Genomic DNA, 57,671 nt, shown 5'->3' on the forward strand with positions numbered 1-57,671 from the left:
GAGGCGACCGCTACCGCCGGTAACGACCACATGCGCGAAATCCATTTCATTCTCCGTCAGATCATTGCCGGCGCGTGCCATTAGCGCGTCGCGGCCGCAGGGTGACGGGCAAGGCGCCCGGTTACCGCATCATCTCGACGCCGCCGCACACGCTGATGGCCTGGCCGGTGATGGCCGAGCCGAAGGGCGAGCACAGGTACAGCGCCATGTTGGCAATATCCTCCCGCTCCACGGTGCGCCCGAGGGCCACCGGCTCCAGGAAGCGCTGCTCCATCTCCTCGGCGGGGATGCCCAGGGTCTGCGCCCGCCGCGCGGCCACGTCGCGGAAACGTGGGGTGTTGACGTGGCCGGGCAGGATGGCGTTGACGCGGATGTTCTCCCGTCCGAGCTCCAGCGCGAGGCTCTTGGTGAAGCCCACGACGCCCCATTTTGCCGCCGAGTAGGGGGAGCGCATGGCGAATGACAGCCGCCCGGCGATGGAGCCGAGGTTAATGACGTGGCCGCCGCCGGCCGCGCGCATGAGCGGCACCGCCTGGCGTGCGCAGTGGAACATGCCTTCGAGGTCCACAGCCATGGTGCGGCGCAGGTCGTCGGGCTCGATGTCGGTGATGCCGGCGGTGGGGCCGGCGATACCCGCATTGTTGACGAGCACGTCCACCCCCCCGAGGCGGTCCGCTGCCTCGGCGAACAGCGCCCTCACCGCAGCCGGGTCAGCTACGTCGGCAATGCTGGCGGTGAGCTGGTCTTCACCGCTTCCGGCCGCATCCGCCACGGCGGCTGGGTCCACGTCGCAGACATGAACCTGCGCGCCCGCGGCGAGGAAGCCCTCGGTGATGATGCGTCCAATGCCGGCGGCACCGGCAGTCACCACCACCCGGCGGCCGGCAAGGGCCACCGGGAGGAAGCGGGCCGCTGCAGCGCCCGCAGGTAGGGATGCGGCCGCGGCGCTCATGCGGCGGACGCCGGAACGGCGATTGAGCGGGCATCGTACTGCGCATCGAAGCCGAGCACGTCACGGCTGTGATCGAGATCGTAGAGCGGTGCGAATGGGTTGCGGGCGTAGACTTCGGGCCGGCGCACCTCCGGCAGGCGGCCAAGCACACGCCTCAGGCGCTCCAGCGTCGGCTCCGGCGAAAGGGTGACGTTGGCGCACAGGAAGAAGCGGTCGAACAGCACGTTCTTCATCTCCAGCGCCAGGCGGAAGCCGCGGGCGGCATCGCGCGGGTCCACATGGTGCCAGCACGGGCCGCCGCCGGCCGAGGAGGGGCCGCCTGCAGGCGTGCCGCGATAGCTTTCCGGCGCCGCGGCGCGGGCCTGGATTTCGCCGTACATCTCCGGATAGGCGACGAAGACTGGGCGCAGCACCACGATCTCCATGCCGCGGTTGGCGAAGCTGCGGCCGGCCTCCTCACCCATCAGCTTGCTGAGCGCGTAGGGGTCGGTGGGGCGCAGGGGATGGGCCATGTCCACCGTCACGTAATCCGGGGGGATCATCCGGCCTTCCTTGACTGTGAAGCCCACCACGGAATCGGAGGAGCAGATGGCCACGCGCCGCACGCCCGCCGCCTCGGCAGCAGAGAGCAGCAAGTAAAGCCCGCCCACGTTCACCTCCATGATCCGGCGCCCGTCGCCGGACCAGATGTTCGGGATGGCGGCAATCTGGATGATGGCGTCCTGGCCCTCCACCGCCTTTGCCACGGCCACGGGATCGGTGAGGTCTCCCGTATGCCATTCGATGGGCTCGGTGCCCGCCTTCAGATCGAAGCCGCGCAGCTTCGCCCGGCCGGTCATCTCGGCCACGACCGCCCGGCCGAGCAGGCCGTTGGCTCCGGTTACAAGAACGTTCTCGAACATGGGTCCTCGCATCAGGGATAAGGAAAGGGTCAGGCGTAGCTGCGCGCGTCGAGGCGCTCGCCGCCGCGGGGCGAGGGCGGGGCACCGGTCATGATCATGGTCACCACATCTTCCTTGGTGACCTCGGAGATGTGGCGGGTGCCAGCGACGCGTCCGGTCTTCATCACCGTCACGCGGTCGCACATCTCGAAGACGTGGTTGAGGTTGTGGGAGATCATCACCACGGAGTGGCCCTGCTCGCGCATCTCCGCCACAAGGTCGAAAACCTTCTGCGTCTCCTTCACGCCGAGCGCCGCGGTGGGCTCGTCCAGGATGATGACGCGGGCGTTGAAGTAGACCGAGCGGGCGATGGCGACGCACTGGCGCTGGCCGCCCGACATGTTCCGCACCAACTGGCGGATGTTGGGGATGTTGATCTTCAGGCGGTCGAGCAGGGCGGCCGCCTCGTCCTCCATCCGTCGCCGGTTCATGAACGGGCGGGCGAGGCCCCCGTAGCGCAGCTCCCGCCCAAGGAAGAGGTTGGAAGCAATGTCCAGGTTGTCGGCCAGTGCAAGGTCCTGGTAGACGGTCTCTACCCCCAGCGCCTTGGCGTCACGCGGGCTGTTGAGCTGCGCCGGGCGGCCGTCGAACAGGATCTCGCCCTCGTCGCGCGCCACCGCTCCGGACAGGATCTTTACCAGGGTGGACTTGCCGGCGGCGTTGTCGCCGAGCAGGCCGTGGATCTCGCGCGGATAGATCTTCAACTCGGCGTTCTGCAACGCCTGCACGCCGCCGTAGCGCTTGCAGATCCCGCGCATCTCGGCCAGCGGCTCAGCCGCCAGGGGCATCGTGCTCGCCATGTGTTCCTCCCGAAGTGAGCGTCGCGCCGCAGGCTCGGGGCCTTGCTCCGGCGCAGGAAGCCGGGGCGGGTGAGACGTAGTCCGCCCGCCCCGCATCTCAGCCGGCCCGTTGGGCCGCCACCACCTTGTCCCAGTCCGGCGCGGGGCGCTGGGCCGGGGGCACCATGGCCGCCTCCACGTTGGATTTGTCGACGAAGGCAAGGGGCAGCATGATGGTGGGAGGCACCTTGTTGCCCTTCAACATCTCCACCATGGCGCGGGTGGAGATGTAGCCCTGGGCATGGGGCTGCGTGTCCATGGAGCCGAGCATCCGCCCGTCCTTGATGGCGGCGAGCGCGTCGGGAATGCAGTCGACACCCACCACCTTCACCGGGCGGCCGGCCGCGCTGGCAGCCTCGACCACGCCGACCGCCATGTCGTCGTTGGCGGCGAAGACGCCGTCGATCTGGGGGAAGCGCTGCATCAGGTTCTCGAACACCTGCACGGCCGGCAGGCGGCGATAGTTGCCCGGCTGCGAGGCCACCAGCTTGACGTCGGGATGCTCCTTCAGGGCGCGCTCCATGCCGCGCTTGCGGTCCTGCGCGGTGATGGCACCAGGCACGCCGTCGATATGGACGAGGTTGCCCTTGCCCCCCATGGCCTTGATGAGGTTCTTGGTGGCCTGGTAGCCCATCTCCTCGTCGTCGAGGCCGACGAAGGGCGCGCCGTGGATGTCGGCCATCTTGTTGTTGTAGATGACGAGGGGAATCTTGGCGTCCTGAATCTTCTGTACCGAGGGTACTAGGGCCTTGTAGTCCACCGGCACGAAGACCATGCCCTCTGGCTTCTTTACGATCCAGTCCTCCACCAGGCGGATCTGCTCCTCGATATTGTCCGGCTTCGTCGGCGCGGCCATCTGGATGTTGATCTTGCTGTCCTTGGCCGCGCGCTCGGCACCGTCTCGGACATGCTTGTAGAAAGGGTTGGTCACGTTCTTCAGATAATAGACAATGGTCTTTTCCTCGGCCCAGGCGGCCGCGGCGCCGAGCGCGGGCAGCACTGCGGTGCCGGCCATCAGGCTGAGGACGCTCCTCCGGTTGATCATGGTTCGTTTCCTCGTTTTGTTATCGGTTATTGATGCGACTTCACGTTTTCACGTGACTGTTCTTACGCGACGTGGGCTTTTCGTCTGCGGATGATCTCGTCCGTCGCCACAGAGATCAGGATGAGCGTGCCCATGGCGAAGGCCTGCCAGAACGTCTTCACGCCGAGCAGGTTCATGCCGTTGATGATGAGCGAGAGGATGATGGCGCCGATGGCGGTGCCGACGATGCCGCCGGTGCCGCCCGCAAGCGAGGTGCCGCCCAGCGCCACCGCCGCGATGGTGGGCAGCAGCAGTTCCTCGCCGAGGCCCGCATCCGCCGCATTAGTGCGAGCGATGGCGAGGAGGCCGGCGAGGCCCGCCATCAGTCCGCTGAGGCCGTAACATAACACTAGGCGACGTTGCACCGGCATGCCGGAGAGCCGAGCCGCATTGGCATTGCCGCCGATGGCGTAGAGCGAGCGGCCGAACGGCGTACGCGTCAGCACCACGTGCATGCCGAAGAGCACGATGGCGGCCATCACCACCAGCATGGGCACCGGGCCAACATAGCCCACGGCGATGAAGCGGAAGGCCGGCGGAAAGCCGTAGATCACCTCGCCCATCATGAAAACGTAGCCGAGGCCGAACGCGATCCACAGCATGCCGTAGGTAGCGATGAAGGAAGGAATCCGCAGATAGGCCACCATCACCCCGTTGAACAGGCCGCAGGCAAGACCCACCACGAGCGCCGCCGTGATCCCGCCGAGTATGCTGCCGCCGGCGAGTAGGGCGCCGCCGAGGCAGGCGGAGAGGCCGATCATCGCCCCTACCGAGAGGTCGATGCCGCCGGTGATCACCACAGCCGTGAGGCCCGCGGACATCACGAACTGCAGGGATGCCTGCCGCAGCACGTTCGAGAGGTTGCCGTAGGTGAGGAAGGCTGGGCTGGCGATGGCGAGCAGTGTCACCAGCAGCGCCAGCGCCGTAAGGCGGGAAAGCGCGACGAAGGCGCGATCCGTGCCAGTGAGCAGCGAGGGCCGGGGGGCTTCAGCAAGGCTCATCGATTGTATCCCCTTAGGGTATCGAAGGCGACGCCGAGGATGATGACGACACCGACCGCGGCCGCCTGCCATTCCGTCTGCACGCCGATGAGGTTGAGGCCGTTGCGCAGGGTGGTGACGGCAAGCGCCCCCGCCACCGTGCCCAGCAGGCTCGCCCGCCCGCCCGAAAAGGAGGCCCCGCCCAGCACGGCCGCGGCGATGGCGTCGAACTCGATGCCAACGCCGAAGGTGGGGTGGGCGGCGTTGGCCCGCGCGGTCATGATGAAGGAGGCGAGGCCCGTCAGCGCAGCGGCATAGGCATAGACCATGACGTGATAGCGGGTGACTGGCACGCCCGAGCGCACCAGCGCCGTGCGATTGCCGCCGATGGCGAAGATGTAGCGGCCGAAACGGGTGTGATGAAGGATCACCCAGGTCATGGCGAACACTGCCGCGGTCGCGCAGATGGGCGTGGGCACGCCGAGGATGGTGCCCTCGTTGAACCAGCGGATGGCGGGTGGCAGGTTCACCACCGAGTTGCCATCGGTCAGCGCCAGCGCGAGGCTGAGCGAGATACCGAAGGTGCCCAACGTCACCACGAAGGGCTGCAGGGCGAAGCAGGCCACCAGCACGCCGTTCACCGCACCCACCACCGCCGCCGCCACGATCGCCGCCGCGAGGGCGAGCAGAAGCGGCCAGCCCGACACCGCCAGGAGGGCCATGACCACCGCGGCGAGGCCCAGGACCGGGCCGAGGCTGAGGTCGATGCCCTCCGTGAGGATGACCAGCGTCATGCCCAGGGCGACGATCAGTACCACCGAGGTCTGCAGCAGGATGTTCGTGAGATTGCCCGCGGTGAGGAAGTAAGGCGAGCCGATGGAGAGGCCGAGGGCCAGCACCAGCAGCAGGTAGACGGCACCCGGCAACTGGGCGAGGCGGGCCTTCAGGCCAGGTCGCAGCGGGGCTGTCGGCGGTGCTGGCGCAACGGAGACGGAACTCATGGCGGGCTCCTGGCTGGGGCGCGTCATTGGGGGATCAGGCGCTCGGGATTGGCCTGCATCCAGGCAGCGAAGGCGGCGATGCCGTCCTGCAGGGGCAGGCGCGGTTCAAAGCCTGTGTCGTCCTTCAGGCGGCTGCCGCCGAGGGCCCCGCGCATGGTGTTGAAGGTGGTCCAGGGCAGGGTGCCGGGGCCCACCTCCACCACGGCGCCGGGCACCGCATCCGCGATGGCGCGGGCCACCTCGAAGGTGGTCCAGTTGCGACCGTGGCCGAGATGGTAAACGTCGTGCTTGAGTGCCGGTGCGAGATAGGCAGCGAGGAGGCCCTCGGCCACGTCCTCCACATGGGTGAAGCTGGCGGCGAAATCCCCGCCCGCCGTCTCCCGCACAGGGATGCCGAGCACCGCCTCGCGCAGCAAAGAGACCACAGGTCCGCGCGGCAAGTCGCGTTCGCGGGGCACTAGCGGCGGACCATAGACAAAGGAGATCCGCACCGTGGCGGCGGAGACTCCGAGCTGGCGCCGGTACATAGTGGTGATGATCTCTGCCGCAAGCTTGGTGGCACCGTAGACCGAGGTGGCCGCCGGGGGATGGTCCTCCAGCAGTGGGCGGTCGAACCGCGTTTCGCTCTGGAACACCGAACCGGTGGAGACCTGGATAAAGCGCCTCCAGCCGTTCACCCGCGCGGCTTCGGCAAAAGCAGCGACAGCTGCAGTGTTGAGCTCGAACGCGCGGGCGGGTGCCGGGCCGGCGAGCCGGTCGTTGGGCACCGCGGCGGTGTTGATCGCGCCTTCTATGCCGGGATCGGCCAGCAGGACGGCCCGCGCCGCAGGATCTGCAAGATCGCAGGAGACCCAGCGCGCGGAGGGCACCTCGCCTGCCGCGTCCGCGTCGAACGTGCGATTGTACTGAGCGATCACCTCGAGGCCGCGGCGCGCGGCTAGCCGGGTGACGGCAAGGCCCACATGGCCCATGGCGCCGGTGACGAGGAGCGCCATCTCACGCGCTCCTCCGGACGCACAACCCCACGCTCCGACCCGAGGGGGGCGGCAGAGCTTCTCCCATGGTTTCCTCCCGCTTTCTGTTTTGTTATTTTAGAATAGCGTTTGTTATTATCGAATAAGCTCGCCAGTGAGCGGGCCTGTCCACGTGTGCTCCGGGCTGGCCACGGGGGTGGCTGAGCCTGCAGCAAGTCCGGAGGGGTCGCGTACCGCAACCGGCGGCGCGCGACGGTTCGGCTGGCGGCGAGGCCGCCGTCAGGGTCAGGCGACGGGCGCGTCGCCCGGCATCCAGCGGCGCCCGAACACAGGTTCCTTGTGCGGGATGGGCGGAAGGGCCCAGGCCCCGGTGGCCGGCGGGCGCACATTCGCGTCCACATGCACGTCGATGAGGAAGGGTCGGTTAGCCTGGACTGCGTGTCGCAGCACGTCGGCGAAGTCCTCCGAGCGGGTCACGGTGGCGGCCTCCACGCCGGCTGCGCGCGCCCACATGGCGAAATCCGGATTATAGGGCTCGCCATTCTCCCCCTTGTAGAAGGCGGTGCCGATCTCACGCCCTTCGAACAGGCCGTACTGGAGGTCGCGGATCGCACCCCATGAGAAGTTGTTCCACACCACCCAGACCACTGGGATGCTGTACTCCACCGCCGTGCACAGGACATGCGGCACCATGGTGAAGCCGCCGTCGCCGCACACCGAGATCACTGGACGATCGGGGGCTGCCAGCTTGGCACCGAGCGCGCTCGCCGGGCCGAAGCCCATGCCTGAGAAGCCCCAGCTGTTCAGCATGGTCTGCGGCCGGCGGGCCTTCCAGAACTGCATGTACCAGTTGTGGTGCACACCAGCGTCGAAGGTAAGGATGGCGTCGTCGGGCAGCGCCGCGCGGCAACCGGCCACTACCATCTCGGGTCGCATGGGCTTGGTGTGCAGGTGGAAATTGGGACTTACATACGCGTCCCATTCCGCCCGCCATGCCTCGATCCGGGCGAGCCAGGGCTTGAGCCGCGGCTCGGCAGAGACGCGGCGCCGGTCGAGCTCCGCCAGCACCTGCCGCAGGAAGGTCCGCGCATCGGCGAGGATGGGCAATGTGGGCGCATAGTTGCGGCCGATTTCGGCGTGGTCGACATCCACGTGGATGAGCTTTGAGGCGGGGAAGTTCCACGAATATCCGGGCATCCAGGAGGAGGCCGAGCGGTCGTCGAAGCGCGCCCCCACGGCGACCACGAGGTCGCAGGTGCGCCCAGCCTGGTTGGCCTGATATGCCCCGTTGCGACCAATGAAGCCGAGCGAGAGCGGGTCCTCCATGTCGAGGCAGCCCATGCCGTTCGGCGACGAGATGACGGGGATGGAAAGGCGCTGGGCGAGCGCTGTCAACTCCTCGGGAGCCTCCGAAATCGCGATGCCGTGGCCGATGAACAGCACCGGCCGCTCCGCCGCCAGCATCATGTCCACCGCCTGGCTCACGTCCTCCGGCGAGGCGGCGCTGCGGCGCTCATTCAGCACTGTGCGGACGCCATATTCGAGGGCGATGTCGGCCTCTTCCTGGAAAACGTTGAAGGGGATGTCGAGGTTCACTGGGCCCGGGCGGCCGTTGAGCATGGTGCCCATGGACTGCCGTAGGGCCAGCGGCAGCATGTCCACTCGCGTCGGCTGGAACGAGCGCTTCACGACCGGGCGCATCACGTTGGCGAAATCCGCCTGGTTGTGGCGGTTCAGCTCCTGGAACGGACTGCGGTTGAATTGTGCGGTAGGCACGTTGGCGGTGATGGCAAGGAAGGCGGAGGAATCGGTGAGCGCCACCGCCGTGCCCATCACCATGTTGGCGGAGCCCGGCCCGCAGGAGGTGAGCGTAGCCACCGGCTCATGCTTCACCCGGAAATAGCCGTCGGCCATGTGCGCGGCGACCTGCTCGTGGCGCGGGGAGATGAGTTTGATGTCGGACTGCGCGGCATGGAGGGCATCCAGCATGCCGACGTTACCGTGGCCGCAGATGCCGAAGACGTAGGGGACTTTTTCCTTCACCAGGAACTCGGTGATGAGTTCGGCTCCCTTGGGCATGTCCACTTCTCTCTATGGGGCGGGCAGCCTCGGCCCGCTTTCGGGTCGATTGAAATCTCTCACAATGAGAGATGTCAATTCATAATATGAAAAACTTTGAGATCGAAGTTGAGTTCAATGGGCGGCCCGTCGCGTCAGGACGTTGTGCGGACTGTATTTCCGGCGGCTTCTGATAACTGCATCTTGCGGCCGGGCGGCAGGCGATGTCCAGCATTCGCAGCGCCGGAAGTTATAGGATTTCGCAATAGGTGCTTCCGAAAACGGTATTTTCGGCAGACGCACAGGCCCGATAAAAAGCAGGGGAGCGATCGCGTCGCGGCTTTGGCCGCCCCGCGACACCCGCTGAGGTGGCCAAATGCTGACCTATGCACAAGACGCTAAGCTTTTGATTTCCGGCGAGCTGGTGGATGGCGCGGAAACCGTGCCGATATTTGACAAATATCGCACGTCCACTTGCGGTGTCGTCCACCTGCCCTCGCGAGAGCAGGTGCGGGACGTGATCCACCAGATGAACGCCGCCCAGGTGGGGGCGCGCCTGACCCCCCATGAGCGCGGCGTCATTCTCGACCGGGCCGCGGAGCTCATCGAGGCCCGCACCGAGCAGCTTGTGGACATGCTCCAGCGCGAGGCGGGCTTCACTCGCTTCGACGCCATGGGGGAGATCGGCCGCTGCGTGGAGACCTTCCGCCTGTCGGCGAGCGAGGCGCGCCTGCTTGCCGGCGAGGTGGTGCCCTTCGGCGGAGCGCCGGGCCAGAAGGGGCGCATCGGCATGACGCTGCGCGTGCCCGTGGGCATCGTGTGCGCCATCACCCCCTTCAACGCCCCGCTGAACACCCTGGCACACAAGGTGGCCCCGGCCATCGCGGGCGGCAATGCCGTGCTGATCAAGCCGTCCCTGCACACGCCCTCGCCAGCCAATGCCATGGCCGAGGTACTGGTGGAGGCGGGGTTGCCGCGCAACCTAATCGCCGTGCTGCACGGCGGCGCCGAGGTGGTGCGCAGGATCGCCGAGGAGCCGCTGGTCAAATTCTTCGCCTTCACTGGCAGCACCGCGGTGGGTGCCATCATCCAGCAGCAGGCGGGCCTGCGCCGCACCCAGATGGAGCTTGGCTCCATCGCCTGCACCTATGTGGCCGACGACGCCGACCTGAAGGTGGCGCTGCCGAAGGTGGTCAACGCGGCCTACCGTAAGGCCGGGCAGGTGTGCACCTCGGTGCAGTTGCTCATGGTGCATGCCAGCCGCATGGCGGAGGTGCGCGAGGCGCTGCCGCCGCTGGTACGTGCCATGGAGCATGGCGACCCGCGGGATCCCAAGACCCGGGTGGGCCCGGTCATCAGTCTGGAGGCCGCCGAGCGGATCGAGAGCTGGATCGAGCGAGCTGTCGCCGACGGCGCCGAACGGCTCGTGGGCGGCCCGCGCGTGGGGGCGGTGGTGCCGCCGACGCTGCTCGCCAACATCTCCCCCACAACGCCGGTGGGCTGCCAGGAGGTGTTCGGGCCGGTGATGTCTCTGGTGGAGGTGGCCTCGCTGGACGAGGCCGTCGCCCGCATCAATGCGACGCCGTACGGGCTGGCGGCCGGCGTGTTCACCAACCGGTTGGACGACGCCATGCGCGCCGCCCTCGCCCTGCAGGTGGGCAATGTCTTCATCAACGAGGCATCGAGCGCCCGCGTGGACCTGATGCCCTACGGCGGCTCCAAGGACAGCGGCTTCGGCCGCGAAGGCCCGCGCTACGCGGTGCGCGAGATGACGGAAGAGCGCCTCGTCAGCTGGACCGTGTGAGGCCCCGGCACCGCCCGGGCCGGGTTGGCGATGCCGCACGGCTAGGTGCCGGCGACCCACCGACGAAACGAAGAGCGGAACACAGCTTCCGTCGTGGCATCAAAGGGAGGAATGAATGAAGAAGGTGAGATTGCCCGTGGGGCTTGCGCCGACGCGACGCGGCCTGCTCGCGCTCGGCTCCGCGCTGTGCCTGATGGCCGCCGGCGTGGCGCGCGCCGACGATGGCCCGGTGAAGGTGGGAATCATCACGCCGAAGCAGGGGCCGAGCGCCTCCATCGGCCTGCACATGGCCCGCGGCGCCGAGATGGCCGTGGCGCTGCATAATGGCGGTAAGGTGCTGGGCCGCCCGGTTGAGACGGTGTGGCTGGACGAGGCGAGCCCCCAGGTCTCCCAGCAGAACATGCAGCGTATGGCCGACGAATATAAGGCCGTCGGCGTGGTGGGCGGCAACTCCAGCGCTGCTGCGCTCGCCATGATGAGCGTCGCCGCGCGCGAGAAGCTGCCCTTCATCTCCGCCGGATCGTCCGCGCGCGAAGTGACAGGCACGAACTGCAACCGCTACACCTTCCGCACCCAGGCCCCGGCGCCGGTGCAGGTGAAGGTCGCCTTCGGCGACTTCAAGGGCAAGAAAGTCTACTTCCTCACCCCGTCCTACGCCTTCGGCCAGGATGTGCTGCGCTCGGGCCGCGCGCTGCTCACCGAGGTGGGCGCCACCGAGGTCGGCGTCGATGAGGTTCCCGTCAACACCGCCGACTATTCCTCCTACATCCTCAAGATTCGCCAGGCGAAGCCGGACGTGATCATGGGCGCCCTGGTGGGGCTTGATCTGTCCAACTTCATGAAGCAGTGGAACGAGTTGGGCATGAAGGGGAAGATCCCGATCTACGAGGTGGCGGTGAGCGACACCGACTTCTGGGACATCGGGCCGGCCGCGGCCACCGGCACCCACATCAAGCCGTGGTACTTCGCCGACCCTAGGAACAGCGCCATCGAGAAGGAATTCACCGAGGCCTACACCAAGAAGTACGGCCAGCCACCGTCCGACAAGGCGTTCTCGGGCTGGGTCGCTATGCGCTCCCTACTGGAATCCATCGACAAGGCGAAGTCCACCAAGCCGCAGGACGTGGTCGCCGCGCTGGAGACCTGGAAGGACACCCACGGTGCCGTGCCCTACGGCTACCGGGCGTTTGACCACCAACTGGTGCGTCCGGCCGTGGTGGTCCGCCTGAAGGACAAGATCACCGACAAGTGGGACTTCATGGATGTGGTGCGCTGGACCTCCGATACTCCGGAGGCGACCGAGAAGGCGTTTGGCTCCAAGGAAGAGATCGGCTGCAACATGGACGCCATCTGAGCGTTCCGGCATCCGGCGATAAGCTAAAGAAAAAGCGGGGAATCCCCATGGAGATCATCCTCTCACAGGCGGCTAACGGCCTTGTCCTGGGTTTCATCTATGTCCTGATCGCCGTGGGGCTTTCCGTCACCTTCGGAATGCTGGGCATCGTCAACTTCGCCCATGGCGCGTTCTTCGCCCTGGGCGCCTATTTTGCCTACGAGCTGAAGATGCGCTTCGGCTGGCCGGCGGTGATCATCGCCCCGCCACTGGTGGCGCTGATCGGCATCGTGGTGGAGATGACCCTGATCCGCCGGCTCTACGGCAAGGAGCCGCTGATCAGCCTGGTGATCACCTTCGCCCTTGCGCTGCTGATCGAGGCCATCATCCGCTTCGTTTGGGGCGCCGACGGCAAGCCGCTCGCGCCGCCGGAATTCCTCTCCGGCTTCGTCGAGCTCGGGCCGATCTTCATGACGCAGTATCGCGTGGCGGTGCTGGGCTTCACCGCTTTCGTGCTGCTGGCGCTGTGGGCCTTCATGAACTTCACGCCCTACGGTCGCATCCTCAAGGCGGGCAGCCGCGATCCCGAGATGGTGGACATGCTGGGCATCAACCTGCCCTTCGTGCTCACCGGCGTGTTCGGGCTCGGCTGCGGCCTTGCCGCCATCGCCGGCGTCCTCGCAGGCCCGCTGTGGACGGTTTCTCCCTCCATGGCTGCCAACGCCATCATGCCCGCCTTCGTCATCGTGGCCATCGGGGGGCTCGGCTCCTTCGCCGGAGCGATGGTGGCGGGCCTCGCCGTGGGCATCGTCATGTCGCTGACCATCCAATTCTGGCCCCAGGCGGCCACCGCTTCCATGTACGCCCTTATGCTGCTGGTGCTGCTGCTGCGCCCCCGCGGCCTGCTCGGCACGCGCTGGGAGCGCTTCGAATGAAAACGCTGCTCCGCCTCCTGTCGTCCCCGGTCATCGTCGCGGCGGCCATCCTGGTCGCCCTCACCGGCATCGTCTCGCTGACTGGCGCGGCGGTAACTCATGTGACGCAGATTGCCATCTACGCGCTCTATGCGGTGGGGGTGAACCTGCTCATCGGCTATCTCGGCCTCGTGCCGTTCGGCGCCTCGCTGTTCTTCGGCTGTGCCAGCTATGCGGTGGCCTTCACGCTGGGCTCCACGCTGTCGAACGAGCTTCTGGCGCTGGCTTGGTCCATGGTGTTCTCGTTCGCGCTGGCGGCGGTGCTGGGCGGCATCATCCTACGGCGGAAAGGGCTGTATTTCTCGCTCATCACCCTTGCCTGCTCGCAGGTGGCATTCGAGATCGCCTTCAAGTGGACCGAGGTGACCGGCGGCGAGAACGGCATCCAGAACGTGCCGCGCCCGCTGTTCCCCGGCGCCTATGCCTTCCACTGGTTCACGCTGGTGGTGGTGATCTGCGGCATCGCCCTCATGTGGCGCCTCGCCCACACGCCGGTGGGCCGGCTGATGCAGGCGGTGCGTGACAACGACCAGCGCGCCACCATGCTCGGCTACAACACCTTCATCGTGCGCTGGATCGGCTTCTGCATCAGCGCCGTGGCGGTGGGCGCCGCCGGCGGCCTGCTGGCAATGATGCTGCAGGGCGCCTATGCAGACAACATGAGCTGGCAGCGCGCGGGCGATCCGGTGCTGATGGCGGCGCTCGGCGGCGTGCACCATTTCCTCGGTCCGGTGTTCGGCGCCATCACCTTCCTCATGCTGGAGAACGAGCTCAGCGTCGTCACCGACAACTGGTGGCTCATCTTCGCGCCCATCATCATCATCTTCGCGCTGCTGTCGCCGGAGGGGATGGCGGGCATCGCCCAGCGCCTAGTGAAGCGCGACCGCTGGACGCTTACGCGCAATACCATTCCTCCGCGCCCCGCCTCCATCCGCCCCTATGTGCCCGCGGCCAGGGCGCGCGGCGACAAGGGCGGCGAGCCGGTGCTGTCGGTGCGGGGGCTCAGCAAGCGCTTCGGCTCCATTGTGACACAGGCGGATATCTCGCTCGATGTCTACGCCAACCAGTTGCACTCCATCATCGGCCCTAATGGGGCGGGCAAGACCACCTTCTTCAACATTCTCACCGGCTTCATCCGCGCCGACGCGGGCAAGATTACCCTGCGTGGCGAGGACATCTCCGCGCTGAAGCCCTACGAGCGGGCACGGCGCGGGGTGGCACGGTCCTTCCAGATCCTCAGCGTGTTTCCGCACCTCACCGCGTTTGAGAACGTGCGCATCGCGGTGGCGCGGGCCCGCAGCCCCTGGCGTGGCTTCTGGCGGGATGCCTATCGCGATGAGGAGACCAACGCGGCGGTGTGGTCCGTGCTCGCCGCCGTCGGTCTCGCCGATCGCGCTGTGGACCTCTCCTCCGAGCTGTCGCACGGCGAGAACCGGCTGCTGGAGATCGCCATCACGCTGGCGGGCAATGCCTCGGTGCTGCTGCTCGACGAGCCGCTGGCCGGCCTCGCCGAGTCCGACCGCAAGGTGGTAAGTGACCTCATCGTGCGCCTGTCGCGTAGCCATGCGGTGCTGCTCATCGAGCATGACATCGATCGGGTGCTGTCCCTGTCCGACCGCATCACCGTGCTCCACCAGGGCCGGCTGATCGCGGACGGCCGTCCGCAAGAGGTGGCGCACAATCCGGAGGTGATCGCCGCCTACATGGGGAAGGCAAAGGCCGATGCCGCAGCCCCGGTGCTGCGTCCCGTCCCGGCGGCCACCATCCCCCCCAGGGCGCCCGAGCGCCCGGTGCTGCTGCGCTTCAAGGGCGTATGCGCAGGCTATGGCGGGGGGACCGTTCTGGAGGGCGTCGACCTCGAGGTGCACCAGTCGGAGGTGGTGGCTCTTCTGGGCCGCAACGGCGTGGGCAAGACCACTGCGCTGCGCACCATGATGGGCGCGATCCACGCCCACGAGGGGGAGGTGATTTTCGACGGGCAGGATGTCACCCGCCTGCGCGCCGACCGCATCAACCGTCTCGGGATCTCCATCGTGCCCGAGGGGCGTCGGCTGTTCCCCAACCTGACAGTGCAGGAGAACCTGACCTTGGCCGCGCGAGCCGGCGGGGCGAGCCAGGAAGAGGTGTGTGACCTCTTTCCCAAGCTGCGCGTGCTCATGCGCTCGAAGGCAGAGAACCTCTCCGGCGGCGAACGGCAAATGGTAGCCATCGCCCGCGCCCTGATGGTGCCGAGCCGCCTCATCCTGCTCGACGAGCCCTATGAGGGGCTGGCCCCGGCGGTGGTGCACGAGGTGAAGGAGGCGGTGCTCAAGCTCACCACCCGGGCGAGCCTCGTCATCGTGGAGCACCACGCCGAAGAAGTCCTGGCCATGGCCGACCGGGCCTATGTGCTGGTCAACGGCCGCATCGCCTTCGAAGGTACGGCCCAGGCGTTGGCCGACGACATCGCCCTGCAGGACCGCCTGCTCGGCATCGCCGCCGCCTGAGGCGAGGCGCCGGACCGACCCCCGACTTTCCCTACTTGGCCGGCGCCCCGCAGCGCCGGCCGCCAGATAAACAAGGCAGGCCCTCGCGCCCGCCGCCACGGAGGATGTGCATGACCATCATCGTTCCACCCCCGCTCGCCCACGAGGGCGCGACGCACGAGCCGAAGGCGGCCACGCGCAATCTCGGCGAGCTCCTATGGAAGGAGTATCCCGGCCATCACGGCCAGGCGCTGTCCAAGGCCATCGTCTCCCCCGAGGTGACGGGTAGCCGCTTCTTCGACCACCGCATCTCCTGCTATGAGCCCGGCGCCTATGTGGAGAGCCATGTCCACAAGGTGCAGGAGCAGATCTACCACGTGCTCTCCGGCGAGGGCGTGCTAGTGGTGGATGGCGAGCGCCGGCTAGTGCGCGCCAACGACGTCACTTACATCCCGCCGGGCGTAGTGCACGAGTTCCACTGCACCGGCACCGACACCCTCGTCTTCCTGGTGATCACCAGCCCTCCTACCGACGAGGAGCCGGCGCCCATCGCGGCCGGGAGGGGCGCATGAGCCGCGTTCTCGTCACCGGCGGCTGCGGCTGGCTGGGCAGCGCCATCGTCCGCAAGCTGCTGGAGCGCGGGCATCAGGTGATCGCCACCGACATCACCGTGAGCCCGGCCATCGAGGCCCAGGCGCGCACCGAGCCACGCCTGGTAGCCGCCGCTGCCGATCTCGGCGAGTGGCCGCAGGTGCTAGGCCTGTTCCGCGCCCACGCGCCGGATGCGGTGGTGCATTGCGCCGCCATCGTCGGCGTCATCCAGTGCGCAGACATTCCACTGAAGGCGCTCCGGGTGAACGTGGAAGGCGCAGTCAACCTGTTCGAGGCCATGCGCATTTCCGGCGTGAAGCGTGTGGTCCACGTGAGCACGGAGGAGACCTACGGCGATTTCGGTGCGCCGATGATCGACGAGGACCACGCGCAGAAGCCCACGAGCATCTACGGCCTCACCAAGCTGGCGGTGGAGCATTACGGCCGGGCCTACGGGCGCGACCACGGGCTCGACTGCATCAACGTCCGCACCTGCTGGGTCTATGGCCCGAACCTGCCACGCCCGCGGATGCCGAAGACCTATATCGACGCCGCCTTGAAGGGCGAGCCGCTGCACGTGCCGGCGGGGCGCGACCTCGCCGTGGACCAGGTGTTCATCGACGACACCGTGCAGGGCGCGGTGCTTGCGCTGGAGAAGGCCGAGCACCGCTTCGACGCCTACAACATCGCGACCGGCGCCGCGCCGACGCTGGGCGACGTAGTGGACATCGTCAACGCCGCCATCCCCGGCGCGCAGGTGCGCATCGATGCGGGCCCCTATCTGCACGGCGGCCGCATCCTGACGGCGCGCAAGGGCGCCCTCGACATCACGCGGGCCCGACAGGAGCTGGGCTACGCCCCGCAATACGACATCCGGCGCGGCATCGAGGCGATGATCGCCGCCAGCCGGGCCGAGCTCGGGCGTTGAGGAGGCGCGGGACATGAAGCCATTGACGGTTCTTTTCGGCGGCTCGCGCGGCATCGGCCGGGCCTGCCTCGACCAACTGGCGGCGGACGGGTTCGCCGTCGCCTACACCTACGTGTCCGCGGCGCCAGAGGCGGAACCTTGCGAGGATGTCCGCGGCTATGCGGTGGATGTCGTCGACGAGGCCGCCGTAGCGGCCTTCTTCGAGACCGTGAAGCGCGATTTCGGCGCCTCGCCCCGAGCCGTGGTGGTGAATGCCGGCATCAACGTGCCGCCGGCGCCGCTAGCGCAGTTCTCCACCGAGAACTTCCATCGGCTGCTGTCGGTCAATCTCGTGGGCGCCTTCAACGCGCTGCGCGAGGCGGCGCGGCATGTGGAGGACGACGGCGCCATCGTCGCCCTCTCCACCTCGCTGGTGCGCAAGGCGCTGCCCGGCGCCGGCCCCTACATCGCCACCAAGGCGGCGGTGGAGGCGCTGGTGCGCTCGCTGTCGCTGGAGCTCGCGCCGCGTCGGGTGAGGGTGAATGCGGTGGCACCCGGGCCGGTGGACACCGACCTGTTCCGCGATGGCAAGGACGAGGCGGCGGTGCAGCGCTCTGCCGCGCTCAGCCCGCTGGGGCGGGTGGGGCGGCCGCAGGAGATCGCTGAGGTGGTGTCGTTCCTCGTCTCACCTAAAGCGAGCTGGATCTACGGGCAGGTGGTGCAGCCCAATGGCGGACTTGTCTGAAACAGACGTCCGGCGTCTGCTCGCCATGCGCGGGTGGGCGCGGCGCTCAAGCGTGGGGTACCGCGAGGCGGCGCGGCTCCCGCGCTTCGGGGGCTGCCTCCTCCACCAGCTCAACCCCCTGCCACCGCGCGCGGCGCACCAGGTCGCGCACGAGCTCCAGCAATTCCCCATGGATCCGGGCCACCGCGTCCGTCATACGTTCGGCGGGCAGGGAGAAGACGTAGTTGGGGCGGCTGATGGCCGCGTCGCTGATGCGCAGGTGGCGCCAGCTCTTCGCCTGCGCCGCGCCGTGCACGTGGATGGCCGCCAGCGGCTTGATGGTGGCGCCCATGCCCATGGCGAGGGCGGACATGAGCAGCGGCAGGGAATCGATCTCCGCCACCGGCACCAGCGAGACGTTGATGCGCTCGTACTCCAGCTCGATGCGCCGGCGCAGGCCATGGCCGCGGCTCGGCAGCACGAGGGGCAGGTCCGCCACCTCCTGCAGGGTGATGGTGTCGCGCCCGCGGGGGAACAGCGGGCTGTTGCAGGGCAGGATGACGAACAGTTCCTCGTCCAGCAGCGGTGTGCACTGCCAGTCCGGCACCGCATTGGGCGTGAACAGGATGGCGATGTCGAGTTGGCCGCTCGCCGCCATATGCTGGAGATGGCCGCTCAGACCCTCCACGATGTTGAGCGTGACACCGGGATACTTCTCCTGGATGCGCTCCAAGAAGGGCATCCCCACCTGGCAGGCCGTGGTGGGGGCGATGCCCACCGCTACGCGGCCGGTGATCTCCGCCGTGTTCTGCCGCGCCAGCGCCACGGCGTGGTCGAGCTGGCGCAGGATGAACTTGGCATGGCGGAACAGCGCATAACCGTTGGCGGTAGGCGAGACGCCGCGCGCGGAGCGGATGAGCAGCGGCGCGCCGACCTCCTGCTCCAGCCGCGCGATCTGCTGGCTGAGGGCGGGCTGGGCGATGAACAGCTGGCGCGAGGCGCGGGCGAAGCCACCGCACTCGACGATGGCGACGAAATACTTGAGCTGCTTCGTGTCCATCTGCCGGCGCTCTCCCTTGAGCGGTGTCGTTCCGGCCGCGGGCGCGCCGCCGGCCTCGTCTCCCGGTCCACGCCGGGTGGGGAGGGTGCGCCCCGCTCAGGCGGCCCCGTCTCGTTGGGCGCAGTCAACCACAACTTCGCGGCCGGTTCTATATTGCCGGAAATGCCGCAGCATCATACCTGCGAAAATGGACATCCCAGGCTCTTATCGCCGTCGGCAGGGTGCGGCGCGGCATTAAATTTCATGATGTGATGGCCAATCTGAACGTGTCGAAGGCCATCAAAGGCGACGGAGGTCGAACCATGGGTGTGGCGTTCAGGCGGGCGGATGGCCCCGCGGAGCTCGGGCGATGACCGCAGCGGCAAGCCCCGCGGCGGCGGCCGAGATGTACGACGTGGTGGTGGTGGGCGCGGGCGTCGGAGGGCTCACCACCGCCTGCGTCGCTGCGGCGCGCGGGCTCACCGTGGCGGTGGTGGAGAGCGCGCCGCAGGTGGGTGGCACCTCCGCCATTTCCGGCGGCATGGTCTGGGCGCCGGGCAACTCCAAGGCGCCGGAACGCGACGACACCCTGGACGCCGCCCGGCTCTATCTCGACGGCACCGTGCCCGGGGAGGAGGGGCGCCCGGCGCGCGAGGCGTTCCTGGCATCGGCCGGGGAGGCGGTCGACTTCCTGGAGCAGCACACGGCGGTGCAACTGCGGCCGGTGCCTTCCTATCCCGATTACTACCCCGACACGCCCGGCGCTACCGCCGGCGGCCGCGTGCTGGAGCCGGTGCCGTTCGATGGCCGCCGGCTGGGGCCGGCGTTCGCCCTGCTGCGGCCGCCGCTGCCGGAATTCACCCTGTTCGGCGGCATGATGGTGAGCCGCAAGGACATTCCCCACTTCCGCAAGGTCGGGCGCTCGCCGCGCTCGACCCTCATCGTGGCGCGCCTCGTTGCCAAATATGCCCTCCAGCGCCTGTCGGCGCCACGAGGCACCACGCTTTATCTGGGCAATGCGCTGGTGGCCTCGCTGCTGCGCTCGGCGCTGGACCTCAAGGTGCGCCTTATCCTCGGCACACCCGTGGAGGCGCTGCACCTCACGGCTGGCCGCGTCACCGGCGTGGTGGTGGAAGGGGAGGGGGGATCGCGCGTCATCGCTGCGCGTCGCGGCGTGTGCCTCGCCACCGGCGGCTGCTCGCGCGATGGCGAGCTGCGGCGCACCCATGTGCCAGAGCTGGCGGGCGCGCTTACCGCCACTGTCGCCTCCGGCGCGCGGCAGGGCGGCGTGCGCCTGGCGCTGGCCGCGGGGGCGCATCTCGGCACCGGGCAGGGCGGCGGCGCCTTCTGGGTCCCAGCCTCCCGCTTTATCCGCGCGGACGGGACCGAGGCGGTGTTCCCCCACACCGTGACCGACCGCGGCAAGCCGGGCCTCATCGCGGTGGACGCTACTGGCCGGCGCTTCGTGAACGAGGCGCGCTCCTACCACGAGTTCGTCAGCGCCATGCTGCGCACCGGGCGGCGGGCGGTGCCGGCCTTCCTCATATGCGACAGCCACTTCCTGTGGACCTACGGCCTCGGCCGCATCAAGCCGTTCGCCCCCTCGGTGAAGGCGGACATCGCCAGCGGCTACCTGAAGACCGCCCGCACCATCGCCGGCCTCGCCGCTGTCATCGGCGTGCCGGCGGAGGTGCTCGCCGCCACCGTCACTCGCTTCAATTCCGGGGCACAGAAGGGGATTGACCCGGAGTTCGGTCGCGGTGGCGACATCTACCAGCGGCATTTCGGCGATGCGGACGTGACGCCCAATCCGTGCGTTGCGCCCATCGTGAAGCCGCCCTTCTATGCGGTAGCGGTGCACCCGGCGGACCTCGGCATGGCGGTGGGCCTCGCCACCGATGCCAAGGCGCGCGTGCTGGGGCCGGACGATGCGCCAATCCCCGGCCTCTATGCCTGCGGCAACGACATGCACTCGGTGATGAACGGGGCCTATCCGGGGCCGGGCATCACGCTCGGCCCGGCGCTGACCTTTGGTTACATCGCCGCCTCGACCATTGCGGCGACGCCGGCCTGAGAGTCGGCGTCAGCCCTACAGCCAGGGCGCGAGCCCGTCATAGACCAGCTTGAGCCCGACAAGGTCGAGAATGAGGTAGATGGCGCAGCGGAAGCGGTCCGACGAGACATGGGCCACCAACCGCACGCCCACGGCGGTGGTCAGGATGGCCACCGGCAGCAGCGCCCCGGAGGTGGCGAGGTTCGCCCCAGTGATATACCCCAGGGCGAGGAAGAACGGCACCTTCACCCAGTTCACCACCGCGAAGAAGGCGGTGGCGGCGAACTGCTGGGGTGTCAGGTGCGGGCCGCGGCGCAGCAGATAGATCATCATCGGCGGCCCACCGGCATTGGCGATCATGCTGGTAAGGCTGGCGCCAAGACCCCACAACGCAGCCGCATAGGACCCCGCCTCCGTCTGGGGCCGGTGCCTGCGGCGCGACAGCAGGTGGCGGCCCGCTGCTATCACCGACATGACGCCGATGGCGGCGACCACCGCGCCGTCGGACACCGAGGCGGCGAGGAGATAGCCAGTACCACCCCGGCCACCGCCGCCGGCAGCGTCCGCCGCAGCTCCAGCCGCATCCAGCGGCGCCAGTAAGCATAAAGGCTCACCACGTCCTGCACGATCAGCACCGGCAGCATGATGGCGGCCGCCTGCACTGGCGACATCACCTGCGACAGCAGCGGCTGGGCCAGCACCGACGGGCCGGTGAAGCCGCCCTTGGAGAGCCCCATCAGGATCGTGGCGGGCACGGCCGCGGCATAGAAGGCGGGATCGACGATCACGGGAATGCCTCGGAAGGGCCTGGCCCTCGGGGTCAGGCGGGCGGCAGCAGGCCGGCGGCACGATAGGCGCTAAGCTGCGCCGCGAACATCGTGGCCGAGTCGAGGCCTGCGGCAAATCCGGTCTGCCGTAGGCGGGTGAGGTTGGAGAGCACGTCCCAATCCTGGCGGAAGACGAAGTCGCCGAAGGCCCACAGCGCCATGTCGGACAGCGGGCGCGGCGCGAGGCCGTGGCGGGCGACGATGCGTGCCCAGACATCCTCCTTGTCGGCCATCCAGGCGGCGAGGCGGACGTTGCGCGGCTCGCCGCAGCGCACCCCCAGCATCGCGGCGAGGCCCGGCCACATGGTGCGCCAGCGGAAGGCATCGCCGTTGGTGACGTTGAAGGCGCGGTTGACGCCGTGGGACAGGCCGGACAGCCAGAGGATGGCCTCGGCGCACAGTTCGCCGTCGGTCACCTCGGTCAGGGTGGCGAAGCCAGCATCGGTGCCGGGAAAATCGAAGGGAACATCGAGCTCCCGGCAGATCGCCCCGTAGGCGCCGAGGATGCTGGTGAGGTTGCGCGCGCGGGCCGGGTCGAAGTCGCACACCACGTTGGGCCGGCAGGCGGACCAGCTCCAGGGCCGGCCGCGCTGCAGGGCGGCGAGGGAGTCTTCCTGATCGTAGTAGAAATTCGGCGGCATGTGCCGCGGGTCGTCCTCGGCGGCGGGCGTGCGGTAGGGGCCGAGATGGAGCCCGTACCACTTCGTGCCCTCTACCAAATGTACATGGGCGAGGCCGGGCGCCGCGGCCTCCACCGCCTCGACCACGTTCACCAGCATCGCCACGTTGGCGGGCACGTCCTCCACCCCGTTCTCGCCGTGGGCGGCGCGGGCGGCATAGAAGACGTGTGTGATGCCCGGCGCCTGCGCTAGCACCGCGCGCACTGAGGCGGCATCCAGCAGGTCGGCCGCGAGGTGGGTGAAGGGCGCGGGCGCCGGCGGAGCGGTGCGGGACAGGCCGTGAATGGTCCAGCCGTCCCGCCGGGCGAGCGCCGCCACCAGCCGCGCGCCGATGGCGCCGGTGGGGCCCACGACGAGGGCGCCGGGCATCAGGCGCCTCCGGGGCGGCGGCGCCCGGCGGGGGAAGGGGTGGCCTCGGGTGCAGTCTCGGTCACGGCGGTTGGCTCCGGAATGGGAAAAGCGAGCAAGGGTCTAGTGGCGAAGGCTGATCCAGCGCTGCTCGGTGTGGGAACTGTAGATCGCCACCTCCACCCGGAGGGCGCCGAGATATTCGTGTGCCTGGTTCTCCACGGGCGTGCCCTCGCGCAGGTGACGCACCACGTGGCATTGCAGAGCATGCACAGAATCTCCAGCATATCCCCGGTTCTCCCAGGCGTAGAGATGCTCCGTCTCGCCACCGCCACGGGGCCGACGCCAGATGCGGCCGAGGCCGTCCACCCTCAGGCTGCCATCAGTGCCCTCCACCCTAAGCTCGCCCATGGTGAGGCGCGGGTTCTCGGCGGGAAAATCCAGCAGGCGGTTGCCGTCGAGCAGGCCGGCGGCGCCGGAGGCAAAGGCGAAGGTGGCGAGCCCGGCATCCTCCCCGGCAATGGCCGGGTTGAGCCGGCGCAGCCGAGCGAATACGCCGGTGATCTCCCCCATCAGAAAGCGGAACACGTCGATGGTGTGAATGCCCGTCTCGTGAATGAGGAAGCGCGGCATCTTCTGGAAATAGGGCTGGCGATCGAGATAGGCGGAAGGCCCTTGCCCATCGCCGGGTCGCATGCGGAAGCCGATGTCGAAGGGCTCGCCCACCGCCCCCGCCCGCATCAGCCGGGCGACCTCCCGGTTCCATGGGCGGAAGCGCCAGTTTTCGTGGGCGACCACGAGCGTGCCGGAGCGCGCGGCCGTCTCCGCCAGCGCCTCGGCCTCCGGCAGGCTTGGGGCCAGCGGCTTCTGGCAGATGGCGGGGATGCCGCGGCTCGCGGCCAACGCCACGAGGCCGGAATGACTTTCCGGCGTGGTGATGATGTCAACGAGGTCGGGGCGGGCGGCGTCCAGCATTTCGTCGGGATCGGTGAACACCGCTCCGGCACCGTAGCGGACGGCGAAGGCTTTCGCCCGCTCCAGGTTGGATCGCACGCAGATGCCGACCAACTCGATACCGGGGATGCGCGCCCAGCTGTCATAGTGGTAGGTGCTGAAGAAGCCGGTGCCGAAGGCTGCCACGCGCATGGGGATCTCCCTCCTGTGGGGCGGCTGCGGCGCTCAGGAGGGATTGTAAGCGGCGAAGGCGAGGGCGTAGATGCCGATGCTGGCGGGCTCTGCGTCCGACAGCGCCTGCCGTAGCCGGTCGGCGGCCGCCTCGGCCGCGGCGCTGCCGGTGGCATGGACAACGACAACGCCCCCGACATGGGCGTCGGCCGCGCCGCGCAGGCGCTTTTCTGCCGAGGCAATGGTCGAGGCCCCGGTCTGGGCCCGCCACAACTCGGCGCCGACGATGCCGGGCGTTCCTCTGCCGGCCTCCGCACTACCGAGCAGATCAGCGACGAGGCACGGCCACATCGCGCCGGCCGCCGCGGCGCCGGCCTCATCCTGGCGCGCGGTGACGACGAAGCCGCCTTCTGCTCGCCCGCTCCAGACCACGCGCGCGCAGACGGTGCGCGAGTTGTTGCGGAAGTGGGGCTGTGCCTGCTGCGTCCCCAGGGTTGGGTGGTTCAGCCGCTCCAGATAGAGCGGGGAGGCAAGCACGTTGGCGTCGGTCGTCTCGTAGCGGATGAACAGCTGAGGGGTGGCCTTGAGCGCATGGTAGCGGCGCACGTTCAGGAAGCCGGGAATGTCGAGGCGCTCGAAGTGGTGCTCGGCATCGTACCAAGTGAGCACGTCGCCGACATGGTTCGGCTCGATGTCATGCCAAATGGCGAGGATGCCTCGCTCCGCGGTGCCTGCGGTGGCCATGTGCGATGGTCTTCCGTGTGAGCGTGTTCCCGACGCCCCTAAGCGGTGAACCACCCGGGACTTGAAATTATTTCACATTGTGAGTTTCATTGTGTCAATGACAAATAAGTGGAGAGGCTCGCGGTGAGCCCCGCGCCGCCATCCGAGCCGGATGGCAACAGCTCCAGCGCAGCGAGGCATCATGACGTCCGAACGACCGTGGAAGATACTGATGCTCCAGGGTGCCAACATGAGCTATCTGGGCCAGCGGGAGCCAGAGCGCTACGGCACCACGACCGCCGCCGAGCTGGACGCTATGATGGCAACCGCGGCGGCCGAGCGGCACGTGGATCTTGAGATTTTCTACACACATCTGGAAGGGCTTGCCATTGATCGCATCTATCGCGCCCTGGATGAGGGTATGGATGGATTGCTGATGAACCCGGCCGGTTTCCAGTATGCTGGCCACGCCCTGCGCGATTGCCTGCTGGGGGTGCGTCCGCGGCTACCTTATGTCGAGGTGCATATTACCCACCGCTGCATCACCGGCGGCCTGCACACCGTTACAGCTGAGGCCTGCGCCGGCCTGGTGCTGGGCTTCGGCATCGATTCCTACGTGATGGGGCTCGACGGCCTGCTACGCCTTCTTACGCGGCGCAGAGACTAGGTGCCTCCATGGAACGCGGCGGGATTGCGGGATTCCGCATGGCGAAATAAGTTTACGCGACGTTTGTCGGGTGTCGAGTTACGCGAGCGCAGGACAGCAATGGAGAGGCAAATGCGGCGGAGTGCATCGGCTGCGCCGGCGAAGGATCTCGTGAAGGCCAAGGACCTCACGACGGCGAATGACGTTGCGAAAGTAGTGGAGCCGGAGGCCAGCCGCGAGCGCGGCGGCGTGCAGTCCATCGAGCGTGCCTTCTCCATCCTTATGCAGATCGCCCAGCATCCTGATGGCATCAGTCTCGCGGACTTAGCGAAGAGGGTGGAACTGCACACCTCCACCACCTTCCACCTTGTGCGGACCCTGGTGGAGACCGGGGCCGCGCGGCAGGACCGCGAGACGAAGCGCTACCACCTGGGCCGGCTCATCTTCAGCCTTGCCGCCAACTCCGCGTCCGAGGTGGAGTTGGTGACTATGGCCACGCCGTTCATCGAGGACCTAGCGCGCATGAGCGGCGAAACCACCCATTTCGCCCTGCGCTCCGGCCACGACATTGTGATCGCGGCGAGGGTCGCCGGCACGGGCGCATTCCAGCTCGTAGAGCGCAACGGTGGCATCCGGCCAGCTCATTGCACCAGCCTCGGGAAGGTGCTGCTGGCCGCCATGTCGCCGCCGCAGCTTGAAGAGTATCTCACCGCCATGCCGCTTGTGGCCTATACCCCGAAGACGATCGTCGATCCCGAGCGGTTCCGCGAGGAGCTCGATCACGTGCGGCGGTCAGGGATAGGCTACGACGACCAAGAGTTCAACGACGAGGTACGCTGTGTGGCCGCTCCAGTGCGGAACTTTTCCGGGCATGTGGTCGGAGCGGTGGGAGCGTCGGGGCCCGTCTGGCGGATGACCCTACCCCGGCTCCAGGACGTGGCGCAGAAAGTTCGAGCTACTGCAGCTGAGTTATCGCGCGAGCTAGGATGCCACGGATGATCCTGATAGAAGTTCTGGGCTGATAAAACAAGGGTACCGAAAATAAATTGGTTTCGAAATTTTGATCCCAGTGTCGTCGAAAGCAAGAGCGCGGCGCGCTCTCTAAACCTATATAGTGGAATTTTACGCCGAATGGAAGGGTAAGCACGAAGAAGATGCTTGGAAGGTTATTAAAAATATTCCGGGCCGCTGAGCTGACTGCTCTCGATTCGCCCCGGCGCCTAGTCGGTGCGTTTCTCCTACCAATAATCAGATGCTCCTAGAGCTGCATCTCATTGCAACTTGGAGGGACATAAACTGTCCCGCCCAACGATCGAAACCACGCGTGCTTGAGCACAGGGAAAGCCCATTCGCGAAACACCGCTTATTGCGATTCATGATGGGGGCATTGCGATCCAATCCCCCGCGTTCGTGTGCACCGGCGGAATTCACAAAAGCGCGCTATGGCATCACCGACTATTGTCACATTGGGCTCCCTCGGGCAGCAGGCTACCCAGCTCAACGCGCTGGGCAAGGCGAAAAGACGCCCAACCCAAAGCCTCCGACTGAAAGACGATTATAGGTGACACCTCAACCGACTGGGGACTGCAAGTCTGACTGCCTTTTTTGGGCGGTTGCCATCCAACCGGACCCGGAAGATCCTCATCCCGCACGATGCCACGGCCTATAAGCGCCGCAACCGCATCGAGTGCTGCTTCAATCGCCTAAAGCACTTCCGCCGCTTCGCGACGCGCTACGACCGCCGGACGATCCACTTCGCCGGGTTCGTCCTCCTCGCCGCAGCCATGATCTGGCTCCAGTGAATGTCGATCGGCTCTAGGGCCGCCAACGTGGCGGAAGCCCATGTCGCGAAGGAAGCCGTATTTCCATTTCAGAGATCGCCAAAGGCAGTCCGTGGCGATCTTCGGGTGACCTTCGGGATAGGCGACGATGCCGGCGCTGCGAATGCCATGCCGTTCCACGACGCCGCTGCCGAGAAGTGCCAGCGAATCCGAAAACGGATCCGGTGGAGCGGCGGAATCTCCTCCGACGAACAGGAAGCGCGACGGGCTTGCCTCTTCGATCAGCGAATGAGGTGGATCGTCCAGATCGTCGGCGGATCGCAGGCGGCGGGAAGAAATGATCGGTACGGGTTCGAATCCGCAGCGACAAATGACATGCGCCGCATTGACGCTCTGAGCATGGTCCTCATTTCCTAGGAACGCGATGTTGATCGACGTTCCCGAGGGAATTTCGGACATGGCGGCTTCAGCCTGGCCAATGTCTTTTCCTGTGACCTCCAGTGTGTAGGCCGCTGTCCCTTGAGAGCCGGATGGGTGTGTTCTGGTCGCGACGTCAGACGTCTCAATCTCCTGGCTTCTCGGAAAGTGGTTTTGAAACTTGTCCGGCACCCCGTCGAACGCTGCGGTATCGGAAGAATTGCCTCGGCGGAACATTCCGGCTCGCAGACACCGCAATCGATACATTCGTCTGGATGAATAACGAGCATGTTTTCCCCCTCGTAGAAGCCGTCGACGGGATAGACGTTCACGCAATCCATGTATTTGCAGCGAATGCAGTTCTTGGTGACGACATATGGCATCGGTGTATCCAAAGGCGCGGTGCCTGGGGGCTGCGCAAGGCCGAGCGCCGGCTTGCGCTGCTTTGGCGAGGCCTTCGTTTCGGGGATATCGAAAACCGCAATCTGTGCTTCCTTCTTGAGCCATACATGATACGAATAATGTATGTTAATTGACCATGCAAATTGAGAGACGCATGTGGAAGCCGAGATTGATCGAGGCCGCCCGGATGAAGTATCTGGGCATCGTCGAGGCGTTGGAGGCGGACATCCGCTCAGGCCGGGTCGCGCGGGGTGAACGGCTGCCGCCGCAGCGCGCCATCGCCGAGGCACTGGATGTTGATCTGACCACGGTGACACGCGCCTTCAACGAGGCTCGCCGGCGCGGGCTGGTCCAGGCGCAGGCCGGTCGGGGAACCTTCATCAACGAGACGCTGGAGGGTGAGGTTGGCGAAGCTGCGCATCCCCTCATCGATCTCAGCATGAACATCCCCTCACAGCCCTCGGCCGTGGATTTTCGGAAGATTTTTCCGCAGGGCATCGGAGGCGTTCTGGGGAGCCCGCGCGGCCTGCTCAATCTGCACTATCAGGAGAGTACAGGTGCGGAGCCGGACCGGCAGGCGGCCGCAAGTTGGCTTGCCCCCCGCATCGAGGGCGTCACGCCTGACCGGATCGTCGTCACGGGAGGCGCGCAAAGCGCACTGTTTGCGGTCTGCGATCTTCTTTTGAACCGCGGCGATACCGTAGCCGCCGGAGCCCTGACCTATCCGGGCATGAAGGCTGTCGCCATTCAGAAAGGGCTCGAGATCGCGGCGGTGGATATGGACGACAAGGGAATCGTCCCCGATGCGTTCGAGAAGGTTTGTCGCGACCGCGCGCCGAAGGCCCTTTACGTCATTCCGAGTATCGACAACCCGACCACTGCCACTCTGCCGGAAGACCGCCGCCGGGCCTTGGCGACCATTGCCCGCAAGCATGGGGTAGCGATTGTCGAGGACGACCCCTACGCGCCGCTGCGGCCGGAGCGGCTGGTCTCCTTCGCCGAGATGGCGAGCGACATTACCTGGCACATCGCGACGCTCTCGAAGTGTGCGACGCCTGCCTTGCGGGTCGCCTACGTCGTGGCGCCAAGCGGCACCAAAGCACTGCTCCTGGCCGGCGTCTTGCGCGCGACGATCCTCATGGCGCCTCCGCTGATGTCGGCGCTGGCGAGCCGCTGGATCGCAGACGGCGTCCTCGATGAGATCGCCAAATCGATCCGCGCGGAGAATGTCGAGCGGCAGAAGATTGCGGCCTTGATCCTCGGGGGCGTCGGTTTTGCCACCGATCCCCATGGGCATCATCTTTGGATGCGGCTGCCGAGCTACTGGCGCGCTTCTGATTTTGCCGAACATGCCGACCGTGCCGGCGTTTCGATCGTACCCAGTTCGGCCTTTGCGACAGTCGCCCATCCCATCGAGGCCGTCAGGATCTCGCTTGGCGTCGCTCCCGACCGGGGAGACCTCGAGGACGGCCTGACGCAACTCGCCAATCTGATTTCCCAGCCCTCGCTCGGAGCGAGGGCTGTCGTCTGATTTTTTGAAGGATCGTCGCCATGACCATGATCAGAGCCGCAGTCGTGCAGGCCGCTCCCATCCTGTTCGATACCTCGAGCACGATCGAGAAGCTCGCCGGGTTGACGCGAGAGGCTGCCGGCAAGGGCGCGCATCTCGTCGTCTTCCCGTAGGTCTTTGTCGGCGGTTATCCGAAATGCCTCGATTTCGGCGCGCGCCTGGGAACCCGAAGCCCGGAAGGGCGGGAGGATTTCCGCCGCTACTTCGACGGCGCCATCGACCTGCCCGGCCCGGAAGCGAGCTGCATCGGAGAGATTGCCCAGGACAATGGTGTTCATCTGGTCGTGGGCATCATCGAACACGATGATGGCACGCTCTATTGCTCGACGCTGACCTACGCGCCGTCCGGTAAGATCCTCTACAAGCACCGCAAGCTGATGCCGACGGCGCTCGAGCGTCTCGTCTGGGGCTTTGGCGACGGCTCGACCATCGGCGTCGGCGTCGATACGCCGATCGGGAAGATCGGCAGCGTGATCTGCTGGGAAAACTATATGCCGCTCCTGCGCACGGCCATGTACGCGCAGGGCGTCGAGCTCTATTGCACCCCGACCGTCGATGACCGTGACGTCTGGCCGCCGACGATGCGCACCATCGCGCTCGAAGGGCGCTGCTTTGTGATCTCGGCCTGCCAGTATTTCACGCGGGGTGACGGGCCGGCCGATTTCCATCTGATGCGGGGCGACGAGCCCGCCATGTTCGGCCTGATGTGCTCCCCTGAATTCCTGTCACGGATCGGTTGGGTCCTTCGATCAGGAAAAGGACCATGCGGCGCAGCCGTTTCAGCGAGGAGCTGATCATCTTGGTGCTGAAGGAGCACGAGGTGAGGATGAAGACCGCCGAGGTGTGCCGCAAGCACGCCATCTCGGACGCCACCCTCTACAAGTGGAAGGCGAAGTACGGAGGCATGACGGCCTCCGAGACGGCTCGGCTTCGCACGTTGGAGGAGGAGAACCGACGGCTGAAGAAGCTGCTGGCCGAGCAGATGCTCGACAATGCGGTGCTGAAGGATCTCTTGGGAAAAAACTGATCTCGCCTGCGGCGCGGTTCGCGACGGTAAAGCGCGTGATCGGCGATCACGGCGACTCGGAGCGCCGGGCCCGCCGGCTGATCGGTCGAGCTTCCAGTCCCAGCGCGAAGCGGATGGCGATGCTGCCGTCTGCACGCGCATGCGGGAGCTTGCCAATGAGCGCCGTCGGTTCGGCTACCGTCGGCTGGCGATCCTGCTGAAGCGGGAGGGCGTGAGGATGAACCTGATGAAGGTCTACCGCCTCTATCGGGAAGAACGGCTCGTGGTGCGTCGGCGCGGCGGGCGTAAGCGGGCGCTCAGCAGCAGGGTGCCGGCGGCCGTCCCGCAGGGAGCGAACCAGCGCTGGAGCCTCGACTTCGTGTCCGATGCCCTGAATGACGGCCGCCGCTTCCGGGTGCTGAACATCGTCGACGACTTCACCCGCAAGTGCCTGACGGCTGTGGTGGACACCTCGCTCTCCGGCGTCCGCGTGGTGCGCGAACTGAACGAGGTCATCGTCCGCCGCGGCCGCCCCTGCATGATCGTCTCGGACAACGGCACCGAGCTGGTCAGCCGGGCGATCCTGAACTTCTGCGAGGAGGTCGCCATCGAATGGCATTACATCGCCCGGGGCAAGCCGATCCAGAACGCCTTCGTGGAAAGCTTCAACGGCCGCCTGCGCGACGAGTGCCTCAACGAGCACGCCTTCTCCTCGCTTGCCGAGGCCAGACGGATCATCGAGGCTTGGCGGATCGACGACAACACCGTCAGATCCCATACGAGCCTCGGCGGCCTCGCGCCGTCGATGTTCGCCAACCGGTCCCACGAGGACCAAAACCCAGCCGGGCCTAACTTATGACCGGCAGGAAAATGGGGTGCACGTCAGCAGCGCTTTTTCCATCACCACTAGGTGGTCATGGAAGCCTAGATGCTCGTAGATGCGTCGTGCCGAGCCGTTGCTGGCCAAGACATTGATGCGCAGCCATTTTGCCCCGGAACTGCGTGAACGGTGCTCACACTCATCGAGCAGCAATCGGCCGGCACCGGTTCCTCGAGCCGACGATTTCACGGCGATGTGGCTGACTTCGCTGTAGACGAAGGGAACCTCATCAATCTCTCCAGTTTGCTCGACCTTTGTGAAGATCGTTGCGTAGCCGATCAGCTTCCCGTCCCTGATGCTCACGAGAAGCGAACCTCGCTCCTCCCTACACCTGCGAAGCAGCGTCTCGACGTACCAACCACCGATATCCTCGATCGGCATCATTCTGTCATAGAGTTCCCCTTCGTAGGCCTGGAGCTCACGAACGACTTCCAGGACCTGCTGCAGGTCGCTGTCACGGTAGTCTCTGATGACGACTGACAATCTTTGTTTCCCATGCTGGCTAGAAAGCGGCGAGGCGGCGCCCCAGAGGGAAGGAAAGCAGCTATCTGAACGCAAAGCCAGTGCCCACGCGAGCAGATCCTTCCTCCTCATCTGATATCGTATCTTTGTCTCACCGGCTGGTGATAGGCGATGCAAGCCAGCACTAGCATTCCCGTCTCGGAGAGCGGGACCGGCGCGGGTTCTGTGGCGAACGCCACGTGGAACGCCTCGGCGTGGCGCGGTTAGGTGGGCAGCTGCCAGGCCCCCCCCCCCCGGCGGCTAGCTCGTAGGACCGGTCGCGCAAGGCATCGCGGATACCTTCGATCACCAGCGCAATGGCGCACATGCGGCTGCCCCCACGTGGTCAGCAGTTCCCGATCGACAATCCTAGGTGCCACTTACGCCAGCACAGCTTCGGCGGCAACTCGGCGAGCCCGGTGTCGAGGGTTTCTGTGGCGAGGGGCCGGCGGGCCGTGATCAGAGCCCATAGAGACGGAGGGAAGGCGCGGCCGGAGAGCTTGCGCACCGCCTCGAGCATCGCGAGCCGCTCAAACAGCCTCCGTTCGTGCTGGGGGTACCGGAGCGCATCTGGCACCGTCCGCGCCACTGATGTGGGCCGCCCACATGCTGCCCCTCGCGAAGCCGATCTTGCCGGAGCGCAACGTGGATGATCGCCTCGGAGAGAGGGCGCACATCCCGCAGGTATCGCCACGTCGGAGATCCTCGCCACGGTCCGCGGCGACGACGCCAGCGCTCCACGAATTCGAAGTCGGAATCCTCCCACCGCGTCAGATCCGACCAGACCGGCTCGATCGGAACGAAGCCTGCAAGTTCGGCGACACGGTCGAGGCACTTGATGAGGCCTCCGCCATCAAGGCGAGCAACGAGTCCTTATGGGACACGCCGCGCATCAGCGTGCGAACTTAATCCTGGCCCTAAGCTCCGCCTATCTCGCGCAGATCCTCCTGCGCGATCCGGATACCCCCGAGCATGGCGCCGCTGTGGGCATCAAGCTCGAAAGCCGTCTTGTCCGCGAGCGTCTTGATCAGATCGCCTCTCATCACGAATTTCGTCAAGACACCGTTTGACAACCATAGCAATGGTGACAAAGAACGCCGTGCGGCGACAACCCTGTTAGCTCCGGTCATCTCCGGAGGTTGGCGACATGGCTTTCTCTAACGCCTGCGCGAGCAGGTTGGCCTATCCCCAATTTCGCGCGCCAACCCCTTTATGCTTCCCAGAATTCACGGCCCTCGCCCGCTTCTTCATCGTTGCACACGACTCTACCTTCCGTGTTGCTCGGCAGCGGAAACTCCACAACGCCCTAAATCCGCATCTGGGGCGTGAGTTGCCGCGGATCCGTCTTCAGCTCGAGCAACGCCGGGCGGCCGCTGGCATGGGCTCTCTCGAAAGCCGGCATGAATTCATCGGTACGCTCGACCTTCTCCGCGAACGCCCCAAATGACCGGGCAAGCGCCACAAAATCCGGCCCTTGGATGGCCGTTGCGCTGATGCGGCTGGGGAAGCGCCTTTCCTGGTGCATGCGGATAGTCCCATACATGCCGTTGTTCACGACTATGATGACGATGGCGGCCTCTTGCTCGACCGCCGTCGCCAGTTCCTGCGGATACATCAGGAAGCAGCCGTCTCCAGCAAAACACACGACTGTGCGATCAGGATGACGAAGCTTGGCAGCCACGGCCGCGGGCAGGCCGTAGCCCATAGTTCCACAGGTCGGAGCAAGCTCGGTTCGCGGTCGGCGATATTGATAGTAGCGATGCACCCAAACGGTGTAGTTGCCGGCGCCGTTGGTGATGATGGCATCGTTGTCCAGAACTTGATTGAGGTGGGAGACCGCCTGGGCCAGGTTCACTCCGATCTCATCGGGATGGGGATCCGATGGCCGTCCGAATTGCTCCTGCTCGAGGCGCGCGGCCCTGGTCCATTCGCCCCAAGGGGCGACCGCGGGAGCCGGCAGGCCGGTCAGAAGGCGGGCGATTGCGTCCATGGATGCATGAATGGGGAGTTCGGCATGGAATAGCCTGCCAAGCTCGCTGCTGGCGCGGTGCACATGCACGAGACGTTGGCCAGGGGTCGGAGGCGTAAGAAGCCGGTATCCGTCGGTGGTGACATCGCCGAGCCGTGTACCGATGGCCAGTATCAGGTCGGCTGCCCGGACTCGCGTAGCCAGCGCCGAGTTCATGCCGAGCGACAGGTGGCCGATATATTGCGGAAGGCGATTGTCGAACAGGTCCTGTCGGCGGAAGGAGCACGCCACTGGAATGTTCCAGGCGGTCGCGAAGCCGGCAAGGTCTTTGCTAGCGTCCTCGCTCCAGCCTGGGCCGCCCACGATGACGAGGGGGCGTTGCGTGCTGTTCAGCAAGCGTTGCAGCGTATCGCGTTCATGGGATCCCGGGTCGGGGAGAACAGACAGCCGCACCGGCCGGGCATCCATGGTTGCGCACTGCTCGCCAAGGACATCCTCCGGCAGCACGACCACCACCGGGCCGGGGCGCCCTTCCATCGCCGTGGCGAAGGCCCGCGCCACATGCTCCGGAATGCGCGCAGGGTCGTCGATCTCCACGACCCACTTCGCACAGGAGCCGAACATCGCGCGGTAGTCCACTTCTTGAAACGCCTCGCGATAGCGGTCCTGGCGGGCAATCTGGCCGACGAACAGGATGAGCGGCGAGGAATCTTGCGAAGCCACATGCACACCGATGCTGGCATGCATTGCCCCCGGCCCCCGGGTGACGAAACAGATGCCGGGCCGCCCGGTGAGCTTGGCATCAGCCTCGGCCATCTCACACGCGGCACCTTCGTGCTTGGTGACGACGACCCGGATTGAGGGGTGCTCCAGGAGACTGTCGAGAACGTCGAGATAGCTCTCGCCCGGAACGCAGAACAGGCGGTCGACGCCTTGGCACGCCAAGGCATCCACCAGGATGCGCCCACCCGAACGCCGCGGAATGATCCGCTCCGCGGAAACTGCTTGGTCCGTGCGGCTGTCGGCTGTGGAGGTCAGGTGCATGTGAGGATTGTTTCTGTCGTTGGGGATTCGGGCCGGCCGGAAGGCGGCCCCGGGGATCCGCGGGTTGCCGAGAACATGGTGGCGCGGGGGATGAGCCGCGCTGCCCCTTCCTTCGTCAGTCTGCCTTGAGAACCTTGCCCTGGGTTTCGGGGAGCAGGGCTGTCGCAAAGAAGAGCAGACCGTAGGCAACGGCCGCGAAGAGCGAGATTGCCACGCCAAGCGTCATGGAAGACGAGAGAAAGCCAACCAAGGTCGGGAACAAGGCGCCGATGCCTCGGCCGAAGTTGAAGGCAAATCCTTGTCCGGAGCCGCGAAGCCTTGTCGGGAACAGTTCCGCAAAGAACGGACCGATGCCGGAGTAATATCCACTGGCGAAGAAGCCGAGGGGAAAGCCGACCGCCCACAGTGCCGCGTTGGACATGGGAACCTGCGTGTAGATCAACACCAGCCCCATGGCGCCGATGGAAAATGTAAAGAACAGATTGCGTCTGCCGATGCGGTCCGCGAGCCAGCCGCCCACCAGATAGCCCACGAAGGATCCCACGATGACGGATGCGAGATATCCCGTCGAACCCACCACGGTCATGTCCCGTTCCGCACGCAGGAATGTCGGCACCCAGGTTGTAACTGCATAGTACCCACCTTGAGCCCCTACGCTGAAAAGCGCGGTCAGCAGGGTGGTCTTGAGAATGCCGGGGGAGAAAATCTCCCAAAGGGAAGGCTGGGTTCCCTGCTCGATGGCAAGAGCCCGGCCCTTCACGGAAATATCGGGCTCCTCGACGTAGCGGCGGAGAAAGAACACGAGGAAGGCGGGCAGGGCTCCCAATGCAAACATCCAGCGCCACGCTTGTTCCGGCGGGAGGACGCTGAACAGAACGGCCTGCAGCATGACCGCCAGGCCCCAGCCCACCGCCCAGCCGGACTGGACCGAGCCGAGGGCCCGTCCCCGATACTTTCCGCGCACAGCCTCGGCCATCAGCACCGCTCCCGCGGTCCATTCGCCGCCGAAACCCAGCCCGAGCAGAGCCCGCAATACGATCAGCTGATCAAAATTCTGCGCGTACGCACACAGAAAGCTGAAGAAGGAGAACCAGACGATCGTAATCTGGAGGACGCGGACGCGGCCAATCCTGTCTGCCAAATAGCCCGCAAGCCATCCGCCCAGAGCGGAACTCAGCAATGTGACGGTGACCGCGAGACCGGCTGTGCCCCGATCGACTTGCCAAAGGGCGATAAGCGTGCCGATCACTAGCGGATAAAGCATGAAGTCCATGCCATCGAGGGTCCAGCCTGCGGCGCAACCCCAGAAAGTCCGACGCTCCGGAACGGTCATGTTCCTGAACATGGCGACGAGCCCGGAATCGGTGCTGCCCAATGCCACCTTGTCGTTGACCTCTTGTGCCATTGCTTCCTCCTAGAACGGATATTTTTCTTTGGTTTTGTGCCTCGCTGTCGCAGAGGCGGGCTCGCCTGGAGAGGCAGGCACGCGTCTGCGATCGGCATCTGCAACAGCAGTGCCGTGTCTTCGGTGGAACCTTGAAGATCCCGGGAAGCTCGATTCCCGGGCAGCCGCCTTCAGCGCTCGAAAGGCTGCGCGCTACCGTCGGCCCCGAAGAAGAGGTTGGGCTTGATGAAGAAGCTGAGGTGCAGGCAGCCGTTTGGAGCCCGCGCCACGTGCCGGCTGCCAGCCGGCCGGGCGGCGTACCAGCCGGGAAGCACTTCGCCCTCGTGATCGACGAGGCTGCCTTCCAGAATGAAGGTCTGTTCGACCTCGACATGCTCATGGTATGGGAGTTCGGCACCTGGCTCCCAACGGAAGAGGCCCGTAAAGAGCCCGGTAGCCTTGTCTTCGTAAAGAAGCTTGAAAAAGACGCCGGGGTATTTGGTGGGCTTCCACGGCAGGGCATTTGAGTCGACAATTACGGACTTCAGCTCTGGACGGAGAGGGAAGCGGGCGGTCAATGCGGGATCGATTTCAATCGTCATATAACGGGCCTTCCTCCTGCCGTCTGTTCTTCATCGGACGGTCATCGACCCTTAAGCTCCTCCTCCTGCCGCTGGCTATGCAATCGGTGGATAGCTGCTTTGCATATGGGCATGCAGCGGAGCAATTGCGGCGGCCTGCAGCGACACCATGAACTCTGACGATCTTGAATGCTTTATCCACGTCGCTTCCACGGGGTCGATCTCTCGCTCGGCCCTGGCGCTTGGCCGCGAACAATCCACCGTCAGTCGGCACATCGGCCGCCTCGAAGCTGAAAGCAGGGCCAAGCTGTTTCATCGCAGCGGACGCGGCGTAATTCTCACCGACGCAGGCCGGCAGCTCCTCGAGTCAGCGGGCGCAGTCATGGCGTCCCTCGCACAGACCCGGCGGGTGATGCACTCGCTTTCTGCGCGCGGCCCAACGGATTTCGTCGTCGCCGCGCAGCCGACAATTGCCAGGACCCTGTTTCCTCCTCTGTCCCATTCACTCACTGCGACTTACCCCTCCATGCACCTGAGGCTGGTGGAGGGACTCGGCGCTGGAATCCTCGACTGGCTCGCGGCTGGGGAAATCGATCTCGCGGTCCTCTACCGGCCCGTCAACGGAGGAAGCCTGCAAGTTGAAAAAGTAGCGCGCGAGCAAGTCCGCCTGGTCGTGCCAGCGAGCTACCGCAACATCGGCGACGTCTTTTGCGTCCGCAACCTCGGAGAGCTGCCGCTCATCCTGCCGAGCCACCCCAACGGGCTGCGGCTGCTAGCCCAATCTCTTGCTAGTCAAGCGGGTTTCTCGCTCAATATCGTCCTAGAATGCGATGGCTCTACGAGCCTGACCAAACGGCTCGTAGAGCAGAACTGCGGCTGCACCATTCTCCCCCTGGCCTCCGTCTCCGATGGCGTGGCGATGGGAAAGCTGCGTACCGCCGTACTGACCGACCCATCTGTGGAGCGAGAAGTCGTGATCGCCACAGCCCAGAACCGATCGCGCCCTTCTGACTTCTCGCAGATCATGCGCACGCTTAGGCGTATCATCGCCGAAACGGTCGCGCGGGGGGATTGGCCAGGTGCCGAGTTGGTTTGAACGGCAGAGACAACTTCGGCGAGGTGGATTCGACGCGCTCATCACCAAATACCTTAAGCGAAAATCAAACGATCCGAGGTGGGCCTCATAAATAAATATTATATAATTTTAATATGATGTTTTTAACGTATATGCCTCGTGCCTCCAAAAAGTATAATATATGATAGGTGATGAGGGTCATCAGCTGCGCGATGTCGAAGGCGTTTATTCGGAGTACTAAGAGAGCGAGCGCCTCAAAAATTGGGGTGCAGCGGTGCCTGCTAAGGCACAGAAAAGCAATAGTGAAACACTGCCATACGAAATGGGCGAGGCGGGGAATGGCTGCCATGCAGGGACGGAGCCGCCGCCCTGCCTCGCTCATGTTCGGGCCGCAGGATCGCTATTCGGCAGGGCGAGTCACTGGCGTGCTCTTGACCGTCTTTCCGCCCGTCATGACGATGATAAGGAGGCCGGCGATGCAGATGAACACGCTGAGCATGAGCAGCCCATATGTGAAGCTGCCGGTTGCGTCCTTTACTGCGCCGACGGCATAGGGGCCGAGAAACCCGCCGAGATTGCCGATCGAATTGATAAGGGCGATGCCGGCGGCGAGGCCCGTCCCCGACAGGAACTGCGGCGGTAGCGTCCAGAAGGTCGGCATTGCCGTGAAGATGCCGGCGGCCGCGACGGAGAGCGCGATCATCTGCATAACCGGATCGCTCAGAGTGGCACTCGCTGCGAGGCCGCCGCAGCCGAGAAAGCAGGCGAACGCGGCATGCCAGGTGCGCTCGCCGGAACGGTCCGAGTTACGCGTCCACAGTATCATCGTCACCGCCGCAACCGCATAGGGTACCGCGGCGATGAAGCCAGTGGCGGCATTGCTGAGGCCGAAGCCCTTCACCATCGTGGGCAGCCAGAGCACGACCCCGTAGCTTCCGGTGATGATGCCCACATATGCGAGGCCGAACAGCAGAATCTTGCGGCTTGTCAGCGCCTCGCGCATGCCTCCCAGCGAATGATGGGCGCGGTCTGCCTCGTCCTTGGTGAGTTCCTGCTGCAGCCATGCCTTTTCAGCATCCGACAACCAGCGGGCGTCGCGTGGCCGGCTGGGCAGGGCGAACAGCACTACGAAGCCCAGAAGGATGGAAGGTATTGCCTCGAGGAAGAACATCCACTGCCAGCCTTTGAGACCGGCCAGTTCGTCGAGCCCGAGCAGCAGGCCGGACACGGGCGAACCGAACACAATGGCGAACGGGACGGCGACGAGGAAGCCGCCGAGCACCTTTGCCCGGTCACGAGCCGGGAACCAGTACGTCAGGTAAAGAACGATGCCCGGGAAAAAACCCGCTTCCGCCACGCCGAGAATGAAGCGGATCGCGTAGAAGCTGGTGCTGTCCCATACAAAGGCGGTCAGGCCGGAAATGATGCCCCACGAGATCATGATGCGGGCGATCCAGAGGCGGGCGCCGACGCGGTGGAGGATCATGTTGCTCGGCACCTCAAACAAGAAGTATCCAAAGAAAAAGATCCCGCCACCGATGGCATAGGCCGTCGCGGTGAAGCCTAGGTCCTTGTTCATGCTGAGGGCAGCGAACCCGACGTTCACCCGATCAAGATAGGCCGCGACGAACGACAGGAACAGGATCGGCAAGAGCCTCCTGCTGATTTTGCCAATGATGTCGGATTCGAAATCTCTCATGAATTCCTCCCTAAGGACTTCATTTGGCACGCGCTATCCATGTGCTGGCCGTGCCGTTATTGTTTGCAAGGGAAGGATATCAGTGTCGCCTTGGTGGTTATGTGATTTCTACGGAACCAAGCTTTCGTTGCCTGCAATGGGTAGGGCTAGGCAACGGAAGGCGGTCGACGGTTTCGCCGATATTCACCTTGGATCCGAATGAAAGATTTTATTTAATCTGAATACTTTCAGGCAAAATGGCAGGTTTGGCTTCAAGCAGGTTCGCTTTTTTGCATCGGCGACTTCATCGGCGGCGCCCGAAAGCCGATGCGGTCGATTTCGGCCATCAGCTCTTTGGACAGGGAGCGTTCTGCTGAGGCCAGGACTTGCGTGATTTCACCCGGCTGGCGAACGCCGACCGCGATGCGGGTGATGTCGTGCCGATCCAGCAGGAAAGGAATCGCCAGCTCCACCAAGCCCGTTCCGACGCGCGACAGCAATGCCGCCAGATCCCGCGCGCCCTGCGCAACGTCAGGGTTGCAACGTTCGCCGAACGCCGCCAGCTCGTCGAGCCGAAACAGCCAGCCCTGGTGGAATGGCGAACCGAGCCACAGGTCATAGGCCCCAGCCTGTGCCCGAGCCGCCAGCGGCTCCGCCGTGCGCCAGAGCAGGTCTAGCTGCTTGGCCACCAGGATGACATCAGGTTTGGCGTCGATGGCTGCGTGCATCAGTGGCGCGGTGTTGTTTCCGCTGATGCCCCACCTTATCGCGAACTGGTCGGCGATCTTCCGGACCGCGGCAAGGCACGGCGCGCTCTGGCCACCATCGGTGAGGTCCTTAGCTGATCGGATCTCGAACGGCTTTCCCTCTTTGTGCCACCAGACCCGCCAGTCCGCTTCGTGCAGGAGGATCTGATCGGGGAGACGCCCAAGCCGCTCGCGCGACTGTTCAAAAGCCTGGAGAAGGGCACCTGGATCGCGATATGCGGCGTGGTCGGAAAAGTGGCCGATCTTGGTGGAAATTCGTAACGATGCGGAGCGCCGCCTGAGATAGGATCCAAGCTTGCGCTCGGCTTCGCCGTGGCCATAGGCGAACGCAGTATCGACCCATTCGCCGCCTGCCGCGACATATTCGTCGAGAACCGCATCCCACACGTCCTGAGGGGCTTCCGCGAGGGTGAAGGTCCCGAGAACCAGTCGATGCCGGCGGTCCATCGGGTCTGATGCCCGCTCAGACTGAAATTGGGGCGCGACAGTGTTCGCGAGCATGCGGTTCTCCCTCGTCTTGTTTATATTCTCTTCGTTCTTCGCGCCCCGGCCCACGCCGTTCGGAGCCAGACGGGGCAGGATAGCCCGGATTGCTCCAGCCTCACTCGGTTGAGCGCGGGGCGACCGCTCGATTACGCGGCGACGTAGGATGTCTTCACCGTCGTGTAGAATTCCGCGGCATAGGCACCTTGCTCACGAGGGCCACAGGAGGATTCCTTCCTCCCCCCGAATGGCACGTGATAGTCGACCCCCGCGGTCGGCAAGTTCACCATCACCATTCCCGCTTGGGCGTTCCGCTTGAAATGCTGGGCGTGCTTCAGCGAAGTGGTGCATAGACCTGCTGCAAGGCCGAAGGGCGTGTCGTTGGCGATTGCCAGGGCCTCGTCATAATCCCGCACGCGGATCACGGCCGCCACCGGCCCGAAAATCTCCTCGCGCGCGATGCGCATGTGATTTTGGACCTCGGTAAAAAGCGCTGGGGACAGGTAGAAGCCCGCTCGTTCCCGCGTCAGGGGTTCTCCGCCAGTGGCGAGGCATGCGCCCTCTTCCTTGCCGATGCGAATGTAGTCGAGGTCCGCACGCATCTGGGTTTCGCTGACCACCGGGCCGATCTGGCTCGATGGGTCGAGCGCGTCACCGACATTGAGCGCGCGCATCCGCGCGGTCAGCGCGTCCACGAAGCGGTCATGGATGGCCTGCGTGGCGATCAATCTCGACGATGCCGTGCAGCGTTGCCCGGTCGAGTAGAACGACCCCTGGATGGCACATTCGACTGCGCCGTCGAGATCGGCGTCGTCGAGCACGACCAGCGGATTCTTGCCGCCCATTTCGAGCTGAACCTTCTTCATCGGCGTCGCGCCCACGCAGGCGGCCGCGATCTGCCGGCCCGTGGCAACCGAGCCCGTGAAGGAGATCCCATCGACCTTCTGATGGCTGACAATGGCTTGGCCCACTTCCGATCCGCGGCCCATGACCAGATTGAGGACCCCCTTTGGAACTCCGGCGCGAACGAGAATTTCGGTCAGGGCATGGGCGCAGGCTGGCACGAGGTCGGCGGGCTTGAAGACCACACAGTTCCCGTAGGCTAAGGCCGGGGCAATCTTCCAGGCCGGGATCGCAAGTGGGAAGTTCCACGGGGTCACGATGCGGATGACGCCCAGAGGCTCGCGCGTGATCTCGACACCGACCCCCGGGCGGACCGACGGAAGAAGATCCCCCTTCAGCCTCAGGCATTCGCCTGCAAAATAGAACAGGATTTGAGCGGCTCGGGTCGCCTCGCCGACGCCTTCGGCGAGCGTCTTGCCTTCCTCGCGGGACAACAGCCGGCCCATCTCCTCACGGCGCTGGAAGAGTTCATCTCCCGCCCGCTTGAGGATGTCATGGCGCAATTGCACCGGTGACCGGGACCATGCGGGGAACGCGTGCGCCGCCTCCTCGATCGCCCGATCGACGTCTGCCCGGCTCGTCCGCGCGAATTCCCCGACAACATCGGCTGTATCTGATGGGTTGATATTGGTGGTGAAAGCCTCGGAAGACACCCACTCCCCGCCAATATGATTTCCAAAGCTCGCCATCCGGGCCTCCCTCTTGCGCCGCAGGCGCCGCGACATTCGTGCCGCGCGTTCATTGTTGCTTCTTTCCTGGAGATTAGGCCTCGCGCTGGAAGTTGCGAGCGTCACCGTGTTCCGTCGAGGGCAACGTTGATTGCCCAAATCGAAACGAAGAGTCGGCGCGCGGTCGGGGTGATCTTGAAGTAGTCTGACTGCAGGGCACGCCGAAGGCCCGCCGAACGAACGGGAGAGGACGACGCCATGGATAATCTTGTCGCGATACGCCTATTCGAGAAGATTGTGGAAACGGGCAACTTCTCGGAGGCGGGACGGATGATGGGATTGGCACCGTCGTCCGTGTCCCGCCAGATCGCGGCTCTAGAGGACGAGCTTTCCGCGGTTCTCTTCACGCGCAATTCGCGCCGCGTCGTCCTCACGGACGCTGGCCGCATCTACCACCAGCACACCCAGCGCATCCTTTCTGAAATCCACGACGCCCGACAAGCCGTTCGCGAGAGCATCGCCGAGCCGAACGGGCTTCTGCGCGTAACCGCGCCGGTGGATTTCGGCCATCGCCATGTGGCACCGGCTCTCGCCGACTTCCTCGCCCGCTACCCACGGATGAACGTGGAGATGATCCTGACGGACCAGGTCCTCGACCTGAACGAAGACGCGGCCGACCTCGCAATCCGGATCGGCAAGCTGCGCGATTCCAGCCTCATCGCCCGGCGGATCGCACCCAATCACCGCGTCGCCTGCGCAAGCCCAGCCTATCTTGCCCGCGCGGGCCACCCCTCTTGCCCGCAGGATCTGGCGACGCACAATTGTCTGACCTATCCTTTTTCCGAGGGCCCCGCCGTCTGGAAGTTCCGGAATGGCGAGGGGATCATCGAGGTGCCCGTGACAGGCACGTTAACAATCAATAACGGCCATGCGCTGCGGGCTGCGGCGATCGAGGGGCTCGGCATCATCGTGCAGCCACTCTGGATGTTGGCGCAGGACCTCACAGAAGGTCGCCTCTTACCCATACTGCCCACCTACCAGGTCAGTTCCAGCGCCATGTCGACCGCGGTCCATGCGGTCTATCCGAACCGCCGCTATCTCTCGGTGAAGATTCGGCTCCTGATCGATTTCCTGGTGGAGCGGTTCAGCACGAAGCTCAGCTGGGACGATCCCTCCCGAGGGGCGTTCGGTCAGGCCTCCGAGCCGGGGGACGCGGATACTCTGGTGAGTACATGACGGCTCCAGAAGATCTGGTCATCGCAGCGAACGAGCAGCGGTGTCGCGGCCTCGAGCAAGAGGGCGTGCCTTGGGTCGGCCCGGTGCACCCGATAGGCTCCTTCGTCCCGATAGACCTCGTAGAGCAGGAATAGGTCGGGTTCATCCTCGTACCTGCCGACATCGAACACGAAGCATCCTTCCTCCTCCTCGCGCGAGCGCCGGGCATGCCGGCAGATGAGTTCCGCGAACATGTCTTCCTTTCCCGGCTGAACGCGGAACTCGGCGACGACGACATAGTTCATAAGGCCCAACTCCCGAGGCTGGAGACGAGTTTACCGGTGCGGCCGGTGGCCACGGCCGTGGATACAAACGATGCGAATCCGTAGCTTCAGCGGCCTGAAGGTAGTGGCCTCACGAGGCCGCGCGCAGATACTGTGTCGCGGATGGAATAATGCGGTCCCGTGCCAGAAGGTCGAACTGACGCGCGATCATCTCGTAGGTGTCGTTGACCTCGTGCCAGCCGGCCTTGCGCGCCTTGGTCATTGACGACATCTGATCCCATTCCGCGTTGAGCATGTTGATCGAAACCGCGCTCCAGAGCGTGAGGTCGCTCATCCGGTAGGGGCGAAGTCCGTGCTTTTGCTGGATCTCCGCCCACATGGGCTCCTTGTCGGCCATGAACGTCCCTAGGTCGAACGTCTGGACACCGCCGACCTCCATGTCGAACCACCGCGCCACCACTGGCCAAGCGTGGCGCCAGCGGATGAAATCGCCATTGGTCAGATTGAACACCTCGTTCTCGGCCGGGCGCGATGTCCCCGCCCAGACCATGCCCCGCGCAAGATGGGTCGCCTCGGTGCATTGGTACACCGCATCGAACGCGCCTTGCTTGCCCGGATAGATCAGGGGCAGGCCCATATGTTTCATGATCGAGGCATAGAGCGCGATCGCGAGCATCATGTTGATCTGCCCGCCGACAGCGAAGCCCCAGACCCCATGCGGGCGTAGCGCGCTCCAGTTCCAGGGCTTGCCTCGCTGATGCGCCGAAAGCCACGCCTGCTGGTCATAGTAGAAATGGGTGAACGGATGGCGGGGCTGATCCTCCCGCGCCGGAGTCGGGTAAGGCCCCAGATGATTGCCGTACCATTTGCTGCCCTGCATAATCTGCACGTGGCGCAGCTTGGGGCATGCACGTTCGACGGCCTCCACCACGTTGCGCAGCATGGTCAGGTTGGGTTCGACCTCGGCCGCATAGGTCTCCTTCTGCACAAACGCCGTATAGAAGACATGCGTGATCTCGGGCAGCTCGGCAATCGCCTTGAAGCAGGCGTTCCGGTCGAGCACATCGAGCGAGATCAACCGCGCCGTGGTGCGCATCTCCGGCGGGCGTCGCGAAACACCTACGGCGTTCCAATCCGGCAAGCCATCGAGGTGATTCAGGAGCGCCCTGCCGACGATCCCGGAAGCACCTACGACGAGAGCAGTAGCCTCGGACATCCCTTCTCCCTCCATACGTCTGGAGTTTTCGATCCCGTTCACCGCGATGCCTTCGACCGCTCGGCGGCCGCACGGATCTGGGCCAATGTGGCATTAGGGGTCAGCGCCTCGGGATCGATCCGAAGCTCGATCAGGGCCGGCCCGTCAGCTGCGAGCGCGCGCCCGAGGGCTAGCCCGAACGCGTCGGGCCGCTCGACGACCTCCCCGTGCGCTCCGTACGAACGCGCGAGGGCGGCGAAATCAGGGTTCTTGAGATCCGTCGCGACGACCCGCCCGGGATAGTGGCGCTCCTGATGCATGCGGATCGTACCGTACATCCCGTTGTTCACGACGATGACCACGATGGCAGCGCCGTACTGAACCGCTGTGCCGAACTCCTGCATCGTCATCTGGAAACACCCATCGCCGGCGAAGACGACGACGGCTCGGTCCGGCTCGCGCAGCTTCGCGGCGACTCCGGCCGGCAAGCCGTAGCCCATGGAGCCGGAGGTGGGCGCAAGCTGGGTGCGCGGGCGCCGATACCTGTGGAACCGATGGATCCAGACCGTGTAGTTACCCGCGCCGTTGCAGATGATGGCATCGTCCGGCAACTGCGCGGCAAGGGTCCGCATCACGTCCGCCATCTTCAGGTCGCCGGGCGTGACGGGAAGGACCTGCCAGGCCTCGTAAGCCGCGCGCGCGGCCCGAAGGCGCTCCAGCCTGCCGGCATCGGGCGTGGCCGACGGAGCGTCCTCCAGTGCGGCGGCGAACGCGCGCGACGGGGCATTGATCGGCAGATCGGGGCAGTAGACCCGGCCCAGTTCGTCAACGCTGGCATGGACGTGGATGAAATACGGGTCGGGGGAAGGGATCCCCAGCAGGGTGTAGCCGGCCGTCGGCACCTCCCCGAGCCGCGCGCCCACCACCAGCAGCAGGTCCGAGCGGCGCACCAGATCAAGGAGCGCCGGATTGGCGCCGAGTCCCAGCTCTCCCACATAGTTCGGAAGATCGTTGTCCACGACGTCCTGCCGGCGGAATGACGCCACGATGGGAAGGCCGCGGGACTGCGCATAGGCGACGATCCTCCGGCGCGCGTCGTCGTCCCAGCCCGGACCGCCCACAATCATCAAGGGGGCGGTGGCGACATCGACGCGGCGGTGCATCTCCTCCATCGCCGATGCCGCAGGAGCGGCCTCAAGCTTGCGATGGCGGGGCACCGGGGTCACCGGCGCCTCCACGAGGTCGGTCAGCATGTCCTCGGGAAGCGCGACGACCACCGGCCCCGGCCGGCCGGAAGTCGCCACATGGAAGGCGCGGCTCACAAGCTCGGGAATCCGGGCGGCATCGTCGATCTGGACGACCCATTTCGCTAGCGGACCGAACATATGGCGGTAGTCGATCTCTTGGAAACCGTCCCGACCCATGGCGTCGCCGGCAATCTGGCCGATAAAGAGAATGAGCGGGGTGGAATCCTGGAAGGCGATATGGACACCGGCCGAAGCGTTGGTGGCGCCGGGGCCGCGCGTGACCATGCAGATGCCGGGCTGGCCGGTGAGCTTGGCATCGGCCTCCGCCATCATGGCGGCACCGCCCTCCTGCCGGGCGACGACCACGTCCACGCCTGGCGCGTCGTGGAGGGCATCGAGCACCGCGAGATAGCTCTCGCCCGGCACGCAGAACACCCGGCTCACGCCTTCGGCGACCAGGACGTCCACGAGCAGCTGCCCGCCGCTTACACGATGAGTTGTCGTATTCGGAGCGTCCACGTGCGTCTCCTCGATCTTGATTCAGCCCGCCGACCGGTCACGAACGGCGGGCGTCGAACACTTCCTTCTCCCCGCTCGCGCCGAAGAACACGTTGGGCTTGAGGAAGAAGGACAGAATGATCGCGCCCCTGGGCGAACGGGCCACATGGCGGCTGCCTGCCGGGCGGCTCACATAGTTGCCGGCCGTGACTTCGCCCTCGTCGTCCTCGAAGCTGCCCTCAAGAACGAAGGTCTGCTCGACCTCCACATGCTCGTGCAGGGGAAGCATCGAGCCAGGCGCCCACCGGAAAAGAGCCGTGAGCAGGCCGCTCTGTTCATCCTTGAGAAGAACCTTGATTTCGATGCCAGGATACTTTGTTGGCTTCCACTCCATTGTCCCGACATTAACGAGTGTCGACGGGAAGCTCAGGTAGTTCGGCTGGATGGTTTCGTGGTTGCTCACAAGGTCCTCCACACATGCATTGGCGTTCGAAAGCTCAGATAAAAATATAGAGGCGGTTTTATCGGTGCGCATTGCGTATTTCACAATATATGTTGCTCGCCATGCATCGAAGAGGCGTTCGAGAGAGGATCAATGGCGAAGGAATGGCAAGCCATTCCGCATCGGCCGTCCTTGGATCGGATCAAGCTGATGAGTTTCTCATTTTCTTGCTGGTCATAATATAGTCCGGCCGAATTTGAGCCCGTCCCGATACTCGACGGGCCTCCTGCCCTCTTCCAGTCAGTCCAGATCGATTCGGAAAGAGGGACCTGCCCGAGAGGCGCAAGCGGAAAATGCCTCAAATCCGAGGGCTCAACAGTAGATCGAGGGAAAACAAATGGCGAAGCTGCGGGCAGGACGTTCATTGTGCGCAGCCGGCACCACGTCGAGCCGCTCGGCCACGTCCTCGCCGATGCGGTGCAGCTTGTCGGAACAGCACGGGCAGATGTCCCTTTCTATATCGACAGCGGTCTCGATCCGCGGCTGATGGGCGGCCAGCGCACCTCGGTTCGCACGGCGTTGGCGACCTGCTCGGCCTTCGCGGCCGGCACCTGCTCCTCGGACGTGGCGAAGCAGACGGCCTCGACTTGTTCCGCCTCTTCCGGGGCAAGGAGCAACTGGTCCTTGGGCAAGGTCTCCGCCCGCCGTCCACAACGGTGACGCTGCATCTCCTTGATGATCTGGCGCAGGCGCTCGATCTCCGCGTCCCGCGCAATCAGCATCGCCCGGAGCGTCACGGGATCGCGGGGAATCTCGGTGAAGAGCGAGTCCATGACCTGGACAGAACCATATTCGCAAGGCCCTCGTGAGCCACATCAGCTGGCTGCGGCCGATGTCGTCGTGCGCTGCGCCTTATGCATCCGACGCTGATCGAGGGGAACTGCCCGTCCTCTAGCCGCGTCCCCACCATGCCACGGACCGTGCCGGTCGGGCCGATCGCTGCCGCGAAGGTGGCCGGCGAGGTATAGTTTTCGACCATCACCTTGACCCCCGTGACGTCGACCTCGATGGCTGCCGCGCGACGTTGCCGAAGGAGACGCTTGGGACTTAGCCCCCGCCCAAACAGATCCGGTGACGGAGCAGACTCTGGCGCGACCACTGCCGACATGAACACAGGGAGCCTCTCGCTCGCCTCACACTCCTCCCGCCGCCAGTGAACAGCTGCTGGGGCGACAAGGCAGGGTGCCGCTCCACCGCACTCACTGTGGCCCCAGACTCGAAGTTCTTGACGACAATCCGCGCCTCCTCCTCGAGAGCCACTCCCGGCGGTGGTCCACCCCGGTGAAAGCCTCGAACCGCAGGACCAGCCCCTCTGCGCTTGATTTAAAGGCGGGACAGAGCATCGCTTACCTGAGCATTATGGCTTTAACAGACAGGTCGGTGTATCAAATGGTATACTGTAAATACTCGCTTTCTGTACCGAGCCAATCGGAGGTTTCGGCTTATATACTTGAATATAAGCGGAAATTCCGAGTGATATCCTGACTGTTTGGCTGGTCAATTGATGCGGTAGAGCTTCAATTTCGCGTAGAGCGTACTCTTCGCGACCCCCAGTTGCCGAGCCGCCTGCGCGCGATTGCCGCCATTTTCCCTAAGGCACCGCACGATCACTTCCCGCTCGCTGAGGCGCAAGGTCCCGAGCTCCTCGGCGCCGATGCCAGTCGCTTCCGCCAATGTCGCGGGCAGGAGATCGGGAGCGAGCATCCCATCCTGGGAAACCGCCGCCATGCCTTCGAGCGCATTTGCGAGCTCGCGGATGTTGCCGGGCCAGTCATATGCCCGAAAGACTGCGAGCACAGCCGGGTCGAGGACGAGGCCTGGCATTTCATACCGCTGCCTGATGCGCTCCAAAAGAGTCTCGGTCAGGTCGGAAATATCGGCATGGCGCTGACGCAACGGCGGGAGCGAGATCTGTCCCACATTGAGCCGGAAGAAAAGGTCCGCGCGGAAGCGCCCCGCCCCCACTGCGTCTTTCAGCGGGACATTGGTTGCGCCGATCACCCGCACGCTGATAGATCGCTCGTCGCCGCTGCCGACCCGCTGGAAGGTGCCGCTCTCCAGTACCCGCAAAAAATGGCCCTGCACGTCGAGCGGCATGTCGCCAAGCTCGTCGAGGAACAAGGTGCCACCGTCCGCGAGCTCGAAATAGCCCGTACGCCCTTCCCGTCTCGCTCCGGTGAATGCTCCGGCGGTGTAACCGAACAATTCACTTGCCGCCAACTCGCGATTGAGCGTGGCGCAGTTGACCGCGACGAAAGGACCACTCGCCCGTGGAGAGGCTGCATGAATCGCGCGCGCCATGACCTCCTTGCCGGTGCCGGTTTCGCCCAGGATCAGCACTGGAGCAGCGGTGCGTGCAATCTGCCGAGCCCGGGCCACAATGGGTCTCATCACCTCCGATTGGCCGCCGACCTGCCAGAATGGATCGCTGGAGTCCGGAGCCGCCCCCAGCGGCCGCCTCGGCATTCCGGAGATGCCGGCGGCGGGAAGGATCAGCATGACGCCGAGACTATCCGCACCATCTGTCAGGGTCTCCATTCTCATCCCCGCGTCGAACACGGTCATCTCGAAAGATCCGGTGTCGAGCCGCAAAAGACGTGTGCCCCGATTCGGTGGGTTGCTCTGGCCGATCCGGCGCATGAGTTCCCGCACCAATGCCGGTGGTCCGGACGCCCGCACCGGTCGGCCTTTACGGTCCAACAGGATGACGGCGTCGGCTGTCGAGGGCCGGATGATGTCCTCGAACCAGGCCCGGAGCCGGAGCTCCTCCCGGATGTACTTCTGGCTGAGATCGGCCTTCGTCTCAGCCGCCGCCGACATGGCGAGGGCAAGACACAGGGGATGCACGGTGTCCTCGGGCCCGGAGATGTCAAATACACCGATCATCTCTCCATCCACGGGGTCGTGAATGGGCGCGGCCGCGCAAGTCCACCGCTTCACAGCGGCACAGAAATGCTCGCTGGCGTGGATTTGAACTGGAACGTTGTCGACAAGAGCCGTGCCGATTGCGTTGGTTCCGCTTCGTGCTTCGTTCCATGTTGCTCCGGCATCGATATGAGCCTCACGACCGAGTTCGCGGATCCGCGGATCGCCAATCGCATCCAGCACCAGGCCCCGGGCATCCGTCAGCAGCACGATGCTTTGCGTGCTTCGAAGATGGGGATCGAGCCGATCGAGGATTGACCGGCTGGAGTCCAGAAGTAGACGTGCATTCTGGCGCAGGCGCTCAAGCTCGTCGTTCTCCATGACACGTGGTGCACGTGTCATGGACGGATCGACCCCGGCCGCCAACGAGCGACGCCACGACCGGCTCACAACGCGACGAACCTTCAGGAGCTCCTCCTCCTTGCCGGAGAGAAAGTCCTCCCAAGCGCGGGTGGTCGATCGAATGTCCAGTTCAGACGTCGCCGCAATCTCGGGAGCAGCAGAAGTCGTTTTCATTGTTTTCCTCCCCTACCGGCAGCAAACCTCTGGCAGTCTCTTCGCCGTTCATGCTCGAGCGGCGCAGATGACCGATCTTTCCACGGTCGGCTTTTGATTTTGCTCGAATTCTATAAATCGCCCTCGCTCGGTCAAGCTCGATATGGCTGAGCGCGAGAAGATGGGCCGTGGCGTCAAGCTCTGGGATGGACGCGGACGAGGCGGCAGCCTGGAGACCTGTCGGCGGTTCCGAAATGCCACGCCGGCGAGTCCGGAACTCGGCTTCTTGTCGGGACGATCAGTCCGGAATCCCTACCGCTTGCCACAGATCGCAAGAATGCAAACATAAATATTATCATATGTTTATACGGGTTTTCGAGTTTGGCATCGGTCTTGCCAATCGTTTCCGGCCAAAAGCGCCGCATGCAGCTGAACAGTGCGAGCCGGCAGTGATCGTCAGGAGCGTAAATGCTCCTTGCGGTCGCGAGCCGCAGCTTGCTGACGTCCAAAAGCGTGGCGATGAACGAGAAGAAGGGGAAACGCAAAGATGGATAGCACCCTGCAGACGAAGGAACGTCGTCACGCCGACAAGCCCGGACCTATGTGCGGTGGCTGGAAAACTCAATTGGCATGTGCCGCGGCACTTTGCGTCGGCGTCACGCCCGCGGCGGCGATCGACGTGAATTCCTCAGATTACCTTCCAGCGGCGCCAGGCACAAATCTTCTGCTTTTCTACAGCCAATATGCTGACCGCAGCGAGTATGTGAGCAGTTCTGGTGTTGTAATCTCCGCGGATACCGGGTTGTCATCCTATGTAAATATATTTCGCTACGTGCATTATTTCGATGTAGGCGGATTCACAGTCGCTCCTCAGGTTCTTGTCCCGGCCGGAACGCTTTACGATGCGAAGCTGGGCGGGGTGAATCTCGGGTCCGCCGCCGGATTCGGCGATCCGATCTTCGCGATGCCAGTGTGGCTCGTGAACAACTCTGCGACGCAGACTTATGTCGGGCTCACGCCTTATCTGTTCGTTCCGCTTGGTCAATACGACGCAGGAAGCCCTCTAAACATGGGCGAAAACCGTTGGAAGCTGGATCTGCAGGCGGGCTGGTATCAGGGCCTAGGCAACGGCTTTGCGCTACAGCTCACAGCAGACGTGACGTGGTACGGGGTTAATAATGAAGCCGGGGCAGGACGGCAAAGCCTAGCTCAGAACAATACTTATCAGATTCAGGCGTGGTTGTCCTATAGCTTATCGAAGACCTGGTCTGTCGCTGCGGGCTATGCAAAATTGTGGGGCGGAACTGAGTATTTGGACGGCATTCAGACCGGGAGCGCCACCGAGCGTGACCAGATCCGGCTTGAACTCTCCACGTTCGTAACTCCGACTTTTCAGGTTCTCGGACAGGTTCAGCGGGACTTCAACACCTCCGGAGGATTTCCAGAGGACTTTCGCGGCACCGTCCGCGTGATGCAGGTGTTCTGAATAGATACAGGGTCGCCTCGCTGAAAACGGAGATCCACCTCTGGAAAGACGCCGTGCGGCGTTCTTAGTCGCTGCCCGCTGTGTCGGAGGATGCCCGGAATCCTAGCGGTTCGTGCGTGCCGGTCCCGCTTCCAAGCTGGGCGGAAGTCCGCAACGCCATCATGGTGCTGCGAGTAGGACGCGAACAACAGCAGTTCGCCGAGTAATTCGATTCAAGACGACGGAATCATCTGGGCTTCTCCAGAAGATTGATTGTTCGCGAAAAGAAGGAGGAAACAGTGTCTGGACCGAAAATGACTGTCGTGGATGCAGGGCCATTGACGCTCGCCAAGGCAAAACTCGTGGCCTTTGCCGAGGGCGGGGTGTCGGTCCCAACGACCGTCGCGATCTTCGAGCATCCCCAGCATGGGGTGGTTCTCTGGGATACGGGCTGCAACGATGCTGTCGCTGATCCGGATCGGGCAGAGTCCTATTGGGGCAGAGGGATCAAAGACGCTTTTGGCGCGCATGGTTTCACGCGGGACCATGCCATCGACCGGCAACTCGACCGGTTGGGGATCCAGCCAAACGACGTGCGCTACGTCATCTACTCGCACCTGCATCTCGATCACGCTGGCGGCATGAGCTATTTCCCGAATGCCCTTCATGTGATGCAGAAGGATGAATTGCGCTATGCGCTGTTCCCGGATGCCTGGACGCGTCCGGTGTATTGCCAGAATGATTTCAAGGATATCCATAAGCTGAACGTGCTCGAGATCGACGGCGATCTCGATCTTTTCGGCGACGGCACATTCCGTCTCATCAAGTCGCCTGGCCACGCGCCGGGCATGCAGGTGTTGCTCGTGACGCTGGCGCACCGCGGCCGCTTCATGCTGGGCGGCGATATCGCCCACCAGCGTGATCAGTTCGAAGCGCTGATCCCCATGCCTTGGGATTGGAGCTGCGCGGCCATGACCTCTTCGCGCTTGAAGATCAAGCAGCTAGAGCGGTCGGGAATCCCGCTCTACCTCTGCCATGAGCCCGGCGAATTCGCGGCCCTGCCGATCAACGGTTCCCATTGGGATTGACCCCGGCACATCAACGACCCGCGCTTCAGGACGAGGCGTCGCCAAACACATGAGGGATGAAATGGCCAACAAAGTGCAGAACGACGCGGCTGATTTCGACGTGATCATCGTCGGTGCCGGTTTTGCAGGTATCTATCAGCTCTATCATCTGCGAAATCGGGGTTATAATGTTCGGCTGATCGAAGCTGGTAGTGACGTTGGGGGGGTGTGGCATTGGAACTGCTACCCCGGTGCCCGCGTGGATACCATTGGCGCGATCTACCAATACTCAGATCCAATATTGTGGAAGGACTGGGACTACTCGGAGAAGTTTCCTGCGTGGAACGAGCTGCGCGAGTATTTCAACTATGTCGATAGCAAGTGGGATGTCCGCAAGGATTGTAAATTCAACACACGGGTCACCGGAGCAACCTTCGACGACGAACATAACGTCTGGCGTGTCCAGACCAGCACCGGTGAGATGAGTACCTGTCGCTTTTTCATCCTCTGCACGGGCTTCGCCGCCAAGCCGGTGATTCCTGACTTTCCCGGTCGGGACAGTTTCAAGGGCGAGGCGCATCACACCGGCCTGTGGCCGCAAGGAGGCGTCGATTTCAAGGGCAAGCGCGTGGGCGTGATCGGAACGGGCGCAAGCGCGGTTCAGGTGATCCAGGAAGCAAGCAAGGAAGCTGCGCAGCTGACTGTGTTTCAGCGCACGGCGAACCTCACAATTCCGATGCGGCAGCAAAAAATCTCCAAGGCGGAGAATGCAAGGCTGAAAGAAAAATACCCCGAAATGTTTGCGACCCGCGCCAGGACCTTCGCTGGTTTCGAGTTCGATTTCCTGCCGCATGGTGCGATGGAGGTGTCAGAGGAAGAGCGTCAGGCAACCTTCCGAAAAGTTTGGAAAACCGGGGCTTTCAACTGGTGGCTTGGGAATTTCAACGACGTACTGGTGAACGAGGATGCGAACAACGCGCAATATAGCTTCTGGCGGGAAGAGACTCGGAAACGCATTAAGAACCCGGCGCTGCACGAAAAGCTTGCGCCCACCAACCCGCCGCACCCTTATGGCGTGAAGCGTCCCTGCCTCGAGCAGTGGTATTATGAATGTTTCAATCAGGAGAACGTGACGCTCGTCGATCTCAAGGAGGCACCGCTGGAGCGGATCACCGAGACTGGGATTGTCGCCGGCGGCGAGGAATATCCTCTCGACGTGATCGTCTACGCGACGGGCTTCGATGCCGTCTCCGGTGGCCTCGTGGCCATCGATATCAAAGGCACCGACGGGCGTAGCCTGCGCGAACACTGGGCGAATGGAATCAAGACCCATCTCGGGGTCGCAAGCCCCAAATTCCCCAACCTGCTCTTCCTCTATGGACCGCAGAGCCCGTCTGGTTTTTGCAACGGTCCGACATGTGCAGAACTTCAGGGGGACTGGCTGCTCAAGTTCATCGAGGACATGGACCAAAATGGTATCAAGCGTGTGGAGGCGAAGCCGGATGCCGCCGATGCCTGGGCAGAGGACACCAAGAAGATTATCGACATGACGCTCTTTCCCCGCGCCAATTCCTGGTATCTCGGCGCGAACATTCCCGGGAAGCCTCGCGAAATCCTGGTCTACCCGGGCGGTCTGCCGACCTATCTCGACACCGTGAACAACGTCGCGGCGAAAGGCTACAGCGGATTTGCGCTGACCAAATGATCGGGTGACAGGTCCGGGTGGCTGCCCGGCGGCCGCCCGGATGTCGATAACGGGAGAAAACATGTCTGAACTCGTCTTCCTGACGGCGCCACGGATCGTCAGTGCGCCGGGCGGTCTCGCGCGTGTTGGGCAACTTGCGGCTGACGCCGGCTGGCGTCGCGCGCTCATCGTCACCGATCCGGGGATTGTCGCCTGCGGTTTTGCCCGTCGCGCGGAGGATCTCTTGCGCGCGGCCGGGATCGCGACCACCGTCTTTGATCAGGTCGCGGCCGACCCGCCCTATTGTGTGGTGCGTGCTGCGACGAAAGTCGCACTCGCCGCTGGAGCAGACCTGATCGTCGGCTTGGGCGGCGGCAGCTCTATCGACACCGCGAAAGTGGTGGCGGTTAGCGCCGCTTCGGACCAGCCCCTCGATGAGATGGTGGGCGCCGACAAGGTCGTCGGGCGCCGGCTGGGTCTGGTTGCCATTCCCACCACCGCCGGCACCGGGTCGGAGGTGACCTTCGTGTCGGTTCTCACGAACGATGCAAACGAGAAGAAGGCCATCTATGCCCCGCAGCTCATGCCCGACATCGCTCTCCTCGATGCCGAGCTGACGCTTGGGATGCCGCCGCCCGTGACGGCGGCCACCGGCCTCGACGCCATCGTCCATGCCGTCGAGGCCTATACGAGCCGCACGCGCAAGAACCCGCTTTCGGACGCGCTGGCGGTCAAGGCGCTTGCTCTTCTGGGGGGAAATCTCCTAGCCGTGCTGAAGAACGGACGAGACCTTGAAGCTCGGACCAACATGCTTCTCGGAGCGACCATGGCCGGCATGGCATTCGTCAATGCTTCGGTCGCGGCTGTCCATGCGCTGTCCTATCCGCTGGGAGCGCGGTTCCATATCCCTCATGGACATTCGAACGCGTTGGTCATGGGGACGGTGTTCCGCTTCAACCTGCCGGCGGCGACCCGCGAATACGCGGTACTCGCCCCCATCCTGATGCCCGGCCGGAGCTTCGGTTCCGATCACGATGCCGCACAGGCCTTCGTCGGATGCCTCGAACAGATGCTGGCTGCCAGCGGGTTGGAGACCCGCCTCTCCAAGCTCGGCGTGACCGAAGCCGACATCGCCCCGATGGCGCGGGAGGTAACGGAGAAGATCACCCGCCTGATTGCAACGAACCCGCGCGACATGAACTTCGAACAGGTCAGCGACCTGTATCGTTCGGTGATGTGAGACGGCCAATCATGCAACCCTATCGAAATCTGATCGGCGGCGAGTGGGTCGGCACCAGCGGTGTCATGAATATCAACCCCTCCGATACAGGGGATGTCGTCGGAGAATTCGCCCGGGCGACCGAAGCGGACACGCTCGACGCCATCGCCGCCGCACGCGCCGCTTTCCCGGCGTGGTCATCGACGACCCCAGCGACCCGCGGCACCATCCTTCGCTCGGCCTCGACACTTCTGATGGCGCGCCGAGAGGAGCTTGGCACCCAGTTGAGCCGCGAAGAAGGCAAGACGCTTGCCGAGGGCATCGGAGAGGTCACCCGGGCGGCACAGATTTTCGATTTCTTCGCGGCCGAAACCCAGCGGCTGGCAGGGGAGTCCTTGGCCTCTGTACGCCCCGGGATCGAAGTAACCGTGACCCGCGAGCCCCTCGGGGTCGTGGGAATCATCACACCGTGGAACTTCCCTATGGCCATTCCCGCCTGGAAGATCGCCCCCGCCCTGTGCCACGGGAATGCGGTGGTATTCAAGCCGGCCGAGCTGGTGCCTGCTTCCGCATGGTCGCTGGTCTCGGTCCTCCAGGAGAGTGGACTGCCGGCCGGAGTGTTGAACTTCGTCAATGGACCGGGATCAGTGGTCGGCAATACGCTGGTGAATGACCCGCGCGTGGACGGGATCTCCTTCACCGGCTCAGTTGCCACGGGTCAGAGGATCGTCGTTGCGGCTGCGTCCCGGTTTGGTAAGGTTCAGCTTGAGATGGGCGGCAAGAACCCGCTCGTTGTGCTGGACGATGCGGACCTGGACATCGCTGTCGACTGCGCGGTCAATGGGGCCTACTTCTCGACCGGCCAGCGTTGTACAGCGTCGTCGCGGCTCATTGTGACCCGTGGTATCCATGATCGGTTCGTCGACGCGCTGATCCGGCGGCTCGAGCAGTTGACCGTCGGGCACGCTCTGCACGAGGGAACCGAAGTGGGTCCGGTTGTGAACGACAGCCAGCTCGCGTCGAACCTCACCTATATCGACGTCGGCAAGGCGGAAGGCGCGCATCTTGCGTTCGGTGGAGAGGTGCTGGAGCGTCTCACCCCGGGGTACTTCATGGTCCCAGCCTTGTTCACTGGTGCGACGAACGACATGCGTATCGCACGGGAGGAAATCTTCGGCCCGGTCGCCTGTGTGATTGAAGCTCGGGACTTCGAGGAGGCGCTTCATCTTGCCAACGACACCGAATACGGACTTGCGTCAGGGATCTGTACGACCAGCCTGAAAATGGCTTCGGTCTATCGCCAGAAGGCCCAAGCCGGCATGGTGATGGTGAACTTGCCAACCGCAGGGGTGGACTTCCACGTCCCCTTCGGCGGGCGGAAACGATCCAGCTACGGCCCTCGCGAGCAGGGCCGTGCCGCGGCAGAGTTTTATACATCCATCAAAACGGCCTATACGCTTCCCTAGGTGTTTAGTCCCAGCAAGTCATGGTTTGATCGCGAACGAAGAGTTCGGGCTTTTGGGTGGCGATCTGCTGGATGACTTCGAATGGTGTCTTGAAACGCAACGCCTTGAGTTGCTCGGCATAGTTGTAGGCCAGGAGCCAATCGCGGACGTGGTGCCTCAGTTCGGTCAGTGAGGCGTGGTGGAAGGAACGCACGGCCGCTTCCTTGATGGTGCACACCATGCGTTCGGCCAG

Annotated in this window: 47 protein-coding genes and 5 pseudogenes (2 of these 52 running past the window's edge); 21 read left to right on the forward strand and 31 right to left on the reverse strand. The window is 64.6% G+C overall.

Annotated features, from left to right (window positions below; all coding sequences use genetic code 11):
- The 9 genes from V5F59_RS03080 to V5F59_RS03120 form a co-directional block, all read right to left on the reverse strand.
- Positions 1-45: the 5' end (the start) of an NAD-dependent epimerase/dehydratase family protein gene (locus V5F59_RS03080; RefSeq protein WP_393983216.1), read on the reverse strand. The gene continues 837 nt to the left of window position 1, outside the view; the window shows 45 of its 882 coding nt (coding positions 1-45); the start codon lies at positions 43-45; its stop codon lies off the left edge, out of view.
- A 76-nt stretch (positions 46-121) separates the two neighbouring features.
- On the reverse strand, positions 122-952 hold the full coding sequence (locus V5F59_RS03085; RefSeq protein ID WP_393983217.1) for an SDR family oxidoreductase: 831 nt from the start codon (positions 950-952) through the stop codon (positions 122-124).
- Positions 949-1,854, reverse strand: a complete 906-nt coding sequence (locus V5F59_RS03090; protein WP_393983218.1) for an NAD-dependent epimerase/dehydratase family protein — start codon at positions 1,852-1,854, stop codon at positions 949-951. Before V5F59_RS03090 ends, V5F59_RS03085 begins: the two co-directional genes overlap by 4 nt.
- Before the next feature lie 29 nt (positions 1,855-1,883).
- Entirely contained in the window at positions 1,884-2,693 is an 810-nt protein-coding gene (locus V5F59_RS03095; protein WP_393983219.1) for an ATP-binding cassette domain-containing protein, read from the reverse strand.
- A gap of 97 nt (positions 2,694-2,790) precedes the next feature.
- A complete protein-coding gene (locus tag V5F59_RS03100) occupies positions 2,791-3,777 on the reverse strand; it encodes a sugar ABC transporter substrate-binding protein (RefSeq protein ID WP_393983220.1) in 987 nt (328 codons plus the stop codon).
- Between the two features lie 62 nt (positions 3,778-3,839).
- On the reverse strand, positions 3,840-4,817 hold the full coding sequence (locus V5F59_RS03105; protein ID WP_393983221.1) for an ABC transporter permease: 978 nt from the start codon (positions 4,815-4,817) through the stop codon (positions 3,840-3,842).
- Complete coding sequence (locus V5F59_RS03110; RefSeq protein ID WP_393983222.1) at positions 4,814-5,797, reverse strand: ABC transporter permease; 984 nt, start codon at positions 5,795-5,797, stop codon at positions 4,814-4,816. The genes V5F59_RS03105 and V5F59_RS03110 overlap by 4 nt, the downstream gene beginning before the upstream one ends.
- 23 nt (positions 5,798-5,820) lie before the next feature.
- Positions 5,821-6,792 carry an NAD-dependent epimerase/dehydratase family protein gene (locus V5F59_RS03115; RefSeq protein WP_393983223.1) on the reverse strand — a complete coding sequence of 324 codons (972 nt, stop codon included), beginning with the start codon at positions 6,790-6,792 and terminating at the stop codon, positions 5,821-5,823.
- A 264-nt stretch (positions 6,793-7,056) separates the two neighbouring features.
- Positions 7,057-8,850, reverse strand: a complete 1,794-nt coding sequence (locus V5F59_RS03120) for a thiamine pyrophosphate-binding protein (protein WP_393983224.1) — start codon at positions 8,848-8,850, stop codon at positions 7,057-7,059.
- A 355-nt stretch (positions 8,851-9,205) separates the two neighbouring features.
- On the opposite strand from V5F59_RS03120, the gene V5F59_RS03125 reads away from it, so the two are divergent.
- From V5F59_RS03125 to V5F59_RS03155, 7 genes are all read left to right on the forward strand, one after another.
- The gene (locus V5F59_RS03125) at positions 9,206-10,633 is read left to right on the forward strand and encodes an aldehyde dehydrogenase family protein (protein ID WP_393983225.1); all 1,428 of its coding nucleotides are present in this window, start codon (positions 9,206-9,208) and stop codon (positions 10,631-10,633) included.
- 115 nt (positions 10,634-10,748) lie between these two features.
- Positions 10,749-11,987 carry an ABC transporter substrate-binding protein gene (locus V5F59_RS03130; RefSeq protein WP_393983226.1) on the forward strand — a complete coding sequence of 413 codons (1,239 nt, stop codon included), beginning with the start codon at positions 10,749-10,751 and terminating at the stop codon, positions 11,985-11,987.
- Positions 11,988-12,034: 47 nt separating this feature from the next.
- Positions 12,035-12,901: a branched-chain amino acid ABC transporter permease gene (locus V5F59_RS03135; protein WP_393983227.1), complete on the forward strand. Its 867-nt coding sequence runs from the start codon at positions 12,035-12,037 to the stop codon at positions 12,899-12,901.
- On the forward strand, positions 12,898-15,426 hold the full coding sequence (locus V5F59_RS03140; RefSeq protein ID WP_393983228.1) for a branched-chain amino acid ABC transporter ATP-binding protein/permease: 2,529 nt from the start codon (positions 12,898-12,900) through the stop codon (positions 15,424-15,426). Before V5F59_RS03135 ends, V5F59_RS03140 begins: the two co-directional genes overlap by 4 nt.
- 110 nt (positions 15,427-15,536) lie before the next feature.
- Entirely contained in the window at positions 15,537-15,977 is a 441-nt protein-coding gene (locus V5F59_RS03145) for a cupin domain-containing protein (protein ID WP_393983229.1), read from the forward strand.
- The gene (locus V5F59_RS03150) at positions 15,974-16,924 is read left to right on the forward strand and encodes an NAD-dependent epimerase/dehydratase family protein (protein ID WP_393983230.1); all 951 of its coding nucleotides are present in this window, start codon (positions 15,974-15,976) and stop codon (positions 16,922-16,924) included. Before V5F59_RS03145 ends, V5F59_RS03150 begins: the two co-directional genes overlap by 4 nt.
- Positions 16,925-16,937: 13 nt before the next feature.
- The gene (locus V5F59_RS03155) at positions 16,938-17,648 is read left to right on the forward strand and encodes an SDR family oxidoreductase (RefSeq protein WP_393983231.1); all 711 of its coding nucleotides are present in this window, start codon (positions 16,938-16,940) and stop codon (positions 17,646-17,648) included.
- A gap of 46 nt (positions 17,649-17,694) precedes the next feature.
- On the opposite strand, the gene V5F59_RS03160 is transcribed toward V5F59_RS03155, so the two are convergent.
- Positions 17,695-18,687 (reverse strand): LysR substrate-binding domain-containing protein, encoded by a 993-nt coding sequence (locus V5F59_RS03160; protein WP_393983232.1) that lies wholly within the window; start codon positions 18,685-18,687, stop codon positions 17,695-17,697.
- Between the two features lie 349 nt (positions 18,688-19,036).
- On the opposite strand from V5F59_RS03160, the gene V5F59_RS03165 reads away from it, so the two are divergent.
- The gene (locus tag V5F59_RS03165; protein ID WP_393983233.1) at positions 19,037-20,740 is read left to right on the forward strand and encodes an FAD-dependent oxidoreductase; all 1,704 of its coding nucleotides are present in this window, start codon (positions 19,037-19,039) and stop codon (positions 20,738-20,740) included.
- Between the two features lie 15 nt (positions 20,741-20,755).
- Here V5F59_RS03165 and V5F59_RS03170 read toward each other — a convergent pair whose 3' ends face one another.
- From V5F59_RS03170 to V5F59_RS03190, 5 genes are all read right to left on the reverse strand, one after another.
- Complete coding sequence (locus V5F59_RS03170; protein ID WP_393983234.1) at positions 20,756-21,229, reverse strand: TSUP family transporter; 474 nt, start codon at positions 21,227-21,229, stop codon at positions 20,756-20,758.
- On the reverse strand, positions 21,184-21,507 hold the full coding sequence (locus V5F59_RS03175) for a hypothetical protein (RefSeq protein ID WP_393983235.1): 324 nt from the start codon (positions 21,505-21,507) through the stop codon (positions 21,184-21,186). Before V5F59_RS03175 ends, V5F59_RS03170 begins: the two co-directional genes overlap by 46 nt.
- Positions 21,508-21,539: 32 nt before the next feature.
- A complete protein-coding gene (locus V5F59_RS03180) occupies positions 21,540-22,595 on the reverse strand; it encodes an SDR family oxidoreductase (protein ID WP_393983236.1) in 1,056 nt (351 codons plus the stop codon).
- A 102-nt stretch (positions 22,596-22,697) separates the two neighbouring features.
- A complete protein-coding gene (locus V5F59_RS03185) occupies positions 22,698-23,720 on the reverse strand; it encodes a Gfo/Idh/MocA family protein (RefSeq protein ID WP_393983237.1) in 1,023 nt (340 codons plus the stop codon).
- A gap of 33 nt (positions 23,721-23,753) precedes the next feature.
- Complete coding sequence (locus V5F59_RS03190) at positions 23,754-24,443, reverse strand: hypothetical protein (protein ID WP_393983238.1); 690 nt, start codon at positions 24,441-24,443, stop codon at positions 23,754-23,756.
- 211 nt (positions 24,444-24,654) lie between these two features.
- Between V5F59_RS03190 and V5F59_RS03195 the strand changes: the two genes are divergently transcribed.
- Both V5F59_RS03195 and V5F59_RS03200 read left to right on the forward strand, forming a co-directional pair.
- Entirely contained in the window at positions 24,655-25,089 is a 435-nt protein-coding gene (locus tag V5F59_RS03195; protein WP_393983239.1) for a type II 3-dehydroquinate dehydratase, read from the forward strand.
- Between the two features lie 150 nt (positions 25,090-25,239).
- Positions 25,240-26,067: an IclR family transcriptional regulator gene (locus V5F59_RS03200; RefSeq protein WP_393983240.1), complete on the forward strand. Its 828-nt coding sequence runs from the start codon at positions 25,240-25,242 to the stop codon at positions 26,065-26,067.
- Positions 26,068-26,771: 704 nt separating this feature from the next.
- On the opposite strand, the gene V5F59_RS03205 is transcribed toward V5F59_RS03200, so the two are convergent.
- Positions 26,772-27,503, reverse strand: a complete 732-nt coding sequence (locus V5F59_RS03205; protein WP_393983242.1) for a methylenetetrahydrofolate reductase — start codon at positions 27,501-27,503, stop codon at positions 26,772-26,774.
- Positions 27,479-27,649, reverse strand: a pseudogene (locus V5F59_RS03210) (4Fe-4S dicluster domain-containing protein); the annotation flags it as partial. The gene V5F59_RS03205 and the pseudogene V5F59_RS03210, both read right to left, overlap by 25 nt.
- 188 nt (positions 27,650-27,837) lie before the next feature.
- Between V5F59_RS03210 and V5F59_RS03215 the strand changes: the two are divergent.
- From V5F59_RS03215 to V5F59_RS03225, 3 genes and pseudogenes are all read left to right on the forward strand, one after another.
- Positions 27,838-29,199, forward strand: a complete 1,362-nt coding sequence (locus tag V5F59_RS03215; protein ID WP_393983241.1) for an aminotransferase-like domain-containing protein — start codon at positions 27,838-27,840, stop codon at positions 29,197-29,199.
- Positions 29,200-29,225: 26 nt separating this feature from the next.
- Positions 29,226-30,032 (forward strand): annotated as a pseudogene (locus tag V5F59_RS03220) (nitrilase-related carbon-nitrogen hydrolase).
- A pseudogene (locus tag V5F59_RS03225) lies at positions 30,002-31,103 on the forward strand (IS3 family transposase). Before V5F59_RS03220 ends, V5F59_RS03225 begins: the two co-directional pseudogenes overlap by 31 nt.
- Here V5F59_RS03225 and V5F59_RS03230 read toward each other — a convergent pair.
- Positions 31,098-31,718 (reverse strand): GNAT family N-acetyltransferase, encoded by a 621-nt coding sequence (locus V5F59_RS03230; RefSeq protein WP_393983109.1) that lies wholly within the window; start codon positions 31,716-31,718, stop codon positions 31,098-31,100. The pseudogene V5F59_RS03225 and the gene V5F59_RS03230 overlap by 6 nt on opposite strands.
- A gap of 782 nt (positions 31,719-32,500) precedes the next feature.
- On the opposite strand from V5F59_RS03230, the gene V5F59_RS03235 reads away from it, so the two are divergent.
- The gene (locus tag V5F59_RS03235) at positions 32,501-32,695 is read left to right on the forward strand and encodes a hypothetical protein (RefSeq protein WP_393983108.1); all 195 of its coding nucleotides are present in this window, start codon (positions 32,501-32,503) and stop codon (positions 32,693-32,695) included.
- 236 nt (positions 32,696-32,931) lie between these two features.
- On the opposite strand, the gene V5F59_RS03240 is transcribed toward V5F59_RS03235, so the two are convergent.
- The 3 genes from V5F59_RS03240 to V5F59_RS03250 form a co-directional block, all read right to left on the reverse strand.
- A complete protein-coding gene (locus V5F59_RS03240; RefSeq protein WP_393983107.1) occupies positions 32,932-34,638 on the reverse strand; it encodes a thiamine pyrophosphate-binding protein in 1,707 nt (568 codons plus the stop codon).
- Positions 34,639-34,753: 115 nt separating this feature from the next.
- Positions 34,754-36,043 (reverse strand): MFS transporter, encoded by a 1,290-nt coding sequence (locus V5F59_RS03245; protein ID WP_393983106.1) that lies wholly within the window; start codon positions 36,041-36,043, stop codon positions 34,754-34,756.
- 170 nt (positions 36,044-36,213) lie between these two features.
- Positions 36,214-36,624, reverse strand: coding sequence for a cupin domain-containing protein (locus tag V5F59_RS03250; RefSeq protein ID WP_393983105.1), 411 nt, complete (start codon positions 36,622-36,624; stop codon positions 36,214-36,216).
- A 148-nt stretch (positions 36,625-36,772) separates the two neighbouring features.
- Here V5F59_RS03250 and V5F59_RS03255 point away from each other — a divergent pair, with 148 nt between their 5' ends.
- Complete coding sequence (locus V5F59_RS03255; RefSeq protein WP_393983104.1) at positions 36,773-37,699, forward strand: LysR family transcriptional regulator; 927 nt, start codon at positions 36,773-36,775, stop codon at positions 37,697-37,699.
- A gap of 379 nt (positions 37,700-38,078) precedes the next feature.
- On the opposite strand, the gene V5F59_RS03260 is transcribed toward V5F59_RS03255, so the two are convergent.
- The 3 genes from V5F59_RS03260 to V5F59_RS03270 form a co-directional block, all read right to left on the reverse strand.
- Positions 38,079-39,377 carry an MFS transporter gene (locus V5F59_RS03260; protein ID WP_393983103.1) on the reverse strand — a complete coding sequence of 433 codons (1,299 nt, stop codon included), beginning with the start codon at positions 39,375-39,377 and terminating at the stop codon, positions 38,079-38,081.
- 251 nt (positions 39,378-39,628) lie between these two features.
- On the reverse strand, positions 39,629-40,624 hold the full coding sequence (locus V5F59_RS03265; RefSeq protein ID WP_393983102.1) for an aldo/keto reductase: 996 nt from the start codon (positions 40,622-40,624) through the stop codon (positions 39,629-39,631).
- 131 nt (positions 40,625-40,755) lie between these two features.
- Complete coding sequence (locus V5F59_RS03270; protein WP_393983101.1) at positions 40,756-42,198, reverse strand: aldehyde dehydrogenase family protein; 1,443 nt, start codon at positions 42,196-42,198, stop codon at positions 40,756-40,758.
- Positions 42,199-42,435: 237 nt separating this feature from the next.
- On the opposite strand from V5F59_RS03270, the gene V5F59_RS03275 reads away from it, so the two are divergent.
- Positions 42,436-43,413: a LysR family transcriptional regulator gene (locus tag V5F59_RS03275; RefSeq protein ID WP_393983100.1), complete on the forward strand. Its 978-nt coding sequence runs from the start codon at positions 42,436-42,438 to the stop codon at positions 43,411-43,413.
- Here V5F59_RS03275 and V5F59_RS03280 read toward each other — a convergent pair.
- The 6 genes and pseudogenes from V5F59_RS03280 to V5F59_RS03305 form a co-directional block, all read right to left on the reverse strand.
- Positions 43,368-43,697 carry a putative quinol monooxygenase gene (locus tag V5F59_RS03280; protein WP_393983099.1) on the reverse strand — a complete coding sequence of 110 codons (330 nt, stop codon included), beginning with the start codon at positions 43,695-43,697 and terminating at the stop codon, positions 43,368-43,370. The genes V5F59_RS03275 and V5F59_RS03280 overlap by 46 nt on opposite strands.
- 109 nt (positions 43,698-43,806) lie before the next feature.
- Entirely contained in the window at positions 43,807-44,892 is a 1,086-nt protein-coding gene (locus tag V5F59_RS03285) for an SDR family oxidoreductase (RefSeq protein WP_393983098.1), read from the reverse strand.
- A 38-nt stretch (positions 44,893-44,930) separates the two neighbouring features.
- The gene (locus tag V5F59_RS03290; RefSeq protein WP_393983097.1) at positions 44,931-46,637 is read right to left on the reverse strand and encodes a thiamine pyrophosphate-binding protein; all 1,707 of its coding nucleotides are present in this window, start codon (positions 46,635-46,637) and stop codon (positions 44,931-44,933) included.
- A 37-nt stretch (positions 46,638-46,674) separates the two neighbouring features.
- Entirely contained in the window at positions 46,675-47,079 is a 405-nt protein-coding gene (locus tag V5F59_RS03295; protein ID WP_393983096.1) for a cupin domain-containing protein, read from the reverse strand.
- 411 nt (positions 47,080-47,490) lie between these two features.
- Positions 47,491-47,891, reverse strand: a pseudogene (locus V5F59_RS03300) (IS66 family transposase); the annotation flags it as partial.
- 724 nt (positions 47,892-48,615) lie between these two features.
- Complete coding sequence (locus V5F59_RS03305) at positions 48,616-50,559, reverse strand: sigma-54-dependent Fis family transcriptional regulator (protein WP_393983095.1); 1,944 nt, start codon at positions 50,557-50,559, stop codon at positions 48,616-48,618.
- Positions 50,560-51,085: 526 nt separating this feature from the next.
- Between V5F59_RS03305 and V5F59_RS03310 the strand changes: the two genes are divergently transcribed.
- The 5 genes from V5F59_RS03310 (at position 51,086) to V5F59_RS03330 (ending at position 57,439) form a co-directional block, all read left to right on the forward strand.
- Positions 51,086-52,024, forward strand: a complete 939-nt coding sequence (locus V5F59_RS03310; RefSeq protein WP_393983094.1) for a transporter — start codon at positions 51,086-51,088, stop codon at positions 52,022-52,024.
- 293 nt (positions 52,025-52,317) lie between these two features.
- Positions 52,318-53,091, forward strand: coding sequence for an N-acyl homoserine lactonase family protein (locus V5F59_RS03315; RefSeq protein ID WP_393983093.1), 774 nt, complete (start codon positions 52,318-52,320; stop codon positions 53,089-53,091).
- A gap of 61 nt (positions 53,092-53,152) precedes the next feature.
- Entirely contained in the window at positions 53,153-54,775 is a 1,623-nt protein-coding gene (locus tag V5F59_RS03320) for a flavin-containing monooxygenase (protein WP_393983092.1), read from the forward strand.
- Between the two features lie 61 nt (positions 54,776-54,836).
- Entirely contained in the window at positions 54,837-55,994 is a 1,158-nt protein-coding gene (locus V5F59_RS03325; protein ID WP_393983091.1) for an iron-containing alcohol dehydrogenase, read from the forward strand.
- An 11-nt stretch (positions 55,995-56,005) separates the two neighbouring features.
- Positions 56,006-57,439 carry an aldehyde dehydrogenase family protein gene (locus V5F59_RS03330; protein WP_393983090.1) on the forward strand — a complete coding sequence of 478 codons (1,434 nt, stop codon included), beginning with the start codon at positions 56,006-56,008 and terminating at the stop codon, positions 57,437-57,439.
- Here V5F59_RS03330 and V5F59_RS03335 read toward each other — a convergent pair.
- A pseudogene (locus V5F59_RS03335) lies at positions 57,436-57,671 on the reverse strand (integrase core domain-containing protein) (it continues 505 nt past the right edge of the window). The gene V5F59_RS03330 and the pseudogene V5F59_RS03335 sit on opposite strands and share 4 nt — an antisense overlap.

The sequence above is a fragment of the Xanthobacter nonsaccharivorans genome, from assembly GCF_043194755.2.
GTDB classification, from domain to species: Bacteria; Pseudomonadota; Alphaproteobacteria; order Rhizobiales; family Xanthobacteraceae; genus Xanthobacter; species Xanthobacter autotrophicus_G.

Bases quoted from the DNA above. Each gene is read 5' to 3' on its own strand.
- V5F59_RS03085 (WP_393983217.1), bottom strand. From the start codon at position 952: ATGAGCGCCGCGGCCGCATCCCTACCTGCGGGCGCTGCAGCGGCCCGC.
- V5F59_RS03090 (WP_393983218.1), bottom strand. From the start codon at position 1,854: ATGTTCGAGAACGTTCTTGTAACCGGAGCCAACGGCCTGCTCGGCCGG.
- V5F59_RS03095 (WP_393983219.1), bottom strand. From the start codon at position 2,693: ATGGCGAGCACGATGCCCCTGGCGGCTGAGCCGCTGGCCGAGATGCGC.
- V5F59_RS03100 (WP_393983220.1), bottom strand. From the start codon at position 3,777: ATGATCAACCGGAGGAGCGTCCTCAGCCTGATGGCCGGCACCGCAGTG.
- V5F59_RS03105 (WP_393983221.1), bottom strand. From the start codon at position 4,817: ATGAGCCTTGCTGAAGCCCCCCGGCCCTCGCTGCTCACTGGCACGGAT.
- V5F59_RS03110 (WP_393983222.1), bottom strand. From the start codon at position 5,797: ATGAGTTCCGTCTCCGTTGCGCCAGCACCGCCGACAGCCCCGCTGCGA.
- V5F59_RS03115 (WP_393983223.1), bottom strand. From the start codon at position 6,792: ATGGCGCTCCTCGTCACCGGCGCCATGGGCCATGTGGGCCTTGCCGTC.
- V5F59_RS03120 (WP_393983224.1), bottom strand. From the start codon at position 8,850: ATGCCCAAGGGAGCCGAACTCATCACCGAGTTCCTGGTGAAGGAAAAA.
- V5F59_RS03125 (WP_393983225.1), top strand. From the start codon at position 9,206: ATGCTGACCTATGCACAAGACGCTAAGCTTTTGATTTCCGGCGAGCTG.
- V5F59_RS03130 (WP_393983226.1), top strand. From the start codon at position 10,749: ATGAAGAAGGTGAGATTGCCCGTGGGGCTTGCGCCGACGCGACGCGGC.
- V5F59_RS03135 (WP_393983227.1), top strand. From the start codon at position 12,035: ATGGAGATCATCCTCTCACAGGCGGCTAACGGCCTTGTCCTGGGTTTC.
- V5F59_RS03140 (WP_393983228.1), top strand. From the start codon at position 12,898: ATGAAAACGCTGCTCCGCCTCCTGTCGTCCCCGGTCATCGTCGCGGCG.
- V5F59_RS03145 (WP_393983229.1), top strand. From the start codon at position 15,537: ATGACCATCATCGTTCCACCCCCGCTCGCCCACGAGGGCGCGACGCAC.
- V5F59_RS03150 (WP_393983230.1), top strand. From the start codon at position 15,974: ATGAGCCGCGTTCTCGTCACCGGCGGCTGCGGCTGGCTGGGCAGCGCC.
- V5F59_RS03155 (WP_393983231.1), top strand. From the start codon at position 16,938: ATGAAGCCATTGACGGTTCTTTTCGGCGGCTCGCGCGGCATCGGCCGG.
- V5F59_RS03160 (WP_393983232.1), bottom strand. From the start codon at position 18,687: ATGGACACGAAGCAGCTCAAGTATTTCGTCGCCATCGTCGAGTGCGGT.
- V5F59_RS03165 (WP_393983233.1), top strand. From the start codon at position 19,037: ATGACCGCAGCGGCAAGCCCCGCGGCGGCGGCCGAGATGTACGACGTG.
- V5F59_RS03180 (WP_393983236.1), bottom strand. From the start codon at position 22,595: ATGCCCGGCGCCCTCGTCGTGGGCCCCACCGGCGCCATCGGCGCGCGG.
- V5F59_RS03185 (WP_393983237.1), bottom strand. From the start codon at position 23,720: ATGCGCGTGGCAGCCTTCGGCACCGGCTTCTTCAGCACCTACCACTAT.
- V5F59_RS03190 (WP_393983238.1), bottom strand. From the start codon at position 24,443: ATGGCCACCGCAGGCACCGCGGAGCGAGGCATCCTCGCCATTTGGCAT.
- V5F59_RS03195 (WP_393983239.1), top strand. From the start codon at position 24,655: ATGCTCCAGGGTGCCAACATGAGCTATCTGGGCCAGCGGGAGCCAGAG.
- V5F59_RS03205 (WP_393983242.1), bottom strand. From the start codon at position 27,503: ATGTTCCGCCGAGGCAATTCTTCCGATACCGCAGCGTTCGACGGGGTG.
- V5F59_RS03230 (WP_393983109.1), bottom strand. From the start codon at position 31,718: ATGAGGAGGAAGGATCTGCTCGCGTGGGCACTGGCTTTGCGTTCAGAT.
- V5F59_RS03235 (WP_393983108.1), top strand. From the start codon at position 32,501: ATGGGACACGCCGCGCATCAGCGTGCGAACTTAATCCTGGCCCTAAGC.
- V5F59_RS03240 (WP_393983107.1), bottom strand. From the start codon at position 34,638: ATGCACCTGACCTCCACAGCCGACAGCCGCACGGACCAAGCAGTTTCC.
- V5F59_RS03245 (WP_393983106.1), bottom strand. From the start codon at position 36,043: ATGGCACAAGAGGTCAACGACAAGGTGGCATTGGGCAGCACCGATTCC.
- V5F59_RS03250 (WP_393983105.1), bottom strand. From the start codon at position 36,624: ATGACGATTGAAATCGATCCCGCATTGACCGCCCGCTTCCCTCTCCGT.
- V5F59_RS03255 (WP_393983104.1), top strand. From the start codon at position 36,773: ATGAACTCTGACGATCTTGAATGCTTTATCCACGTCGCTTCCACGGGG.
- V5F59_RS03260 (WP_393983103.1), bottom strand. From the start codon at position 39,377: ATGAGAGATTTCGAATCCGACATCATTGGCAAAATCAGCAGGAGGCTC.
- V5F59_RS03265 (WP_393983102.1), bottom strand. From the start codon at position 40,624: ATGCTCGCGAACACTGTCGCGCCCCAATTTCAGTCTGAGCGGGCATCA.
- V5F59_RS03270 (WP_393983101.1), bottom strand. From the start codon at position 42,198: ATGGCGAGCTTTGGAAATCATATTGGCGGGGAGTGGGTGTCTTCCGAG.
- V5F59_RS03275 (WP_393983100.1), top strand. From the start codon at position 42,436: ATGGATAATCTTGTCGCGATACGCCTATTCGAGAAGATTGTGGAAACG.
- V5F59_RS03280 (WP_393983099.1), bottom strand. From the start codon at position 43,697: ATGAACTATGTCGTCGTCGCCGAGTTCCGCGTTCAGCCGGGAAAGGAA.
- V5F59_RS03285 (WP_393983098.1), bottom strand. From the start codon at position 44,892: ATGTCCGAGGCTACTGCTCTCGTCGTAGGTGCTTCCGGGATCGTCGGC.
- V5F59_RS03305 (WP_393983095.1), bottom strand. From the start codon at position 50,559: ATGAAAACGACTTCTGCTGCTCCCGAGATTGCGGCGACGTCTGAACTG.
- V5F59_RS03310 (WP_393983094.1), top strand. From the start codon at position 51,086: ATGGATAGCACCCTGCAGACGAAGGAACGTCGTCACGCCGACAAGCCC.
- V5F59_RS03315 (WP_393983093.1), top strand. From the start codon at position 52,318: ATGACTGTCGTGGATGCAGGGCCATTGACGCTCGCCAAGGCAAAACTC.
- V5F59_RS03320 (WP_393983092.1), top strand. From the start codon at position 53,153: ATGGCCAACAAAGTGCAGAACGACGCGGCTGATTTCGACGTGATCATC.
- V5F59_RS03325 (WP_393983091.1), top strand. From the start codon at position 54,837: ATGTCTGAACTCGTCTTCCTGACGGCGCCACGGATCGTCAGTGCGCCG.
- V5F59_RS03330 (WP_393983090.1), top strand. From the start codon at position 56,006: ATGCAACCCTATCGAAATCTGATCGGCGGCGAGTGGGTCGGCACCAGC.